The 57,013-nt window shown below is 71.7% G+C and carries 47 protein-coding genes (2 of these 47 running past the window's edge); 29 read left to right on the forward strand and 18 right to left on the reverse strand.

Annotated features, from left to right (window positions below; translation table 11 throughout):
• The 14 genes from ACQ1X7_RS02760 to ACQ1X7_RS02825 all read left to right on the forward strand — a co-directional run.
• On the forward strand, nt 1-646 hold the 3' portion of the coding sequence (locus ACQ1X7_RS02760; RefSeq protein WP_432476616.1) for a nucleotidyltransferase family protein. The gene continues 470 nt to the left of window position 1, outside the view; only the last 646 of its 1,116 coding nucleotides appear in the window; the start codon falls outside the window, past its left edge; the stop codon is at nt 644-646.
• An 84-nt stretch (nt 647-730) separates the two neighbouring features.
• Entirely contained in the window at nt 731-2,284 is a 1,554-nt protein-coding gene (gene hflX, locus ACQ1X7_RS02765; protein ID WP_432476617.1) for a GTPase HflX, read from the forward strand.
• A 66-nt stretch (nt 2,285-2,350) separates the two neighbouring features.
• Nucleotides 2,351-3,559: an ROK family transcriptional regulator gene (locus tag ACQ1X7_RS02770; RefSeq protein ID WP_432476618.1), complete on the forward strand. Its 1,209-nt coding sequence runs from the start codon at nt 2,351-2,353 to the stop codon at nt 3,557-3,559.
• A complete protein-coding gene (locus tag ACQ1X7_RS02775) occupies nt 3,556-4,974 on the forward strand; it encodes a xylulokinase (RefSeq protein WP_432476619.1) in 1,419 nt (472 codons plus the stop codon). Before ACQ1X7_RS02770 ends, ACQ1X7_RS02775 begins: the two co-directional genes overlap by 4 nt.
• A 98-nt stretch (nt 4,975-5,072) precedes the next feature.
• Nucleotides 5,073-7,199 carry a PQQ-dependent sugar dehydrogenase gene (locus ACQ1X7_RS02780; RefSeq protein WP_432476620.1) on the forward strand — a complete coding sequence of 709 codons (2,127 nt, stop codon included), beginning with the start codon at nt 5,073-5,075 and terminating at the stop codon, nt 7,197-7,199.
• 203 nt (nt 7,200-7,402) lie between these two features.
• Nucleotides 7,403-8,674: an ROK family protein gene (locus tag ACQ1X7_RS02785; RefSeq protein WP_432476621.1), complete on the forward strand. Its 1,272-nt coding sequence runs from the start codon at nt 7,403-7,405 to the stop codon at nt 8,672-8,674.
• Nucleotides 8,671-10,191, forward strand: coding sequence for a sugar ABC transporter ATP-binding protein (locus ACQ1X7_RS02790; protein ID WP_432476622.1), 1,521 nt, complete (start codon nt 8,671-8,673; stop codon nt 10,189-10,191). The genes ACQ1X7_RS02785 and ACQ1X7_RS02790 overlap by 4 nt, the downstream gene beginning before the upstream one ends.
• A complete protein-coding gene (locus ACQ1X7_RS02795) occupies nt 10,188-11,234 on the forward strand; it encodes an ABC transporter permease (RefSeq protein WP_432476623.1) in 1,047 nt (348 codons plus the stop codon). The genes ACQ1X7_RS02790 and ACQ1X7_RS02795 overlap by 4 nt, the downstream gene beginning before the upstream one ends.
• Before the next feature lie 53 nt (nt 11,235-11,287).
• The gene (locus ACQ1X7_RS02800; protein WP_432476624.1) at nt 11,288-12,343 is read left to right on the forward strand and encodes a substrate-binding domain-containing protein; all 1,056 of its coding nucleotides are present in this window, start codon (nt 11,288-11,290) and stop codon (nt 12,341-12,343) included.
• 73 nt (nt 12,344-12,416) lie between these two features.
• A complete protein-coding gene (locus ACQ1X7_RS02805) occupies nt 12,417-13,592 on the forward strand; it encodes a Gfo/Idh/MocA family protein (RefSeq protein WP_432476625.1) in 1,176 nt (391 codons plus the stop codon).
• Entirely contained in the window at nt 13,589-14,746 is a 1,158-nt protein-coding gene (xylA, locus tag ACQ1X7_RS02810) for a xylose isomerase (RefSeq protein ID WP_432476626.1), read from the forward strand. Before ACQ1X7_RS02805 ends, xylA begins: the two co-directional genes overlap by 4 nt.
• Before the next feature lie 4 nt (nt 14,747-14,750).
• Complete coding sequence (locus ACQ1X7_RS02815; RefSeq protein WP_432476627.1) at nt 14,751-14,891, forward strand: hypothetical protein; 141 nt, start codon at nt 14,751-14,753, stop codon at nt 14,889-14,891.
• Nucleotides 14,888-15,895: a sugar phosphate isomerase/epimerase family protein gene (locus ACQ1X7_RS02820; RefSeq protein ID WP_432476628.1), complete on the forward strand. Its 1,008-nt coding sequence runs from the start codon at nt 14,888-14,890 to the stop codon at nt 15,893-15,895. The genes ACQ1X7_RS02815 and ACQ1X7_RS02820 overlap by 4 nt, the downstream gene beginning before the upstream one ends.
• Before the next feature lie 44 nt (nt 15,896-15,939).
• Nucleotides 15,940-16,911 carry a sugar phosphate isomerase/epimerase family protein gene (locus ACQ1X7_RS02825; protein ID WP_432476629.1) on the forward strand — a complete coding sequence of 324 codons (972 nt, stop codon included), beginning with the start codon at nt 15,940-15,942 and terminating at the stop codon, nt 16,909-16,911.
• Nucleotides 16,912-17,104: 193 nt separating this feature from the next.
• Here the strand turns inward: ACQ1X7_RS02825 and ACQ1X7_RS02830 are convergent, their stop codons facing one another.
• The 5 genes from ACQ1X7_RS02830 to ACQ1X7_RS02850 are packed head-to-tail and all read right to left on the reverse strand — an operon-like array spanning nt 17,105 to nt 22,486.
• A complete protein-coding gene (locus ACQ1X7_RS02830; protein WP_432476630.1) occupies nt 17,105-18,286 on the reverse strand; it encodes a M20 family metallopeptidase in 1,182 nt (393 codons plus the stop codon).
• A complete protein-coding gene (locus tag ACQ1X7_RS02835; RefSeq protein WP_432476631.1) occupies nt 18,283-19,515 on the reverse strand; it encodes a PLP-dependent aminotransferase family protein in 1,233 nt (410 codons plus the stop codon). Before ACQ1X7_RS02835 ends, ACQ1X7_RS02830 begins: the two co-directional genes overlap by 4 nt.
• A 1-nt stretch (nt 19,516) precedes the next feature.
• Nucleotides 19,517-20,743 (reverse strand): M24 family metallopeptidase, encoded by a 1,227-nt coding sequence (locus ACQ1X7_RS02840; protein WP_432476632.1) that lies wholly within the window; start codon nt 20,741-20,743, stop codon nt 19,517-19,519.
• Nucleotides 20,744-20,762: 19 nt separating this feature from the next.
• Complete coding sequence (locus ACQ1X7_RS02845) at nt 20,763-21,488, reverse strand: maleate cis-trans isomerase family protein (protein WP_432476633.1); 726 nt, start codon at nt 21,486-21,488, stop codon at nt 20,763-20,765.
• A complete protein-coding gene (locus ACQ1X7_RS02850) occupies nt 21,485-22,486 on the reverse strand; it encodes a D-2-hydroxyacid dehydrogenase (protein WP_432476634.1) in 1,002 nt (333 codons plus the stop codon). Before ACQ1X7_RS02850 ends, ACQ1X7_RS02845 begins: the two co-directional genes overlap by 4 nt.
• A 64-nt stretch (nt 22,487-22,550) precedes the next feature.
• Here ACQ1X7_RS02850 and ACQ1X7_RS02855 point away from each other — a divergent pair, with 64 nt between their 5' ends.
• Genes ACQ1X7_RS02855 through ACQ1X7_RS02865 form a run of 3 tightly spaced genes read left to right on the forward strand, consistent with a single transcriptional unit; the run spans nt 22,551 to nt 25,997 of the window.
• A complete protein-coding gene (locus ACQ1X7_RS02855; RefSeq protein WP_432476635.1) occupies nt 22,551-23,810 on the forward strand; it encodes an aspartate aminotransferase family protein in 1,260 nt (419 codons plus the stop codon).
• 25 nt (nt 23,811-23,835) lie between these two features.
• On the forward strand, nt 23,836-25,320 hold the full coding sequence (locus ACQ1X7_RS02860) for an NAD-dependent succinate-semialdehyde dehydrogenase (protein ID WP_432476636.1): 1,485 nt from the start codon (nt 23,836-23,838) through the stop codon (nt 25,318-25,320).
• Between the two features lie 5 nt (nt 25,321-25,325).
• Complete coding sequence (locus ACQ1X7_RS02865; protein ID WP_432476637.1) at nt 25,326-25,997, forward strand: GntR family transcriptional regulator; 672 nt, start codon at nt 25,326-25,328, stop codon at nt 25,995-25,997.
• A gap of 525 nt (nt 25,998-26,522) precedes the next feature.
• Here ACQ1X7_RS02865 and ACQ1X7_RS02870 read toward each other — a convergent pair.
• Complete coding sequence (locus tag ACQ1X7_RS02870) at nt 26,523-27,236, reverse strand: maleate cis-trans isomerase family protein (RefSeq protein WP_432476638.1); 714 nt, start codon at nt 27,234-27,236, stop codon at nt 26,523-26,525.
• Between the two features lie 120 nt (nt 27,237-27,356).
• On the opposite strand from ACQ1X7_RS02870, the gene ACQ1X7_RS02875 reads away from it, so the two are divergent.
• The 3 genes from ACQ1X7_RS02875 to ACQ1X7_RS02885 are packed head-to-tail and all read left to right on the forward strand — an operon-like array spanning nt 27,357 to nt 30,668.
• Nucleotides 27,357-28,727, forward strand: coding sequence for an MFS transporter (locus ACQ1X7_RS02875; RefSeq protein WP_432476639.1), 1,371 nt, complete (start codon nt 27,357-27,359; stop codon nt 28,725-28,727).
• A 10-nt stretch (nt 28,728-28,737) separates the two neighbouring features.
• Entirely contained in the window at nt 28,738-30,153 is a 1,416-nt protein-coding gene (locus ACQ1X7_RS02880; protein WP_432476640.1) for an amidase, read from the forward strand.
• 29 nt (nt 30,154-30,182) lie between these two features.
• The gene (locus ACQ1X7_RS02885) at nt 30,183-30,668 is read left to right on the forward strand and encodes a DUF3830 family protein (protein ID WP_432476641.1); all 486 of its coding nucleotides are present in this window, start codon (nt 30,183-30,185) and stop codon (nt 30,666-30,668) included.
• Between the two features lie 60 nt (nt 30,669-30,728).
• Here the strand turns inward: ACQ1X7_RS02885 and ACQ1X7_RS02890 are convergent, their stop codons facing one another.
• The 3 genes from ACQ1X7_RS02890 to ACQ1X7_RS02900 form a co-directional block, all read right to left on the reverse strand.
• Complete coding sequence (locus tag ACQ1X7_RS02890; RefSeq protein ID WP_432476642.1) at nt 30,729-32,861, reverse strand: M14 family zinc carboxypeptidase; 2,133 nt, start codon at nt 32,859-32,861, stop codon at nt 30,729-30,731.
• A 474-nt stretch (nt 32,862-33,335) separates the two neighbouring features.
• The gene (locus ACQ1X7_RS02895) at nt 33,336-33,638 is read right to left on the reverse strand and encodes a GIY-YIG nuclease family protein (RefSeq protein ID WP_432476643.1); all 303 of its coding nucleotides are present in this window, start codon (nt 33,636-33,638) and stop codon (nt 33,336-33,338) included.
• Between the two features lie 177 nt (nt 33,639-33,815).
• Nucleotides 33,816-35,315 (reverse strand): PhoX family protein, encoded by a 1,500-nt coding sequence (locus ACQ1X7_RS02900; protein WP_432476644.1) that lies wholly within the window; start codon nt 35,313-35,315, stop codon nt 33,816-33,818.
• Nucleotides 35,316-35,450: 135 nt separating this feature from the next.
• Between ACQ1X7_RS02900 and secD the strand changes: the two genes are divergently transcribed.
• Complete coding sequence (gene secD / locus ACQ1X7_RS02905; protein WP_432476645.1) at nt 35,451-37,721, forward strand: protein translocase subunit SecD; 2,271 nt, start codon at nt 35,451-35,453, stop codon at nt 37,719-37,721.
• Nucleotides 37,722-38,001: 280 nt separating this feature from the next.
• Here the strand turns inward: secD and ACQ1X7_RS02910 are convergent, their stop codons facing one another.
• Nucleotides 38,002-38,691, reverse strand: a complete 690-nt coding sequence (locus ACQ1X7_RS02910; RefSeq protein ID WP_432476646.1) for a DNA alkylation repair protein — start codon at nt 38,689-38,691, stop codon at nt 38,002-38,004.
• A 50-nt stretch (nt 38,692-38,741) separates the two neighbouring features.
• Between ACQ1X7_RS02910 and ACQ1X7_RS02915 the strand changes: the two genes are divergently transcribed.
• On the forward strand, nt 38,742-40,718 hold the full coding sequence (locus tag ACQ1X7_RS02915; protein ID WP_432476647.1) for an ATP-dependent DNA helicase: 1,977 nt from the start codon (nt 38,742-38,744) through the stop codon (nt 40,716-40,718).
• A gap of 3 nt (nt 40,719-40,721) precedes the next feature.
• Here ACQ1X7_RS02915 and ACQ1X7_RS02920 read toward each other — a convergent pair whose 3' ends face one another.
• Together ACQ1X7_RS02920 and lexA are read right to left on the reverse strand one after the other, a co-directional pair.
• Nucleotides 40,722-42,356, reverse strand: coding sequence for an MXAN_6640 family putative metalloprotease (locus ACQ1X7_RS02920; protein WP_432476648.1), 1,635 nt, complete (start codon nt 42,354-42,356; stop codon nt 40,722-40,724).
• Nucleotides 42,357-42,514: 158 nt separating this feature from the next.
• Entirely contained in the window at nt 42,515-43,228 is a 714-nt protein-coding gene (gene lexA, locus ACQ1X7_RS02925) for a transcriptional repressor LexA (protein ID WP_432476649.1), read from the reverse strand.
• Between the two features lie 245 nt (nt 43,229-43,473).
• On the opposite strand from lexA, the gene ACQ1X7_RS02930 reads away from it, so the two are divergent.
• Both ACQ1X7_RS02930 and ACQ1X7_RS02935 read left to right on the forward strand, forming a co-directional pair.
• Entirely contained in the window at nt 43,474-43,818 is a 345-nt protein-coding gene (locus ACQ1X7_RS02930; protein ID WP_432476650.1) for a LysM peptidoglycan-binding domain-containing protein, read from the forward strand.
• 272 nt (nt 43,819-44,090) lie between these two features.
• Entirely contained in the window at nt 44,091-44,900 is an 810-nt protein-coding gene (locus ACQ1X7_RS02935) for a type IV toxin-antitoxin system AbiEi family antitoxin domain-containing protein (RefSeq protein ID WP_432476651.1), read from the forward strand.
• 176 nt (nt 44,901-45,076) lie between these two features.
• On the opposite strand, the gene ACQ1X7_RS02940 is transcribed toward ACQ1X7_RS02935, so the two are convergent.
• From ACQ1X7_RS02940 to ACQ1X7_RS02960, 5 genes are all read right to left on the reverse strand, one after another.
• Nucleotides 45,077-45,406 carry a hypothetical protein gene (locus ACQ1X7_RS02940; RefSeq protein ID WP_432476652.1) on the reverse strand — a complete coding sequence of 110 codons (330 nt, stop codon included), beginning with the start codon at nt 45,404-45,406 and terminating at the stop codon, nt 45,077-45,079.
• Between the two features lie 60 nt (nt 45,407-45,466).
• Nucleotides 45,467-46,096 carry a hypothetical protein gene (locus tag ACQ1X7_RS02945; RefSeq protein ID WP_432476653.1) on the reverse strand — a complete coding sequence of 210 codons (630 nt, stop codon included), beginning with the start codon at nt 46,094-46,096 and terminating at the stop codon, nt 45,467-45,469.
• The gene (locus ACQ1X7_RS02950) at nt 46,093-47,700 is read right to left on the reverse strand and encodes a hypothetical protein (protein WP_432476654.1); all 1,608 of its coding nucleotides are present in this window, start codon (nt 47,698-47,700) and stop codon (nt 46,093-46,095) included. The genes ACQ1X7_RS02945 and ACQ1X7_RS02950 overlap by 4 nt, the downstream gene beginning before the upstream one ends.
• A 63-nt stretch (nt 47,701-47,763) precedes the next feature.
• Nucleotides 47,764-49,386: a LuxR C-terminal-related transcriptional regulator gene (locus ACQ1X7_RS02955; RefSeq protein ID WP_432476655.1), complete on the reverse strand. Its 1,623-nt coding sequence runs from the start codon at nt 49,384-49,386 to the stop codon at nt 47,764-47,766.
• A 36-nt stretch (nt 49,387-49,422) separates the two neighbouring features.
• Nucleotides 49,423-50,520, reverse strand: coding sequence for a flavin-containing monooxygenase (locus ACQ1X7_RS02960; RefSeq protein ID WP_432476656.1), 1,098 nt, complete (start codon nt 50,518-50,520; stop codon nt 49,423-49,425).
• Between the two features lie 316 nt (nt 50,521-50,836).
• Between ACQ1X7_RS02960 and nrdR the strand changes: the two genes are divergently transcribed.
• The 3 genes from nrdR (at nt 50,837) to ACQ1X7_RS02975 (ending at nt 55,948) form a co-directional block, all read left to right on the forward strand.
• A complete protein-coding gene (gene nrdR, locus ACQ1X7_RS02965; RefSeq protein ID WP_432476657.1) occupies nt 50,837-51,391 on the forward strand; it encodes a transcriptional regulator NrdR in 555 nt (184 codons plus the stop codon).
• Between the two features lie 134 nt (nt 51,392-51,525).
• Entirely contained in the window at nt 51,526-54,447 is a 2,922-nt protein-coding gene (locus ACQ1X7_RS02970) for a vitamin B12-dependent ribonucleotide reductase (protein WP_432476658.1), read from the forward strand.
• Nucleotides 54,448-54,532: 85 nt separating this feature from the next.
• On the forward strand, nt 54,533-55,948 hold the full coding sequence (locus tag ACQ1X7_RS02975) for a DNA cytosine methyltransferase (protein ID WP_432476659.1): 1,416 nt from the start codon (nt 54,533-54,535) through the stop codon (nt 55,946-55,948).
• Here the strand turns inward: ACQ1X7_RS02975 and ACQ1X7_RS02980 are convergent.
• Nucleotides 55,938-56,705, reverse strand: coding sequence for a hypothetical protein (locus ACQ1X7_RS02980; RefSeq protein ID WP_432476660.1), 768 nt, complete (start codon nt 56,703-56,705; stop codon nt 55,938-55,940). The genes ACQ1X7_RS02975 and ACQ1X7_RS02980 overlap by 11 nt on opposite strands.
• Nucleotides 56,706-56,789: 84 nt before the next feature.
• On the opposite strand from ACQ1X7_RS02980, the gene ACQ1X7_RS02985 reads away from it, so the two are divergent.
• Complete coding sequence (locus ACQ1X7_RS02985; protein WP_432477016.1) at nt 56,790-56,897, forward strand: hypothetical protein; 108 nt, start codon at nt 56,790-56,792, stop codon at nt 56,895-56,897.
• A 17-nt stretch (nt 56,898-56,914) separates the two neighbouring features.
• Nucleotides 56,915-57,013, forward strand: the 5' portion of a protein-coding gene (locus tag ACQ1X7_RS02990; RefSeq protein ID WP_432476661.1) for a DNA mismatch repair protein Vsr. Its footprint extends 171 nt past the window's final position; the window shows 99 of its 270 coding nt (coding positions 1-99); its start codon is at nt 56,915-56,917; the stop codon falls past the right edge of the window.

Raw genomic sequence — 57,013 nt, forward strand, 5'->3', positions numbered from 1 at the left:
GTTCGGCAAGGGCGCGACGCTGGTCGGTCCCGAAACGTGCGAGCTCGACGTCCACCGCACCTTCGCGATGGGCCCGTTCGGGATGATGGTGCGGCTCGAGGAGCTCTGGGAGCACCCGGCGTGCTTCGAGCTCGGCGGCCGCGAGCTCCACGCGCTCGACACCGAGCAGCGCTACCTGCACGCCTGCTACCACGCGGTCATCGGCAACAACACCCGCCGTGTGCAGCCCTACCGTGACGTCGCCGAGATGCTGCTGTACGGCGCGCACGACCCGGCCCGGCTGCGTCGGCTGGCGGCCCACTGGTCGGCCGAGGTGGTGCTCGCGCGTGCGGTCGTCGAGACCTGGGACGCACTCGGGCTCACCGAGGAGGGTCCGCTGCTCGCCTGGGCCCGCGGGCGGGTCCCGACCCGCCGCGAGGAGCGGCTGCTGGGGGTCTACGGTCGCGGCACGTCGTACGCCGCCAAGGCGGTCGCCGGCTTGACCGTGCTGCCGGGGTGGCGCGATCGGGTCGCCTACGCGCGGATGCTGGCGCTGCCCGACCGACAGCACGCCCGGGCCACCGGTGGGTCGCGCGTGGGTCGGCTGTTCCGCGGCGCGCGCCGGGTGGCCCGGGACACCCGTCGGGTGAGGACCGGACGCCGCTGACGGACCGGGAATCGACCGGGCGCCGGGCTGGTTCTCCGATAAGCGGTCGCGCAGGGCGACCGCCCTTCGTACCCTGAGAGGCACATGACGAACGCACACGACTTCATCCCTTCGAGACGCGCGCAGGACGCGCTCCTCAGGGACCACCTCGACGCCGAGCCCTTCGAGACGGGCGCTGCGCGCCCTCCTCAGGAACCACTCGCCGAGACCGCCGACTGGGACGACGAGTTCCGGAGCGGGTACGCCGACGACCCCGAGGACCTCGACGACCTGACCACCGGCGAGCAGGACCTGGCCGAGCGCCACCAGCTCCGCCGGGTCGCCGGCCTGCGCACCGAGCTCGAGGACATCACCGAGGTCGAGTACCGCCAGCTCCGCCTGGAGCGCGTGGTGCTCGTCGGTGTCTGGACCGAGGGGACCGACCGCGACGCCGAGAACTCCATGGCCGAGCTGGCGCTGCTCGCCGAGACCGCCGGCTCCGAGGTGCTCGACAACGTCTACCAGCGGCGGACCAAGCCGGACCCGGCGACCTACGTCGGCCGCGGCAAGGTCGACGCCATCGGCGAGATCGTGCAGGCCACCGGCGCCGACACCGTGATCTGCGACGGCGAGCTGGCGCCCAGCCAGCTGCGCAACCTCGAGGACCGGCTCAAGGTCAAGGTCGTCGACCGGACCGCGCTGATCCTCGACATCTTCGCCCAGCACGCGAAGTCCAAGGAGGGCCAGGCCCAGGTCGAGCTCGCCCAGCTCAGCTACATGAAGCAGCGGCTCCGTGGCTGGGGCGGCCAGCTCTCCCGCCAGGCCGGGGGCCGGGTCGGCGCCGACGGGGGCGGCATCGGTGGCCGCGGTCCCGGTGAGACCAAGATCGAGACCGACCGGCGCCGGATCAACACCAAGATCGCCAAGCTCCGCCGCGAGCTCAAGGAGATGAAGGGGACCCGCGACACCAAGCGCGCCACCCGTCGCCGCAACCACATCCCCAGCGTCTCCATCGCCGGCTACACGAACGCCGGTAAGTCCAGCCTGCTCAACCGGCTCACCGACGCCGGGGTGCTGGTCGAGGACGCGCTGTTCGCGACCCTCGACCCGACCACCCGCCGTACGACGACCGCCGACGGCAGGGTCTACACGATGAGCGACACCGTCGGCTTCGTGCGGCACCTGCCCCACCAGCTGGTCGAGGCGTTCCGCTCGACGCTGGAGGAGGTGGCCGACGCCGACCTGGTGCTCCACGTCGTCGACGGCGCCCACCCCGACCCCGAGGGCCAGCTCGCGGCGGTCCGCGAGGTCTTCGCCGAGATCGGCGCGGGTGACGTGCCGGAGCTCGTGGTGATCAACAAGGCCGACCTGGCCGACCCGATGGTGCTGGCCCGGCTGCAGGCGCGCGAGCCGCACAGCGTGGTGGTCAGCGCGCGGACCGGCGAGGGCATCGCCGAGGCACTGCTGGCCGTCGAGGCCGAGCTGCCCCGGCCCAGCGTCGAGTTCGAGGCGCTGCTGCCCTACGCCCGCGGTGACCTGATCGACCGGCTCCACCGGCACGGCGAGATCGAGTCGATGGAGCACACGGCCGACGGCACCCGCGTGTCCGGCCGCGCGAACGCCGACCTGGCCGGCGAGCTGGCGGCGTACGCGCTCTGACGCGTCGCGCCCGGGTGCGACGCCTGCTCGCGGGACGCCCGGGCACCGACGTGCGAGGATTCCTGCGTGTTGCACTCGTTGGCGGGGCGCGCCGAGAACGCGATGCAGGCCCGCGTCCTGGCCCAGCTGCGTGACGAGGGCCCGCTCTCGCGCGTCCAGCTCGCCGACCGGCTCGACGTCTCCCGCACCACCATCGCCGCCGAGGTCACCCGGCTCGCTGAGCTGGGCCTCGCCCAGGAGGTCGGCCCGGCCGCCTCGCGCGGCGGGCGGCGCTCCACCATGGTCGACCTGGCTCCCGACCTGCGCTTCGTGGGGATCTCGATCGGCGCGACCGGTCTCTCGGTCGGGGTGACCGACGGCCGGCTCGCCGTGCTCGGCAGCCGCCAGATCGAGTGCGACATCCGGACCGGACCCGAGGCGGTGCTGGCGGCGGCCATCGAGGAGGCGCGCAGCGTCCTCGAGGAGTGCGGGGGCGTGAAGCCGCTGGGCGCGGGCATCGGCGTGCCCGGGCCGGTCGACTTCCACCGTGGCGTCTCGGTGTCGCCGCCGATCATGCCCGGGTGGGACGGCTACCCGGTGCGCGACGCCGTCGCGCGCGAGCTGGGGTGCTCGGTGGTGCTCGACAACGACGTCAACGTGCTGGCGGCGGGGGAGCAGCACGCCGGGGTCGCCCGCAGCGCGCGCGACTTCCTCTTCGTCAAGATCGGGACCGGCATCGGCTGCGGCATCGTCGTCGACGGCGAGCTCTACCGGGGCGTCGACGGGTGCGCCGGCGACATCGGGCACATCCGCGTCGAGGAGTTCGGCCCGACCTGTGCCTGCGGCAACACCGGCTGCCTGGAGGCCTTCTCCGGCGGAGCCGCGCTGGCGCGGGACGCGACCGCCGCCGCCCGGGCCGGGCGGTCGCCGATCCTCGCCGAGATCCTGGAGCAGCGCGGCGAGCTGACCGCCGCCGACATCGGGGCCGCCGTCGCCCAGGGCGACGCGCAGGCGGTCCAGCTCATCCGCGACAGCGGCCACCGGGTCGGCCAGGTGCTGGCCAGCCTGGTGTCGTTCTTCAACCCCGGGCTGATCGTGATCGGCGGCCGGGTGACCGGCCTGGGGCACGCGCTGCTGGCCGAGATCCGCGGCGTCACCTACCGGCGCTCGCTCCCGCTGGCCACGGGCAACCTGCCGATCGTGCTGAGCGAGCTCGGGGACGAGGGCGGGGTGATCGGCGCCGCACGACTGATCAGCTCGTCGGTCTACGCACCGCTCGCCGGTGAGCGCGCATGACACGACTCGTCGCGGGGGTCGACTCCTCGACCCAGTCCTGCAAGGTCGTCGTCCGCGACGCGGACACCGGCGCGCTGGTGCGAGAGGGACGGGCACGCCACCCCGACGGCACCGAGGTCGACCCGGAGGCGTGGTGGCGGGCGCTGCAGGAGGCGGCCGAGCAGGCCGGCGGTCTCGAGGACGTCGCTGCCGTCAGCGTCGCCGGCCAGCAGCACGGCATGGTCTGCCTCGACGATGCCGGGGCCGTCGTCCGGCCGGCCCTGCTCTGGAACGACACCCGGTCGGCCCCCGACGCGACCGACCTGATCGCCGACCTCGGCGAGGGCGAGCAGGGACGGACCGCCTGGGCGGAGGCCGTCGGTCTGGTGCCGGTGGCCTCGTTCACCGTGACCAAGCTGCGCTGGCTCGCCCGCAACGAGCCCGAGGCGGCCGCCCGTACGAGCGCGGTGTGCCTGCCGCACGACTGGCTGACCTGGCGACTCGCCGGCTCCGCGGACCTCGCCGGTCTCACGACCGACCGCAGCGACGCGAGCGGCACCGGCTACTGGTCCGCTGCCACCGGCCACTACCGCGGAGACCTGCTGCGGCTGGCCCTCGGGTCCGAGCCGGCCGTGCCGCGCGTGATCGGGCCGGCCGACTCCGGGGCCACGGCCGCCACGGGTGCCCTGCTCGGCGCCGGGGCCGGTGACAACGCGGCCGCCGCGCTCGGCCTCGCGGCCGGACCCGGCGACGTGGTCGTCTCGCTCGGCACGTCCGGGGTGGTGACGGCGGTCGCCGAGGTGGCCGCGGCCGACCCGACCGGGATCGTGGCCGGCTTCGCCGACGCCACCGGCCGCCACCTGCCCCTGGTCGCCACCCTGAACGCCGCCCGCGTGCTGGACGCCACCGCCCGGGTCCTCGGCGTCGACCACGGGCGCCTCGCCGAGCTCGCGCTGTCGGCGCCGCCCGGGTCCGGCGGGCTGGTGGTGGTGCCGTGGCTGGAGGGGGAGCGGACCCCTGACGTGCCCGACGCCACGGGCACGGTCGAGGGCCTCGCCCTGGACACCGCGACCCCGGCCCACCTGGCGCGGGCCGCCGTCGAGGGGATGCTCTGCGGGCTCGCCGACGGGCTCGACGCCCTGGTGGCCCACGGCGCCGAGCCGCGCCGGCTGCTCCTCGTGGGCGGGGCCGCGTCCTCGCGGGCGGTCCGCGAGATCGCGCCCTCCGTGCTCGGCATGCCGGTGGACGTGCCCGAGCCGGGGGAGTACGTCGCCGACGGGGCGGCCCGGCAGGCCGCCTGGGCCTTGGACCCCGCCTCCGGCGTACCGGGGTGGACGCTCGCGGCGACCCACCGGGTCGAGGCCGACCCCACGCCCCACGTCCGGGAGCAGTACGCCGCCGCCCGGGACCGCGCCCTCCGCCACTTTCGAAACTGACCTGCCAAAGATCGAAGGCTGGTTGACGTGACCTGCGTCACACCGTAGGTTCGCGAGCACTCGCCCGTCCCGACGGCGAGTCACAAAGGAGATGGATCGTGCGCAGAATCGCCCTCGGGGGCGCCGCGGCCACCCTGGTCCCGGGCCTCCTCACCCTTCCCCTGGCCGTCTCCGGCCAGGCTGCACCCGCGGTTGCTCCGCCGCCCGACACGGCCTTCCAGAAGGTCACCCTCAACGACCGGCCCGGCGAGCCGATGGACCTCGCCGTGCTTCCCGACAACGACGTGCTCCACACGACCCGCGTGGGAGACATCTGGCGCAACGACGCCCGCACGGGCGTCAACCAGAAGATCGGCTCGATCGACGTCTACCGCCACGACGAGGAGGGCCTGCAGAGCATCGCCCTCGATCCCGGCTACAACGGCCGGAGCAACCGGTGGGTCTACCTCTACTACTCGCCGCCGCAGGACACCCCCGTCGACGACCCGAGCACCCCGGACGTCAACGAGGGTGACGCGCCGACCACCGGCACCCCCGCTGACTTCGCGCCGTTCGAGGGCGTGATCCGCCTCTCGCGGTTCGAGCTGGTCGACGGCCGGATCGACACCGGCACCGAGCAGCAGATCATCGACGTCCCCGTCGACCGTGGCATCTGCTGCCACGTCGGTGGCGACATCGTCTTCGACAGCGACGGCAACCTGCTGCTGTCGACCGGCGACGACACCAACCCGTTCTCGTCCGACGGCTACGCCCCCATCGACGAGCGGCCGGAGGTCAACCCGGCCTTCGACGCGCAGCGCAGCTCGGCCAACACCAACGACCTGCGCGGCAAGATCCTCAGGATCACGCCCCAGGACGGTGGCGGTTACACGATCCCCGAGGGCAACCTGTTCGCTCCCGGGACGGACCGGACCCGCCCCGAGATCTACGCGATGGGGCTGCGCAACCCGTTCCGCATCGAGCTCGACCCACGCACCGACGACCTGTTCGTCGCCGACTACTCGCCCGACGCCAACGCGCCTGACCCCGCACGCGGTCCGGCCGGGCACGGCAAGTGGACCGTCGTGCGCGAGGCGGGCAACTACGGCTGGCCGTACTGCGCGACCGCCGAGCTGCCGTACGTCGACTACGACTTCGCCACCGAGGAGTCCGGCGAGGAGTTCGACTGCGCCAACCCGGTCAACGAGTCGCCCCACAACACCGGCCTGACCGAGCTGCCGCCCGTGCAGCAGCCCGACGTCTGGTACAGCTACGGCGTCTCGGCGGAGTTCCCCGAGCTCGAGGCCGGGGGCATCGGCCCGATGGCGGGTCCGGCCTACGACTACGCGAAGAAGAACAAGCGCCAGCGGCAGCCGGTCGCGTGGCCGGCGTACTACGACGGGATCCCGCTGTTCTACGAGTGGACCCGCGACTACGTGAAGGCGATGCTCCTCGACCGGGCCGGCGAGCTCGTCGGGATCGAGCCGGTCGTCGACTCGATCGTGACCGACAACCCGATGGACATGGAGTTCGGGCCGAACGGTGCGCTCTACGTCCTGGAGTACGGCGACGGCTACTTCGCGGAGAACCCCGACGCCCAGCTGTCCCGGATCGACTTCATCGGCGAGGGCGGCAACCGCAGTCCGCTGCCGGTGGTCTCGGCCGACCCGACCACGGGCTCGGAGCCGCTGACGGTCAGCTTCTCCAGTGAGGGCACCACCGATCCCGAGGGTGACCAGCTGCGCTACCGGTGGGACTTCGAGGGTGACGGTGAGTTCGACTCCCGGCAGCCGAACCCGACCTTCACCTACACCGAGCCCGGGGCCTACCGGGCGACGCTGACGGTGACCGATCGTGGCGGCCCGGACCGGGGTCGGCACGCGTCGGCCGACGTGGACGTCGTCGTCGGGAACGAGACGCCGGTGGTGACCCTGGTCGCGCCGGTGGAGGGCCAGCCCTTCCAGTTCGGCGACACGGTGGCCTACGAGGTCCAGGTGACCGACGACCAGCCGGTCGACTGCGACCAGGTCACGGTGACCTACGTGCTCGGCCACGACACCCACGGCCACCCGCAGTCCACGGCCACCGGGTGCACGGGCAGCCTCGTCACCACGGTTCCCGAGGGGCACGACCCCGCGGAGGACGACCTCAGCGCGGTCTTCGTCGCGGAGTACACCGACCCCGGTGAGGGCGACGTACCGCCGCTGACCGGGACCGACCAGGTGGTGCTCGAGCCGACCGGCTGAGCCGCCACCCGGCCTCCAGGAGGGCACCTGCCTGACGGGTGGGTGCCCTCCCACCGCCCACTTTGTCCAGTGACTTTGCAAAGTCATCAAGAAAGTTTGCGGATTTCGGCCTGAGGGGCTTGTGGGCCGGGGTCATTCCTCACTAGTTTGTGCGCCACGACGACAAACCTGTGACTGCCGTCACCTGGCCTCCGAGGTCCCACGTGCACCAGACCGACCCACCGCTGCGGGTCAGCGCGGCTGCCGACCAGGCAGACCTGCGCCGGGCCCACCTCGGGCTGGTGCTGCGGTCCCTGCGCGACCACGGCCCCCGGTCGCGGTCGCGGCTGGCCGCAGAGCTGGGCCTGACCCGGGCCTCGGCCTCCAGCCTCGTGGGAGACCTCGAGGAGCTGGGCCTGGTCCGTCGCGGCGCCCGTGAGCGCGGAGCGGTCGGTCGACCCGGCACCTCCGTGGAGCTGGTCGGGAAGCGGGTCTGCGGCATCGGCGCCGAGATCAACGTCGACCACGTGGCCGCCCTCGCCGTCGACCTGACCGGCACCGTGATCGCGGAGTCCCGACGCGGGCTGGACGGCCGGACCCTGGGGCCGGCCGCCGTGGTCGCCGAGCTCTGCGCGCTCCTCGTGGAGATCCTCGGCGAGGTTGGGGACCAGGGAGTCGCCCCGAGCGGGGTCACCGTGGGGGTCGCCGGGATCGTCGACGCCCACACCCAGGTGGTGCGGCTCGCGCCCAACCTGGACTGGCGCGACCAGCCGGTCGCCGCGATGCTCGAGGACCAGCTGGGTGCGGCCGGCGTACGCGGGCTCCCCGTGGTGCTCGACAACGAGGCCAACCTCGCCGCGATCGCCGAGATCGACCCGGTCGACCCCGACCGGTCCGACATGGTCGTGCTGTTCGGCGAGGTCGGGGTCGGTGGAGGGGTCGTCGCCGACGGCCGGCTGCTGCGTGGCCGGCACGGCTGGGCCGGCGAGCTCGGGCACATGATCGTCGACCCCCAGGGGCGCCCCTGCGGCTGCGGCCGCGTCGGCTGCTGGGAGAGCGTGATCGGGCTGCACGCCCTGCTCGACGCCGCCACCGATCCCGACGACCCCGTGCGGGACCCGTCGCTCGCGCTGGAGCACCGCCTCGACGAGATCGCCGACCGGGCCCGCCGTGACGACACGCGCACGCTGGCGGCCCTGCAGACCGTCGGCAGCTGGCTCGGCAGGGGTGCCGCCGGCCTGGTCAACACCCTCGACCCGGGCGTGGTCGTGCTGAGCGGCTACTTCGCCTCGCTCGGCGCCTGGCTGCAGCCCGTCGTCGAGGAGCAGCTGCACGCGGGCGTGCTCGCCCCGCACGCCGGCCGCACCCGGGTGGTGCTGTCGACGCTCGGCCCCACCGCCGCCGTACGCGGTGGTGCGCTGGTCGCCCTCGAGTCGGTCTTCACCGACCCCACGGCCGTGCCCGGAGCACCTGTCCTGAACGGAGCCGCTCGATGACCGACCGACCCGACGACGCGATGCTGCAGATGAGCGGCATCGTCAAGCGCTTCCCCGGCGTGCTGGCGCTCGGCGGGGTGGACCTCGACGTCCGCCGGGGCGAGGTGCACTGCCTGCTCGGCCAGAACGGCGCCGGCAAGTCGACCCTGATCAAGGTGCTGTCGGCCTCCTACCAGCCCGACGAGGGCACCATCACCTGGGACGGCAGGGAGGTGTCGCTCCCGACCCCCGTGTCCGCCATGAAGCTCGGGATCTCCACGATCTACCAGGAGCTCGACCTGGTCCCCGACCTGAGCGTCGCCGAGAACATCTTCCTGGGCCACGAGGTGTCCCGGGCGGGTCTCTCCCAGCGCTCCCTGGCGAACCAGCGGGCCCGCGAGCTCCTCCAGCGGCTCGGCCACGGCGAGATCTCGCCGACGCGCGCGGTCGGCCGGCTCTCACCGGCGGCGCAGCAGATCGTCAGCATGGCCCGGGCGCTCTCCCACGACACCCGGCTGCTGATCCTCGACGAGCCGTCGGCGGTGCTCGACCAGGAGGAGGTCCGCAACCTGTTCCGGGTGATCCGCGGCCTGACCTCCGAGGGCGTCGCGGTGGTCTACATCTCCCACCGGCTCGAGGAGATCCGGGAGATCGGCGACCGGATCACGGTCCTCAAGGACGGCCGCACGGTCGCCACCGGCCTCCCGGTCGAGGACACCCCGACGTCGCGGCTGATCCAGCTGATGACCGGGCGCTCGATCGAGTACGTCTTCCCGCCCCGGCCCACCACCCCCCGCGACCGCGGCGACGTCGCCCTCGAGGTGCGGGGCCTCTCCCTCGCGGGCGTCTTCAGCGACGTCGACCTGACCGTCCACGCCGGCGAGGTCGTCGGCCTCGCGGGCCTGGTCGGGGCGGGTCGCTCCGAGATCGTCGAGACCCTGTACGGCGCCCGCAGGGCGTCGAGCGGCACGGTCACCGTCGCCGGGCAGAAGCTGCGCCGCGGCTCGGTGCAGCAGGCCGTCGCGGCCGGCGTCGGCCTGTGCCCCGAGGAGCGCAAGAGCCAGGGGCTGCTGCTCGACCAGGCGGTCTACCGCAACATCACCGTCTCCTCGATGCGCAGGTTCTCCCGCGGGGGCTTCCTCAACAGCGCCGCCGAGAAGCAACGCGCCGAGGTGCTGGCGACGTCGCTCGACGTACGCCCCACCGGGGTGGGCCGCGAGGTGCGCACGCTCTCCGGCGGCAACCAGCAGAAGGTGCTGCTGGCCCGCTGGCTGCTGCGCGAGTGCAAGGTGCTGATCCTCGACGAGCCCACCCGCGGCGTCGACGTCGGCGCCCGCACCGAGATCTACACCCTGATCCGGACCCTCGCCGACTCCGGGGTCGCCATCGTGGTCGTCTCCAGCGAGGTCGAGGAGGTCCTCGGCCTGGCCGACCGGGTCCTGGTGGTCCGCGAAGGCGTCGTGGTGCACGAGGCACCTGCGACCGAGCTCGACGAGTCCAGGGTCCTGGACCTCGTGATGGAAGGAAGCGTGGCATGAGCGACAGCAGCACCGGCGTCTCCAGCGACACCGCCCGCGTGGAGCAGGCGGCGCAGGAGACCCCGCGGGACCGCGGCCCGATGGCCCTGATGCGCACCGGCGCGGGGCGCAACCTGGGGTTGGTCATCGCGCTGGCCCTGCTGTGCCTGGCAGGAGTGATCACGGCGGGCGACCAGTTCGCCAGCAGCGCGAACGTGCTGACCATCCTGCGGCTGGCCTCGGTCATCGGCGTGGTCAGCATCGGCATGACCTTCGTGATCACCGGCGGCGGCATCGACCTGTCCGTCGGGGCGATCGTCGCCCTGGCCTCGGTGTGGGCGACCACGCTCGCCACCCAGACGATGGCCGAGGACACCCACTGGCTGGTCATGGTGCTCACGGCGCTGGCCGTGGGCGTCGGGTGCGGCCTGGTCAACGGGGTGCTGGTGGCCTACGGCAACGTGGTCCCGTTCATCGCCACGCTGGCGATGCTCGCCGCCGCCCGCGGACTGGCCGAGATCATCGCGCAGCGCCGTACTCAGATCGTCACGGTCGACGGGTTCACCGACTTCTTCGGCGCCGACGTGCTCGGCATCCCCGTGCTGGTGCTGATCTTCGCGCTCGTGGCCGTGATCGGCTGGGTGGTGCTCAACCGCACCACCTTCGGACGTCGCACGCTCGCGGTCGGCGGCAACCCCGAGGCGGCGCGGCTGGCCGGCATCAACGTCAAGCGGCACACCGTCCTGCTCTACGTCGTGGTCGGCCTCTGCTGCGCCATCGCCGCCCTGATGATCACGGCCCGGACGACCACCGGGTCCTCCACCCACGGAACCCTCTACGAGCTCGACGCGATCGCCGCGGTGGTGATCGGCGGCACCCTGCTCTCCGGCGGCCGCGGCACGATCGTCGGCACCGTGTTCGGCGTGCTGATCTTCACCACGCTGTCCAACGTCTTCACCCAGAACAACCTGTCCAGCTCGGCGCAGGCGGTGGCCAAGGGGGTCATCATCGTCCTCGCCGTCCTGCTCCAGCAGCGCCTCGCGCGGCGCGCCGACTCATCGTGACACCCGACCCTCACCGCGACCGTCCGGTCCGACACCACCACCAAGGAGATGAAATGTCCGCACGCAAGCTCCCGTTCCGGCGCCGGATGCTGATGGGTACGGCTGCGGTCGCCGCCGCCTGCACCGTCCTCGCCGGCTGTACCAGCAACGAGCCGGAGTCCTCCGGCGACGACGGTGACACCTCGAACGCCTCCAGCTCCAATGACGACACCGGCGAGACCGTGACCATCGGGTTCTCCGGCCCTGCGGCCGACCACGGCTGGCTGGCCGCGATCAACAGCAGCGCCATCGAGGAGGCCGAGAGCTACGACGACATCGACTTCCAGGCCGCCGAGGGGACCAACGACGCGAGCCAGCAGATCGCCCAGGTCGAGACGTTCATCAACAACGACGTCGATGCGATCGTGCTGCTCCCGACCGACGGCGCCGCCCTCACCGACGTCGCCACCCAGGCGATGGAGGCCGGCATCCCGGTGGTCAACGTCGACCGCGAGTTCTCCTCGCCCTTCGCCGCCCGGACCACCGTCCTGGGCGACAACTACGGCATGGGCGTCTCCGCCGGTACCTACGCGTGCGGGCTGATCGAGGAGAACGACATCCAGGACCCGGTCATCGCCGAGATCGCCGGCATCGACTCGCTGCCGCTGACCCAGGACCGTTCGGAGGGCTTCGCGGACGCGCTCGAGGGCTGCAACGAGGAGGTCGACAACCGGGTGGCTGCCGAGTTCACGGTGGAGTCCGGCGAGGAGCAGGCCTCGAACCTGCTCCAGGCCGAGGACCAGATCGACATCATCTGGAACCACGACGACGACCAGGGCGTGGGCGTGAAGGCCGCGTTCGACAACGCGAACCGTGACGAGTTCTTCTTCATCGGCGGCGCCGGCTCGTGCAACGCGATGGAGTGGATCGAGAACGGCGAGATGGAGGCCACCGTCATCTACCCGCCGACCCAGGCCGCCGACGGCGTCCGGCTCGCCCGGCTGATCGCCCAGGACAAGGGCATGTCCGACCTGGTGCAGCCCGAGGTGCCCAAGCGGGTCGTCCTCGACGCGCCGGTGGTGACCGCGGACAACGTCGAGGAGTACGCCGACCTCTGCTTCCCGTCCTGAGGCACTTCCCGACGACCGGCCCCCTGCGCCCGACGGGCGCAGGGGGACACCACCAGAGCGAGGACCGAGTCAGATGACCGACCAGCAGGCCACCCTCGGGGTGGGGATGATCGGCTACGCCTTCATGGGAGCGGTCCACTCCCATGCCTGGCGCAGCGCGCACCGCTTCTTCGACCTGCCCCTCCATCCGCGGATGAGGGTGGTCTGCGGCCGCGACCCCGACCGGGTGGCCGAGGCCGCCGAGCGGATGGGGTGGGACGGCAGCTCGACGTCCTGGCAGGAGGTCGTCGCCCGCGACGACATCGACCTCGTGGACGTCTGCACCCCCGGCGACACCCACGCCGAGATCGCGATCGCCGCGCTGGAGGCCGGCAAGCACGTCCTGTGCGAGAAGCCGCTGGCCAACACGGTGGCGGAGGCGGAGGCGATGGCCGCCGCCGCGGACCGGGCCGCGGCGGACGGCGTACGGGCGATGGTCGGGTTCACCTACCGGCGGGTCCCGGCCATCGCGCTGGCCCGACGGCTGGTCGCCGAGGGCCGGCTGGGGGAGGTGCGGCACGTGCGGGCGCAGTACCTCCAGGACTGGCTCGTGGACCCCGAGGCGCCGCTGTCGTGGCGGCTGGACAAGGCCCGGGCCGGTTCGGGCGCGCTCGGCGACATCGGGGCCCACGTGGTCGACCTGACCCAGCACATCGTCGGAGACACGATCCACGAGGTGTCCGGACAGCTGGAGACCTTCGTCAAGGAGCGCCCGGTGGCCACCGGCTCCAGCGGGCTGACCGCGGCCGGTGGCCCCGAGCGGGGTCCGGTGACCGTCGACGACGCTGCGGTGTTCCTGGCGCGGTTCTCCGGGGGTGCGCTCGGGGTCTACGAGGCGACCCGGTTCGCGACCGGTCGCAAGAACGCGATCCGGATCGAGGTGAACGGGTCGCTCGGCAGCGTGGCCTTCGACTTCGAGGACATGAACGTCCTGCACTTCCACGACGCGACCCTCCCGGACGAGGAGGCCGGCTTCCGGCGGATCGTGGTCACCGAGCCGGGCCACGCGTGGATCGGGGGCTGGTGGCCACCGGGTCACGGGCTCGGCTACGAGCACGGCTTCACCCACCAGGTGGTCGACCTCGTCACCGCCCTCGGCGAGGGCACCGAGCCCGCGCCCAGCTTCGCGGACGGACTGCAGGTGCAGCGGGTGCTCGCCGCAGTCGAGTCCAGCTCCGACACCCGTGCCTGGCAGGAGATCCCGACATGAACGACTACACCCCGCGCCGCGAGGACCAGTTCTCCTTCGGCCTCTGGACCGTCGGCTGGCAGGGCGTCGACGTCTTCGGACCGGCGTCCCGCGCCCCGCTGGACCCGGTCGAGGCCACGGAGCGGCTGGCCGAGCTGGGCGCCGCCGCGGTCACCTTCCACGACGACGACCTGGTTCCCGACGACGCGACCCGGGCCCGCACCCTGGAGCGGTTCCGGGAGGCGCTCGACGCCACCGGGCTCGGCGTCGAGATGGTCACGACCAACCTGTTCGGCCACCCGGTGTTCAAGGAGGGCGCCTTCACCGCCAACAACCGCTCGGTCCGGAGGTTGGCCCTGGCCAAGGCGCTCCGCAACCTCGACCTCGCGGCCGAGCTCGGTGCGAAGACCTTCGTGCTGTGGGGCGGCCGGGAGGGCGCCGAGCACGGCGCCGGCAAGGCCGTCCACGCCGCCCTCGACCGCTACGCCGAGGGCCTGAACGCGCTGTGCGCCTACGCCCTGGAGCAGGGCTACGACATCCGGTTCGCGATCGAGCCGAAGCCGAACGAGCCCCGCGGCGACATCCTGCTCCCGACGATCGGCCACGCGCTCGCGTTCATCGGGAACCTCGCACACCCTGAGATGGTCGGGCTCAACCCGGAGGTCGGGCACGAGGAGATGGCCGGGCTCAACTTCGCCCACGGCCTCTCCCAGGCGCTCTGGCACGACAAGCTGTTCCACGTCGACCTCAACGGGCAGCACGGCCCCCGCTTCGACCAGGACCTCCGCTTCGGCGCCGGCAACCTGCGCGGCGCCTTCTGGACCGTCGACACCCTCGAGGGCGGGGCCGGTCCCCGCTACGGCGGCTACCGGCACTTCGACTTCAAGCCGCCGCGGGCCGAGGCCTCCGACGGCGTGTGGGAGTCCGCCCGGGCCTGCATGCGCAACTACCTCGTGCTGAAGGAGCGCGCCGCGGCGTTCCGCGCCGACCCCGCCGTGGCGGAGGCGCTGGCCGCCGCCGAGGTCCCGGAGCTGTCCACCCCGACCGTCGCCGGGGGCGAGACGCTCGCCGACGTCCGCGCGGCGTCGTACGACCTCGACGCGCTGGCCATGCGCAGCACCGGGCAGGAACGGCTCGACCAGCTCGCTCTCGAGCACCTGATGGGGGTGCGCTGACGCCATGGTCGGCCTGCAGCGCTCGGGGCTGCGGCTGGACCGCGCGCCCGTGACCCGCGCCCAGCCCGGCGCCCTGCTCGCCACACCACCCATCGCCGCCTCCGCCGTCGGCGGCCGGCACGACTCCCAGGAGGGAACCCGATGACCAGACCGATCACGCTCTTCACCGGCCAGTGGGCCGACCTGCCCTTCGAGCAGATGTGCCAGCTCGCCGGCGAGTGGGGGTACGACGGCCTCGAGATCGCCTGCTGGGGCGACCACCTCGACCCGTGGCAGGCGGCCGAGGACGACGCCTACGTCCAAGGCAAGCTCGACCTGCTCGAGAAGCACGGCCTGAAGGTGTGGGCCATCTCCAACCACCTCAAGGGCCAGGCGGTCTGCGACGACCCGATCGACCACCGGCACCGGGCGATCCTGCCCGACCGGATCTGGGGCGACGGCGACGCCGAGGGCGTGCGCCAGCGGGCCGCCGAGGAGATGAAGGTGACCGCGCGGGCCGCCCAGCGGCTCGGCGTCGACACCGTGATCGGCTTCACCGGGTCCTCCATCTGGAAGTACGTCGCGATGTTCCCGCCGGTGGGCCAGGACGCGATCGAGGCGGGCTACCGCGACTTCGCCGACCGGTGGAACCCGATCCTCGACGTGTACGACGAGTGCGGCGTCCGCTTCGCCCACGAGGTGCACCCGTCCGAGATCGCCTACGACTACTGGTCGACCGTGGCGACGCTGGAGGCCATCGGCCACCGCGAGGCGTTCGGACTCAACTGGGACCCCAGCCACATGGTGTGGCAGGACATCGACCCGGTGGCGTTCCTCTGGGACTTCCGCGACCGGATCTACCACGTCGACTGCAAGGACACCAAGAAGCAGCTCGGCAACGGCCGCAACGGACGGATGGGCTCGCACCTGCCGTGGGCCGACCCGCGGCGCGGGTGGGACTTCGTGTCGACCGGCCACGGCGACGTCCCCTGGGAGCAGTGCTTCCGGATGCTCAACGCGATCGGCTACGAGGGCCCGATCTCGGTGGAGTGGGAGGACGCCGGCATGGACCGGCTCCGCGGCGCCCCCGAGGCGCTGCAGTACGTCCGCGACCTGGCCTTCGACGCACCCGACGCGGCGTTCGACGCCGCCTTCAGCTCCAACGACTGACCGGCCGCCCCGGCCGGCCTCAACCCCCTAGGGAGGAGAACGACATGTGTTACGGCTACGACGGTGAGGGAGCCCTGCGCCGGTCCCTGGCGGAGCGCGGCATGAGCCGACGCTCCGTGCTGCGCGGCGCGGCGCTCGGCACGGCAGGTGTGGCGGCGCTCGGTACGGCGGACGTGGCGGTCGCGGGCGGCCGCGGGCCGCAGCGGCACCGGGTCCCGCCCGGCAGGATCAGCATCCAGCTGTGGACGCTGCGGTCCATCCTCGGGCCGCCGTTCGGGGAGCCCCTCTACGACGAGACGCTGCAGACGATCGCCGACATCGGCTACCCGCGGGTGGAGCAGGCGCTCGGCTACTTCGGCAGGACCGCGGCTGAGCTGAAGGCGTTCTACGACGACCTCGGCATCCGGGCCACCTCGTCCCACGACGGCATCAGCGCCACGCCGGCGGACCTGGAGACCAAGCTGGACAACGCCGAGACCCTCGGGCAGCGGTACGTCGTGGTGCCCTACCTGGCCTCGGACTCGCTGTCGGAGTGGCAGACCTGGGCGGAGCAGATGAACGTCGAGGCGCGCGAGGCCAAGAAGCGTGGCCTGCGCTACGGCTACCACAACCACGCCCACGAGTTCACGACCGACCTCGGCGGCGGGGTCACGCCGTGGCAGGTGCTCACGACCGAGCTCGACCCGCGGTTCGTCCACCTCGAGGTCGACCTCTACTGGGCCGTGACCGGTGGCCTGAATCAGAGCGAGGACGTGACACACGAGGAAGCCATCGACTTCGCGATCGACGTAATCGAGGACGCCCCGCAGAAGGTCCGGCAGTACCACGTCAAGGACAAGAAGCACGTCGAGGCACCCGACGACCACGCCGACCTCGGCACCGGGTTCATCGACTTCGCGAAGATCTTCGAGGCCCACCAGGTCGAGGAGTACATCGTCGAGAACGACACCCCGGACGTGACCCCGATCCAGACCGCCGAGGTGGGGTACTCCTACCTGCGTTCGATCCGGTTCTGAGGCCCCTCGGGCCCCCTGGTGGCCGGTCCGGCGGGCGCGGCAAACGCCCCGCCGGACCGGCGCGTCGGTGACGTGGGTTGTGCACCGGCGACGGCGAGCTTCGTGGGCGAGTCTGGAGCCTGGCGCGGGAAGTTCCGGCCGCCAGGCGTCGGTTTCCCCGCCTGAGCGGGGAAACCGACCGACCTCCCGACGCCTACCCCCACCCCCGCAACAGGGTGAGCGCGTAGGCCCGGGCGGCGGTGACCAGCTGTGCCACCTCGACCCGCTCGTCGGCGCGGTGGGCCCGGTCCAGCGAGCCGGGACCCAGCACCACGACGGGCACGCCCGTCCGGGCGACGAAGCCGCCGTCACAGGCGGCGGTCCAGCCGGCCACCGGCAGCTTGGGCCCGCCCGCGTCGGCCAGCGCACCGTCGACCAGCGTCGGCCACGGGTGGTCGGCAGGGGTGGCGAACCCGGGCATCGCCATCGACATCGTCACCTCGGCGGAGAGATCGGCGGTCGCGAGGTCGAGGGCGTCGAGCCGGGCCCGCGCCTCGGCGAGGACGGCGTCCGGGCCCTCGTCCGGGAGCAGCCGCCGGTCGGCGGTCAGGTCGCACTCCGCGGCGACGATCGAGGTGCCCTGGCCGCCGTGGACGGTCCCGACGCTCACGGTCGCCGGCCCGACCAGCGGGTGCCGCGCCGCCGCCAGCTCGGCGTGCCACACCTCGAGGTCGGCGACCAGCCGGGCGGCGCCGACGATCGCGTTGCGGCCCTCCGAGGGGTCGCCGGAGTGGGCGGCACGGCCGGTCACCCGGTAGTGCAGGTAGCTGTCCCCGCGCGCTGCCACGACCGTGCGCAGGTCCGTCGGCTCGGCGACCACGCAGCCCGCGAGCGGAGGCAGGCCGCGGTCGACGAGGTGGCGGATGCCCAGGCCGGTGTCCTCCTCGTCGACCAGCGCCGCCAGGTGCACCGCTCCCGGCAGCCGTACGCCGGCGCGCAGCACCGCCGCCATCGCGACCAGGCACGCGGCCAGCCCGCCCTTCATGTCGGTGCTGCCCCGGCCGTGGACGGCGCCGTCGCGGAGCTCGCCCGCGAACGGGTCGCGCGTCCAGCCGGTGCCGACGGGGACCACGTCGGTGTGGCCCAGGAGCAGGAGCCCGGGTGAACCGCCCTCGCCGAACGACGCCACGACGTTCGGCCGGCCGGGAATGACCTCGTCGACCTCGACGTCGAGCCCGCGGGCCTCGCACATCCCGGCGAGCGCGTGCGCGGTCGCCTCCTCCTGCCCGGGCGGGTTCTCGCCGGGGACCCGGACCAGCTCGCGGGTGAGCGCGACCAGCTCGTCCTCCTCGATCAGCCCCAGGACGGCGTGCTCGACCTCGCTGCGCCCGATCACCCCGCCACCCGGTCGACCGCCCGGCGCAGCCGCTCCAGCCCCTCGCGGGTCCGCTCCGGGGTGGTCGAGGCGAAGCAGAGCCGCAGCGCGTCGGGGAACAGCCGGCTCGGCGAGAAGGCGTTGCCGGGGATGAACGCGACACCCTCCTCGAGCGCGGCCGGGAAGAGCGCCTCGGTGTCGACCGCCGGGTCGAAGGTCAGCCACAGGAAGAAGCCGCCCTCGGGGTCGGTCCACCGGGCGCGGTCGCCGAACACGGACGCGAGCACGTCCTGCATCGCCTCCTTGCGGCGGCGGTACTCCGCCCGCTGGGTCCGCAGGTGCTCGTCGAGGTGGCCGCCGGCGAGGAAGCCGGTGACCAGCCGCTGGGCGGGGAGGTTGGTGCAGGTGTCCATGGCCTGCTTGGCGTTGATCAGCAGCGGCTGCAGCGACGGGTCGGTGTCGACCCAGCCGACCCGCAGCCCGGGCGCGACGGTCTTCGAGAAGGTGCGCACCGAGAACACCAGCGGGTCGCCGTCGGCGAGCTCGTGCAGCGTCGGGACGTCGTCCCCGGCGAACCGCAGCATCCCGTAGGGGTCGTCGTCGAGCAGCACCGAGCCCCAACGGCGGGCCAGCTCGAGCAGCCGCTGCCGACGTTCCAGGGTGAGGGTCGCGCCGGAGGGGTTCTGGAACGTCGGCACGGTGTAGATCACCCGCGGCGTCCGCCCGGCCTCGTCGACCAGTCGCTCCAGCGCCCCGACGTCCATGCCGTCGTCGTCGACCGGCACCTCGAGCAGCTCGGCCTGGTAGGACAGCGCGGTCGCGCTGCCGTTGGTGTACGTCGGCGCCTCCACCGTCACCAGGTCACCCGGGTCGACGAACAGCTTGAACGCGAGGTCGAGCCCCTGCATCCCACCGGACGTGACGGTGATCCGGTCCAGGGTCGTGGCGTCGCTGGTGCCCTCGAGCTCGGCCAGCAGCGCCTGCCGCAGCGGCAGGTCGCCCTCGGTCGCGGCGTAGTCGAACGCGTCGGGGGAGGCCTCGCCGACCTCCTCGGCGCCGATCGCGGCCAGCACCTTGGTCGGGATCGCCTCGGCGGCCGGGCTGCCCATCGCGAACCGCACGATGTCGTGGCTCTGGGCGGCGAGCAGCGAGGTGCTGGAGTCGATCATCGAGCCGACCAGCTGGTCGGCACGGGAGGCCAGCGGCAGGCCCTGGTCGCGGACCGGGGTCACCGGGTCGGGGATCGTCATGTCACTCCTTGGTGGTCAGTCCCTGCGGGACCGTGGTCAGCCGTTCGGGGGCACCCTCGGTGAGGACGACGGGCTCGGACGTCTCGTAGCCCCAGCCGTCCATCCACATCCCGAGGATCACGTGGAAGGCCATGCCGGGCTCGAGCGGGGTCGTGGAGTCCTCGCGCAGGCTCACCGTGCGCTCGCCCCAGTCGGGCGGGTAGCCGATGCCGATCGAGTAGCCGATGCGGGACTCCTTGGTGAAGCCGTGCCGGCCGATCACCTCGGTGAAGGCCCGGTGGGCGTCGGCGCCGGTGCGGCCCGGGCGGAGCTGCTCCAGGGCGGCGTCCAGGCCCTCGCCGACGGCGACCGCGCAGGACGCGAGCAGCGGGGCCGGCCGACCGAGGACGACGGTGCGGGCCAGCGGCGCGTGGTAGCGGTGGAAGACGCCCGCCAGCTCGACGGTCGTCGCCTCGCCCCGCACCAACGGGGCGTCGCTCCAGGTCAGGTGCGGGGTCCCGGCCGACTCGCCGGTCGGCAGCATCGGCACGATCGCGGGGTAGTCGCCGCCGAGCACGCCCGAGCCGAGGGCCTGCGCGTGCTGGATCTCCGCGACCACCTCGCACTGCCGCCGGCCCTCCCGGACCCCGTCGATCGCGACCTGCATGACGTCGCTGGCGATCCGCCCGGCGACGCGGAGCGCCTCGACCTCGGCGGGCGACTTGACCAGCCGGACCCAGTTGACGAGCTCGGCGCTGTCCACGACGACGCTGTGCTCCAGCGCCGCCTCGAGCGCGAGGTGGCTGCGGGCGGAGAAGAAGTGGGCGTCCAGCTCCGCGGCGACCCGGCCGCCGGCCCGGTCGGGCAGCACACCGACCTCGACGGCCCGGCGGGTGATCCAGTCGAAGGGGTGCTCGGTGACGTGCTGCACCAGACGTTCCGGGTAGGCGTGCACCCGGTCGCGGGGGAGGGTCGCGGTCCAGTAGGCACCCTGGGCGTCCATCGCCCGCGCGAACAGGTGGGGCAGCCCCTCGACGGGCACCACGAGGCACTGCGGCACGTAGAACGACCACGCGTTGTAGCCGCACAGGTAGAACAGGTTGGCCGGGTCGGACACCACGATCGCGTCGAGCTCGCGGTCGGCGAGCCGGGCCTGGACGGCGGCCAGCCGGGCGGCGTACTCGTCGGGCTCGAAGGAGGCCGGGGTGTGCCGCGCCGGCGGCTCGGACCCGGGAAAGGCGTGCGTCATGCGGGGTCCTCGGGGGTGTTCACGCGGGCACTCCCTCCTGCAGGAGTCGCTGGCCGGCACCCTGGGCCGAGAGGCCGGCGAGGGCGACCGCGGCCCACATCGTGGCCTGGTTGGCGCTCACGACGGGGACCCCCAGCTCCTCCTCGAGCTCGGGGATGGCGTCGTAGGTCGCGAGGTTGGTGCACGAGACGAACACCGCGTCGCAGTCCTCGGTCCACGCCCGCCGGACCAGCCCCAGGGTGACCTCGCGCGGCACCGCCCAGATGGCGGAGTCGAGACCGAGGTGGTCGGCGCGGCTGACCGCGATGCCCGCCTCGCCGAGGAAGGCGACCAGCAGCGCCGTGATCGCCTCGTCGTACGGCGTCGCCACCGCGACCCGGCGCACCCCGAGGGCCTGCAGCGCGGAGACCACCGCGCCGCTGGTCGTCACGGCCGCCGGGACACCGGTGGCCAGCATGGCGTCCACGATCGCGCGCTCGCCGACCGCGCCGGCCACGAAGCTCCCCGACGTGCAGGCGTAGCCGACCACGGCGGGGGCCGGAGTGGTGAGGGCCAGGGTCGCCGCGGCGACCACGGCCGGGTCGCCGACGCGCTGGGCCATCTCGACGGAGACGGTGAGCGGCTCGTAGGGCGTGCGGGTCAGCAGCAGGTCGAGCCCGTCGGGGACCCATCGCCACAGCTCGCGGTCGAGGGCGAAGTCGTAGGGCGTGACCACACCGATGCAGGGGTTGACGACAGCAGTCATGGTGCCGCCTCCTGGGGGACGTAGCCGCGCTCCTTGTCGACCACGCTCGCGGGCGGCTCGCCCGCGACCCAGCGCCGCAGGTTGTCCTCGAACTGCACCGCGAGCGCGTCCCGCCAGCCGACCACGTCGCCGGACATGTGGGCCGAGACGTGCACCTGCTCCAGGTCCCAGAAGGGGTGGTCGTCGGGCAGCGGCTCGGTCTCGAAGACGTCGAGCGATGCCGCCGCGATCCGTCCCGAGCGCAACGCGTCGAGCAGCGCGTCCTCGTCGACGAGCGGGCCGCGGCCGATGTTGACCAGGTGGGCGGTGGGCTTCATCGCGGCCAGCTCGGCGGCGCCGATCAGCCCGCGGGTCTGGTCGGTCAGGGGGGCCGCGAGGACGACGTGGTCTTGGTCCCCGAGGTGGTCGCGGAGGTCGGCCGTGGCGACGACGGCGCCGAAGTCGGGGTCCTCGGTGCGCGGCGTACGCCCGCCGCCGGTGACCTCGACCCCGAGCGCGCGGAGCAGCCGCGCGATGGCCCGGCCGATGCCGCCGGTACCGACGACGAGCGCCCGTGACCCCGCCGTCCGAGTGGTCTCCCGGTGCCGCCACTCGTGCGCGCGCTGCAGGCGGGCACTCTCGTGGAGCCGCTTGTCGTGGGCCAGCACCGAGGCCGCGACGAACTCCGCGATCGGCTGGTCGAACACGCCGCGGGCGTTGGACAGGACGACGTCGGAGGCGCGCAGCTCGTCGAACAGCAGGGTGTCGACGCCGGCCGACGCGACGTGGATCCACTCCAGCCCGTCGGCGGCCGGCCACGCCTCCCGCAACGCCGCTGAGAAGAAGTCCCACATCAGCAGCACCTGGGCGCCGGGCAGGTCGGCGGCCAGGCCGGCCGCGTCGGTGACCACGAGGTCCGCGAGCGCGCGCAGCCGGTCTGCGTTCGGCGGCTCGGTCCCGGCGTCGTCGGTGAGGACGACGACCCGGGTGCGCCGGGCCGTCCCTGGGGCGGTCGTCACCCCGCCACGGTAGGGGTCGTGAGCAATTGTTGACAATCTACGATCGGCTGGCAGGATCGAACGCATGACGGCGCTGAGCCCGGTCCTGCAGCAGGCCACCCCGGTCGTGGTCGACCACGCCAGCGGGAGCTGGATCCACGGCGAGGACGGACGCGACTACCTCGACTTCACCACCGGCATCGGCGTCACCAGCACCGGTCACTGCCACCCGCGCGTGGTCGAGGCGGCGCGCGAGCAGGTCGGCAGGGTCATCCACGCGCAGTACACGACCGTGATGCACCGGCCGCTGCTCGAGCTCACCGACAAGCTGGGCGAGGTGCTGCCCCCCGGCCTGGACTCGGTCTTCTACGCCAACTCCGGCTCCGAGGCCGTCGAGGCCGCGATCCGGCTGGCCCGGATGGCCACCGGCCGGCCCAACATCGTCACCTTCCAGGGCGGCTTCCACGGGCGCACCGTCGCGGCCGCGACCCTCACCACCGCCGGCACCCGGTTCTCGGCCGGGTTCTCGCCGCTGATGGGCGGGGTCCACATGGCGCCCTTCCCCTACGCCTACCGCTACGGCTGGAGCGTCGACGACGCGGTGGCGTTCTGCCTGCGCGAGCTCGACCACCTGTTCGCGACCCGCACCGCACCCCGCGACACCGCCGCGTTCCTGATCGAGCCGGCGCTGGGTGACGGTGGCTACCTGCAGACCCCGCCCGCCTTCCTCGAGGGGCTCCGCGAGCGCGCCGACGAGCACGGCATCCTGCTGGTCCTCGACGAGGTCCAGGCCGGGTGCGGGCGGACCGGCAGGTTCTGGGGCCACCAGCACTCCTCGATCACCCCCGACGTGCTGATCACCGCCAAGGGCATCGCGTCCGGCTTCCCGATCAGCGCCATCGCGGCCCCCGAGGCGCTGATGGCGCAGGCGTGGCCGGGCTCCCAGGGCGGCACGTACGGCGGCAACGCCGTCGCCGCGGCGGCCGGCTGCGCCACCCTCGATGTGATCCGCGACGAGCGCCTGGTCGACAACGCGCGCGAGCGCGGCGACCAGCTGCTCGCCGAGCTGCAGAAGCTCCAGGCCGACCACGCGTGCCTCGGCGACGTCCGCGGCATCGGCCTGATGCTCGGCCTCGAGCTGACGCGTGCCGACGGCTCGGCCGACGCCGACACCGCCAAGGCGGTGCAGCAGGCCACCACCCGGCACGGCCTGCTCTCGCTCACCTGCGGCCCGCTGATGAACGTGGTCCGGCTGATCCCGGCCCTGGTCGTGACCGAGGACGAGGTGCGCCTCGGCGCCGAGCGGTTCGGGGCCGCCCTGGCTGAGGTCTGCTCCTGCCCCTAGCCCCCCACCCGGAGGACCCATGACCGTGACGACCGGAACGTCCGACCGCGTCCGCGCGCTGCTCGCCGACGTCCCCACCGACCTGCTGGTCGACGGCAACTGGGTGCCCGCGGCGTCCGGTCGGCGGATCGACGTGCTCAACCCGGCGACCGAGGAGCCGATCGCCTCCATCGCCGACGGCGGCGAGGACGACGCGCTGCGGGCCGTCGAGGTCGCGGCCCGGGTGCAGCGCAGCTGGGGCCGGACCGCGCCCCGCGAGCGCAGCGAGATCCTGCGCTCCGCCTTCGACCTGGTGATGGCCCGCCAGGAGGACCTCGCGCTGCTCATGACCACCGAGATGGGCAAGCCGCTGGCCGAGGCGCGCGGCGAGGTCGCCTACGCGGCGGAGTTCCTGCGCTGGTTCTCCGAGGAGGCGGTCCGGATCGGCGGAGACGCGACGGTCTCCGGCGACGGCGGCACCCGGATCATCTGCACCCGCGAGCCGGTCGGACCGTGCGTCCTGGTGACGCCGTGGAACTTCCCGCTCGCCATGGGCGCGCGCAAGATCGGCCCGGCGATCGCGGCCGGCTGCACGATGGTGTTCAAGCCCTCCGAGCTCACCCCGCTGTCGTCGCTCGCCCTCGCCGAGATCCTCCGCGAGGCCGGTCTGCCCGACGGCGTCCTCAACGTGGTGACCACCTCCGACCCCGGGTCGGTCGTGGGGCCGTGGCTGGCCAGTGGACTGGCCCGCAAGCTCACCTTCACCGGGTCCACCGCGGTCGGCATCAAGCTCCTCGGGCAGGCTGCGCAGCACGTCATGCGGACCTCGCTCGAGCTCGGCGGCAACGCGCCGTTCATCGTCTTCGACGACGCCGACCTCGACGCGGCCGTCGAGGGCGCGATGGTCGCCAAGATGCGCAACATGGGCGAGGCCTGCACGGCCGCCAACCGGATCCTCGTCCAGCGCGGCGTGGCCGACCAGCTGGCCGCCCGGCTGGCGGAGCGGATGGGCGGGCTGGTCGTCGGCGACGGCGCCGACGACGGCGTCCAGGTCGGGCCCCTGGTCGGGCCGCCGGCCCTCGACAAGGTCGAGCGGCTGGTCGGGGACGCGGTCGCGCGGGGGGCGACCGTCGTCACCGGCGGATCGCGGCCCGACCGGCCGGGCTGGTTCTTCACCCCGACGGTCCTCGCCGACGTACGCCGCGACTCGGCGCTGATGTCGGAGGAGATCTTCGGGCCGGTGGCGGCGCTGGTGCCGTTCGACACCGAGGAGGAGGCGCTCGAGATCGCCAACGACACCGACTGGGGGCTGGTGGGCTACCTCTACACCCGCGACGTCGACCGCGGCTTCCGGGTCTCCGAGGCGATGGAGGTCGGGATGGTCGGCCTCAACACCGGACTCGTGTCCAACCCCGCGGCGCCGTTCGGCGGCGTCAAGGCCTCCGGGCTGGGCCGCGAGGGCGGCCGGGTCGGCATCGAGGAGTTCCTCGAGATCAAGTACCTCGCCATGCCCCGCCGGACCTTAGGGTGACCGTCATGGAGTCGTCGCTGACGCCGATTCCGCGCGACTCCACGCCCAGCATCATCGCGCGGCGGCTGCGCGACGCGGTGGCGAAGGGCGAGTTCCGGCCGGGCCAGCAGCTCACCGAGGCCTCGCTGGCCGCGAGCTTCGGCGTCAGCCGGGGCCCGCTGCGGGAGGCGATGCAGCGGCTCACCCAGGAGGGACTCCTCGTCAGCCACCGCAACCGCGGCCTGTTCGTGATGGAGCTCGACGAGCCGACGATCCGCGACATCTACCTGGCCCGGGCCGCGGTCGAGCGGACCGCCGTACGGCAGGCGGTCGCGCTAGGGGCGGGCGAGGAAGCGGAGGCGCTGATCGCGGTGGTCGAGGAGATGCGCGCCTACGAGGACCGGCCCTCCCACCCCGACGTGTCGGCGCTCGACATGCGCTTCCACGAGCAGCTGGTGGCGCTGAGCCGCAGCCCGCGGCTGATCCTGATGCACGGCACGCTGCTCACCCAGGTCCGGCTGTGCCTGGCGTGGATGCAGCAGACCTACGACTCGGTCCAGTACCGCGTCACCGAGCACGCCGACATCGCCCGCGCCATCGTCGCCGGCGACGCCGACCTCGCCGACCGGCTGCTGTGTGCGCACATGGACGACGGCCTGCGCCGGGTCCTCGCCGCCGTCGGCGAGCTGTCCGGGTGAGGTGGTTTCGAGACGGTTGCTGCGCAACCTCCTCAACCACCGGATGGTGTGGGGGTCCTCCTCAAGCACCGGGGACACGTGTACCCAACGAGCAAGCGGCGGGGGGAGGGGCGCCGTCCGGGTGGTGCGGGGTCCCGGTGGTTGAGGAGGGCGCTCTGCGCCCGTCTCGAAACCACCCGCTGAAGGTCGACCTGCTGCTGGGCACTGGGTCGTTGGGGACATGTGTCCTCGCGGCAGGTGTCCCCGACGAGCGAGCGGGGGGGAGGAGCGCCGTCCGGGTGGTGCGGGGTCCCGGTGGTTGAGGAGGGCGCTCTGCGCCCGTCTCGAAACCACCCGCTGAAGGTCGACCTGCTGCTGGGCACTGGGTCGTTGGGGACATGTGTCCTCGCGGCAGGTGTCCCCGACGAGCGAGCGGGGGGGAGGAGCGCCGTCCGGGTGGTGCGGGGTCCCGGTGGTTGAGGAGGGCGCTCTGCGCCCGTCTCGAAACCACCCTGTGCGGATCGGTCGTGGCGGCGCCGGCTCGAGCTAGCGGGCGAACAGGGTGCCGAGGTCGGGGGCGGTGCCGGTCCAGCCGGCGAGCCGCAGGCCGTACCACGCGGTCGCCTGGTTGGCGGTGACCACCGGTACGCCGACCTCGGCCTCGAGCCGGGGCAGCAGCCCGGTCGTCCGCAGCGCCGTGTCGGGCACCACGACCGCCTGCGTCCCCGACGGCCGCGCGACACCGGCGACCATCGCGACCACCGCGTCGGGGTCGAGCCGGCCGGCGTCCTCTCCGCTCGGCACGTCGGCGTGGGTGACGGCCGCGACCTCGACCCCGGCGTCGGCCACCAGGTCCGTGAGGTGGTCGGTCACGGCCGCCGGGTACGTCGCCGCGACGGCCACGCGCCGCGCGCCGAGGTGGTCCAGGGCCGCCAGCAGCGCCAGCGTCGTCGACGACGCCGGGACGCCGGCCGCGTCGGCCACCCACCCCGCCTGCGCGTGGACTCCCTGCGGCCCGTACACGAAGCTGCCCGACGTGCACGCCCACATCACGGCGTCCGGCGCCAGGTCGCGGGCGCGGCCGGCGGCGGCCCGCAGCGGCTCCTCCGCCCCGAGGGACCGGAGGGCGGCCACGTCGTGGGCGGTCGGACCCTCCCAGGTGTGCACCACCGGCAGCGCGACCCCGGGCAGCCGGCGCTCGAGCGCGGGATAGTCGTCCTCGGCGCTGTGGCCGGGGTAGAGCATCACGACGGTCGGCATCGGTGGTGGCACCTTCCCACAGATTGTTGACAATCTACCAACCCGGGAGCAAGGTGAGGGACTGTCGTACGGGCCCCCACACCGACCGCAGCCGCACGCAGCATCTCGAGGAGAGCCGACATGGCCGAACCGTCACCGTCCGCAGGAGCAGCCGAGAGGGAGGTCGACCCCGGCACCCTCCGCAAGGCGATCACCGGCTCGGCCATCGGCAACGCCACCGAATGGTACGACTACGGCGTCTACGCCTACGTGGCGGTCGAGATCGCCGACAACTTCTTCCCCGAGACCGGGCTGGTCGGCACCTTCCTGGTCTTCGCCGTCTCGTTCGTGCTGCGGCCGCTCGGCGGCATCTTCTGGGGCCCGCTCGGCGACCGGATCGGCCGGCAGCGGGTGCTGGCGATGACCATCCTGCTGATGGCCGCGGCCACCTTCCTGGTCGGCGTGCTGCCGACGTACGACCAGGTCGGCGTCTGGGCGATCGTGCTGCTGGTCGCGCTCCGCGTGGTGCAGGGCTTCTCCACCGGCGGCGAGTACGGCGGCGCGGCGACCTTCATGGCCGAGTACGCCCCCGACAAGAAGCGCGGGTTCCTCGGCAGCTTCCTGGAGTTCGGCACCATCTGCGGCTTCACCCTGGCGATCGCGATCGTCTTCGTCACCGAGTCCCTCATCGGCGCCGAGGCGATGACCGACTGGGGCTGGCGGATCCCGTTCCTCATCGGTGGCCCGATCGGCCTGATCGGCCTCTACGTCCGGCTCAAGCTCGAGGACACACCGGTGTTCCGCGAGCTCGAGGAGCAGGAGGCCGTCGAGAGCAGCGCCGGCAGCGCGCTCAAGGACTTGTTCGCCAACTTCTGGCCGACCATCCTGGTCCTGATGGGGCTGGTGGCCGCGCTCAACATCGCCAACTACACGCTGCTGGCCTACATGCCGACGTACCTCACCGAGACGGCCGGCTTCTCCTCGACCGACGCCGACCTGCTGGTGATCTTCGGCCAGGTCGCGATGCTGGTGTTCATCCCGATGGCCGGGGCCCTCTCGGACCGGATCGGACGCAAGCCCATGTGGGCCGGCTCCTTCATCGGGCTGATCGTGCTCTCGGTGCCGATGTTCATGCTGATCTCGCAGGGCTTCTGGCCCGCGCTGGTCGGGTTCGCGGTGCTCGGCATCGTCTACGTCGCCCAGCTCGCGACCATCAGCGCCACCTTCCCGGCGATGTTCCCCTCCCACGTCCGGTACGGCGGGATGGCGATCGGCTACAACATCTCCACGGCCCTCTTCGGCGGGACGGCGCTCTACGTCAACGACGCCCTGATCTCCGCCACGGGCAGCAACCTGATGCCGGCGTACTACATGATCCTCGCGTCGGTCGTCGGCCTGATCTCGATCCGGTTCGCGGTCGAGACGGCGGGCTGCTCGATCCGCGGCACCGAGATCCCGGGCACCCCGGAGTCCGAGGCCGAGCTCGCCGAGATGGCGGCCAAGGGCGGCTGAGCAGGTGACGGTGTCGCTGGCGACGGCCACCGCCCTGTCCGCCGGGTACGCCGCGGGCACGCTGTCGCCGGTCGAGGCCACCCAGGCTGCCCTGGCGGTCGTGGACCGCTGGAACGGCGAGGTGAACGCCGTCCTCCTCACCGACCCCGAGGGCGCCCTGGCGAGCGCCCGGGAGTCCGAGCAGCGCTGGGGTCGCGGGGAGCCGCTCGGTCCCGCCGACGGCGTACCGGTGACGATCAAGGACATGTTCCTGACCCGCGGCTGGCCGACGGTCCGCGGGTCGTCGCTGATCGACGCCGAGGGGCCGTGGGAGGAGGACGCGCCCGCCGTGGCCCGGCTGCGCGAGTCCGGCGCCGTCGTGCTCGGCAAGACGACCACGCCCGAGTTCGCCTGGAAGGGCGTCACCGACTCGGCCCGGCACGGCGTCACCGGCAACGCGTGGGGCAGCCACCTCACGCCCGGCGGCTCCAGCGGCGGCTCCGCGACGGCGGTGGCGCTCGGCATGGGCGCCTGGTCGATCGGCACCGACGGCGGCGGCTCGGTCCGGATCCCGGCCTCCTTCACCGGCACCACCGCGCTGAAGCCGACCTTCGGCCGGATGCCGATGTACCCGCCCAGCCCCTACGGCACCCTGTCCCACGGCGGCCCGATGACCCGCACGGTCGAGGACGCCGCGCTGCTCCTGGACCTCGTCAGCGGGCCCGACTCCCGCGACTGGGCGGCGATGCCGCCGACCGGGGGCAGCTTCTCCGGGGCGCTCGACCCGGACCCGGCGCGGGCGTTGCGCGGGCTGCGGGTCGCGCTGTCACCGACCCTGGGCTTCGGCCGCAACGACCCCGAGGTGGAGGAGGCCGTCGAACGGGCGGCCGCCGACCTCGAGGCCGCCGGCGCCCACGTCGCCCGCGTGGACCCGGGGATCGAGGACTGCGTGGACGCCTTCCACGTGCTCTGGTTCACCGGCGCCGCCAAGGTGATCGGCGGGTACGGCGAGGGCGCCCTCGAGCGGGTCGACCCGGGCCTGGCCCGCGCGGTGCACCAGTACGGCCTCCCGGCGACCGCCTCGGACTACCTCGACGCGATGGCGGTGCGGATGGCGCTCGGCGTCCGGATGGGCGCCTTCCACGAGGAGTGGGACGTGCTGCTCACCCCCACCACCCCGATCGCCGCGTTCGCCGCCGGCCGCGACGCCCCCGAGGTCTGGCCGAGCGAGCTGTGGACCTCGTGGACGCCGTACACCTACCCGTTCAACATGACCCAGCAGCCAGCGCTGTCGGTGCCGTGCGGCTTCACCTCGGACCGACGGCCGGTCGGGCTCCAGCTGGTGGCCGCCCGCCACCGGGACGACCTGCTGCTCCGGGTCGGCCACGCCTACCAGCAGCTCACCGGCTGGCACACCGAGACACCGACCCTGCTCACCGGGCCCTGACGACCACGAGGAGAACCGTGCCCCGACACATGACCATCAGCCTGGACAAGCGAGGCGTCAGCTGCACCGCCGTGCTGCTCGACGAGGCCGCGCCCCGTACGGCGGCCGCGGTGTGGGACCACCTGCCGCTCTCGGCGCCGGTGTTCCACGGCAAGTACGCCCGCAACGAGATCTACGCGCTGCACCCCCAGTTCGCGCCCGGCGACCCGGGCAAGGAGAACACCACGATCACGCCGATCCCGGGGGACGTGTGCTGGTTCGGGTTCGACGGCGACGACCTCGGCAACCCGGCGTACGGTTACGAGTCGGAGGAGGAGCACCGGTCGATGGGCGCAATCATCGACCTCGCGGTGTTCTACGGCCGCAACAACCTGCTGATCAACGGCGACCAGGGCTGGGTGCCCGGCAACGTGTTCGCCAGAATCGTCGACGGCCTGCCGGAGATGGCCGCGGCCTGCCAGGACGTGTGGATGGGCGGCGCCCGGGGCGAGACGCTGACCTTCGCCCGCGCCTGAGCCCGGACGCAGAACGCAGGCGGAGCCCCCCATGGCCCCGCCCGCGTCGTCTGCGGTCGGTCAGCGGCGCCGCTTGCGCTCCTGGCACGCGTTGCCGACGTTCACCGTCTCACCGCGGTCGATGACGACCTCACGGCTGCCGAGGATCTTGCCACGGCGGTTGGTGCAGGTGAGCTGCCAGGCCTCCTTGATCCCGCTGTACTGCGGGGGCTCGGGGCTCTGGAAGGTGACCTCACCCGTCCAGTCGTGGTCGGCGTCGCCGCCGGCGTAGTTCTCCGCCACCAGGGTGTAGGTCCCGGCGACCGGGTCGGGGATCTTGATGACCTCCGGGTTCGCCAGCGTGGCGCCGGAGCCCACGGCCTCACCGTCCGGACCGAGGACGTAGAAGTCCCAGTCGTACGCCGCCGCGTCGGTGCTCGGCCACTCGACCGAGACCGTCGCGAACCCGTTGTCGGCGTCGGGCAGGCCCTCCACCTCGAACGTGGTCTCCTCCTGCTCGCCCACGGCCGGGACGCCGTCGGGGTTGACCAGCGTGACCTCGTCCTGCGGCGGAGCCTGCGGCTCGCGGCCGTACCGACCCACCACGAGCGGCCGGGTCGAGGGGTTCACGTCCATCGTGAACCGCCCGCCGTCGGTCCGGTAGTCGGTCGTGAGGGTGTCCTCGTAGAACCGCTGCGGCCCGGTCGAGCCGTCGGGCTGGAGCACCGGCGAGGTGGGCGAGATGTGGGTCTTGCTCACCGTGACGGTGCGGTTCCTGGGTGCCTTGCCGGTGATCTGCGAGTGGTGCACCGGGTCCATGGCCGTCTGCGCCGCCCGGTAGTAGGCGACCCGGTTGCCGCCGGCCCCGCCGGACGCCTCGGTGTCGCCGATGTACTCGCCGACGACGGCGTCCTCGTAGGCCGGGTGGAACCCGTCGGGACCGATCTCGAAGGTGTAGCCGTAGCCGCCCGTGATCCAGTAGCTCCAGTCCTCGGTGGAGCCCGAGGTGTCGTAGAGCTGGTACGACGCCTGGCTGGTGTAGCCGTTGGCCGCGGCCATCGAGTCGCCGAGCTCCTTGAGCGCCGGCTCGTCCGGGGCCTTGCCGGTCGAGGCGATGGCCGGCGGCCGCAGCACGAGGTTGGAGTAGGTGTGGTTGCTGATCATCATCGTGACCGCACGCTCGGAGATGAGCTTCCGGACCGCGTCGCTCTCGGGCTCGCTGCCCGGGCCGTCGCCACGGTAGGTGTCGCTCGACCAGTTGGTGCTGGCGCCGCCGCCGCCCCAGAAGCCGGGGTAGTTGCGGTTGAGGTCGGTGCCGCGCAGCCGGCCGGCGGGGTTGTCCTCGCAGGTGCCGACCGTGTACTGCTCCGGGGTGTTCTCCGAGATCGAGCAGTTCTTGCGCTTCATCTCGTAGTCGAAGGTGTCGAAGTCGTCCTCGGGGTCACCGGGGTCGGCGTTGCGGGAGATCTGGAACCCGTCGACGTTGACGACCGGCACGATGATCAGCCGCAGGCCGTTCATCAGCCGGACGGCCCGCTGGTCGTTGGCGGTGTAGGACTCCAGCATCTCGAAGCCGAACTCGAGGGTGTGCTCGGAGCTGGGCCACTCACGGGCGTGGTGGGCGCCGAGCAGGAGGAAGACCGGCTTGCCGTCCTTGACGTCGTCGGCGTTCTTGGTGATCTCGAGGCCGCGGATCTTCTCGCCGAGCACCGTCTCGTTCTCGAGGGTGACCGGCTTGGTGAGCTTGGGGTACTTGTCGGCGAGCATCTCCATGTCGGAGAGGTACTCCTCGTAGGTCCGGTACGACGTCCGGCCGCTCGGCAGCGGCGACTCGTCGACGGAGGCGGCGTACTCCTCGTCAGCGGCACGCTGCCGCTCCATCTGGGCCTCGAGGTCGCGGACCTCGACGTCCCAGCTGAAGCCGGCCTCGCGGAGCCGGTCGGCGTCCTTCTCGCCGTAGAGCACGACCTCGATGCCCTTGCGGGTGGCGTGCTCGGTGGGGTCGAGGCCGAGGGCCAGGACCTCGTTGCGCTGGTCGACCGTCGGGGCGTCGACCATCACGATCTGGACGCGGTCGTCGGGCGCCTCCTGGGGGCGGCCGGTGGCCGTGGTGGTGAGGGCGGGGACGACGAGGCTGGCGGCCAGGGTGGTGGCCAGTGCTCCGCCGAAGACGATCCTGCCGGTCCGGCGGGAACGGGGGCGCGGTGGGTGCATGCTTCCTCCCGAGAAGAGCGGCGCAGGTCGGCCGCAGGTGATGCTGAGAAAATCACGCGGCCCCCCTCTTGTCCAGACCTTCCGGCCGGTAATTGCGCAGTTCCGGTGGTCGAGGAGAGCGAGCCCCGGTGGTTGAGGAGGGCCGTCAAGGCCCGTCTCGAAACCACCATGGGCAGACCGGTCGTCACCGGCGTAGGCCGTTCGCCAGAGTCCGGCACAGGTGGTTTCGGACGTTGCTGCGCAACCTCCTCAACCACCGACGCCGCGCGGTACCGGTGGTTGAGGAGGGCCGGCAAGGCCCGTCTCGAAACCACCATGGGCAGACCGGTCGTCACCGGTGTACGCCGTTCGCCACTGTCCGGCACGGGTGGTTTCGAGCCCTTCGAGACGGGCCTGACGGCCCTCCTCAGGAACCAACGGTTGCTGCGCAACCTCCTCAACCACCGGGGATGTCCACCACCCTCGGCAGAACGGTCACTCCCGCCATCGTCGTACGGCGGACCAGCTCCTGCTCGACAGCTCGGGCAGGTCCTCGTACCGACCCTCGATCAACGCCTCACGCTTGCGGCGACCCCACCCCTGCACGCGCTTCTCGAACGCGAACGCCTGGTCGACCCGGTCGAACTGCGCGCTCCAGACGAGGGTGACCGGCAGGCGGTGCCGCGTGTACGCCGCGCCCTCGCCGTTCTGGTGCTGCCACACCCGGCCCTGGAGGTCGACGGTGCTGCCGACGTAGTAGGTGCGGTCGGCGCACTCGAGGATGTAGGTCCAGGCCATGCGCCAGCGTCCCGCCGTATGAACCCCTCGCACCAGCCCCGTACGACGCCCTGTGGAGAACCATCGGCCAGTGGTGGTTTCGAGCCCTTCGAGACGGGCCTGACGGCCCTCCTCAGGAACCAACGGTTGCTGCGCAACCTCCTCAACCACCGAAGCTGCGCAACCTCCTCCCCAGAGTCAGACGCCGATCCGGCCCCAGGGGCCCCAGATCGCGAACGTCATGCCGCGCGAGGCCTGGATGTTCACGAAGAGGGTGTGGCCGTCGGGGCTGAAGGTCGAGCCCGCGAACTCGTCGCCGAACCGTGGCAGCGGGTCCGTGGTGCCGGGCACGGTGGCGATCTGGCTGTAGAGGCGGTTCAGGGCGATGTCCCAGAGCCGACCCCGGCGGGTGAGGCCCCGGATGTAGTTGTCGACCGTGGAGTCCTCGCACACCACGAGCGTGCCGCGCTTGCTGGTGGTGATGTTGTCGGGGAAGTCGAAGGTCTGGTTCGCCTCCGCGTCGTCGACCGGCGCCTGGTAGATCACCTCGAGCCGCCGCTTCCGGCAGTGGTAGGCCCACACCTGCCCGTTGCCGTTGCCGAAGCCGTTGGCGTTGTCGTCGTCGGTGTCGTCCTCGATCGGTCCGCCGCCCTGGGTGGAGGTGAAGTAGATGACGCCGTCGTCGTACACCTGTCCCTCCAGCCGCGAGAACAGCGCGGCGCCCTGCGCCCGCCCCTGGTCACCGACCGCGACGAGCGCGGCGTCGTTCGTCGTCGGTGCCTCCTCGCCGGGCGTGTAGGGGAACGTCGGGTTGGGCTCCTCGATGTCGACCCACTCCACCTTGTACGACGCCCGCGCCGGCTGCCGCTCCTCCAGGTGGATGTTGGGCCGCCCCTTCACGGCGAGCATCTGCAGCCGCCCACCGTCCTCGATCCGGCCGTCCTTCATGGCGTCGTTGGGCGGCAGGTAGCGGTAGAAGCCGGAGGGGAACTCGAAGTTGTCCTCGGTCAGGTAGAGGATCCCGTCGACCGGGTCGAACGAGACCGCCTCGTGGGGGAACCGGCCCGCGTGCGTGATCGGCTCGCGGTTCGACTGCCCGTCCTTCGGCACCTCGAAGACGTATCCGTGCGGCTTCTGCAGCCCCAGGTTGGACGCTCCGGTGAAGTCCGGCCCGACGTCGGGCCCGTTGATCGTCTCCTCGCAGGTGATCCACGAGCCCCACGGCATGATCCCGCCGCTGCAGTTGAACATCGTGCCGTTGAGGCTGGTGAAGGCGCGCTGCACCTCACCACGCTTGGTGACCTCGATGGTCGTGGTGCCCGCCCCCGCGCCCGGGTCGTACGGCGTGCCGGGCCCGAACGCCGGGGTGTTCGGGTTGTTGGTGACCTCGTGGTTGCGGACGAGGATGACGTTGCCGCGCGGTCCGCGGAACGCCCCCATGCCGTCGTGGCGGCCCGGCAGCGCGGTGCCGTCGTCGAGCACGACCGGGAACTCGGTGTCGTGGAACGACCGGTAGTGGAAGCCCTTCGGCAGGTGGAGCCGTACGGCGCCGTCGCGCTCGTCGGGGATCGGCACGAGGGTCACGGTGCCGGGTGGGCGAAGGGCCTCGGCCGGTGCGTTGACCAGTCCCGCGAAGGGGCCTCCGACCACGGTGGCGGCGGCGGTGGTCTTGAGAAGCGAGCGACGATCGACGGACATGTGGGCCCCCCTGGGTCGGCGACGGTGTCTCGCCAACCTAGGACGCCGGCGGCCTCCCGTCACCCCCCTCGCGGCGACGCGGCCCACGACCCCCGGGAATTGGACCGGCCGCCCCCGTGGGGGAAGATGCGCCCCATGTCCCGCGGTGTCGTCGTCCGACTGCTGGTCGTCATCGGCATCCTCGCGGGTGCCACGGCCATCGTCGTCAACCAGAAGCCCGAGCTCGGCCTCGACCTGCGCGGCGGCGCCCAGTTCATCTTCCAGGTCAACAGCACCGAGGACACCGAGGCGACTCCGGAGAACGTCGACCGCACCCTCGAGGTGCTGCGCGGCCGGGTCGACGCGCTCGGCGTGGCCGAGTCGACGCTGGTCCGGCAGGGCGACGACCGGATCCTGGTGGAGCTCCCCGGCATCACCGACGAGGAGGAGGCGGCCGAGGCCGAGGAGCGGATCGGCCAGACCGCCCAGCTCGAGGTGCGGCCGGTGATCCGGACCGTCCCCGAGGAGAAGACCAAGCCGGCCGACCCGGACAACCTGGTGCTGCCCACCGACCAGGGCGACGTGATCGAGATGGGGCCGGTGGCGCTCCAGGGCGACCAGATCACCGGCGCCGAGGCGGCCCAGCCGCAGCAGTCCACCCAGTGGGTCGTCAACGTCGACTTCAACGGCGAGGGCTCCGACGCGTTCGGCAAGCTCTCCGCCGACGCCGCCTGCGCCCAGGGCGCCAAGAACCGGATCGCCATCGTGCTCGACGACCGGGTGATCTCCAGCCCGGGCGTGAACGTGCCGTGCGGCGGCAGCATCACCGGCTCCACCGAGATCTCCGGCGACTTCACCACCGCCGAGGCGCAGGAGCTGGCCGCGCTGATCGAGGGCGGCGCGCTTCCGCTGCCGCTGGAGCTGATCTCCGACCGGCTGGTCGGCCCGACCCTGGGCGAGCAGGCGATCGACGACTCCTTCGAGGCCGGCCTGATCGGCCTGATCCTGACCGGCCTGTTCATCACCCTCGTCTACCGCTTCGTCGGCTTCCTGGCGACGATCGCGCTGGCGTCGTACGCCCTCATCGCCTACGCGATGCTGCTCGCGCTCGGCGCGACCCTCACCCTGCCCGGCCTCGCCGGGTTCGTGCTCGCCATCGGCCTGGCCATCGACGCCAACGTGCTGGTGTTCGAACGCGCCAGGGAGGAGTACGACGACGCCCCCAAGGCCGGGGTACGACGCGCGCTGGTCATCGGCTTCAACAAGGCCTGGTCGGCGATCCTCGACTCCAACGTGACCACCCTGCTGGCGGCCGCCCTGCTCTTCATCCTGGCGTCCGGCCCGGTGCAGGGCTTCGGCGTCACCCTGTCGATCGGTGTCATCGCCTCGATGATCTCGGCGCTGGTGGTCGCCCGGATGCTGACCGAGGTCGGCGTCTCGATCCCGTGGGTCGCGAAGCGGCCCAGGTTCACCGGCCTCGGCTACGTCGGCAGGGTCCGGGCGTGGCTGGACGCCAGGGACTTCGACCTGATGTCGCGCCGGAAGACCTGGATCGTCGGGTCGCTCGTCGCGATGGCGATCGCGGTGGCCGGCATCCTGGTCCAGGGCCTCAACCTCGGGATCGAGTTCACCGGCGGCCGCACCCTCGACTACTCGACGTCCCAGGAGGTCACCGTCGACGAGGCGCGGGACGCGATCGCCTCGGCCGGCTTCCCCGAGGCCGTCGTGCAGGGGGCCGACACCGCTGACATCACGGTCCGCACGGGGCCGCTGTCGGACCAGGAGGAGGACCAGATCGAGGCGGCCCTCGCCGAGATCGGTGGCGACATCACCAAGGAGGACGACCAGCAGATCGGCCCCTCGCTCGGTGAGGAGCTGCGCGACAAGGCGCTGCTCGCCTTCGGGATCGCGCTGCTCGCCCAGATGCTCTACCTCGCGGTGCGGTTCAAGTGGACCTTCGGCGTCTCCGCGGTGCTCGCGATGTTCCACGACGTGCTGCTGGTGCTCGGCCTGTTCGCCTGGCTGGGCAAGCCGATCGACGGGGTCTTCCTCGCCGCCGCACTGACCATCATCGGCCTCTCGGTCAACGACACCGTCGTGGTGTTCGACCGGATCCGCGAACGCTGGCGAGCCTCGCGCGACAAGTCGTTCGCCGAGGTCTCCAACCGGGCCTGCCTGGAGACCGTGCCGCGTACCGTCAACACCGGCCTCGGCGCGATGTTCATCCTGGCCGCGCTGGCGCTGCTCGGCGGCGACTCCCTGCAGGACTTCGCGATCGCGCTGCTCGTCGGCCTGGTCGTCGGTACCTACTCCTCGGTCTTCCTGGCGACGCCGCTGCTGATCTGGTTCCAGGAGAAGGCGCCCATGCCGCGCGAGCAGAAGCAGAAGAAGGTCCGCGACCCCGAGGACTCCGGCGCCGTCGTCTGACCCTCCTCGGAACCTCGTGACCTCGGGCAGGACCGTGAGTGGTCGCCGCCCTTCAGCGGTGCGGGGGTTTCGAGGCTCGCTTCGCTCGCACCTCAACCTCCGGTTCCGGTGGTTGAGGAGGGGCCCGGTTCCGGTGGTTGAGGAGGGGACCGGTTCCGGTGGTTGAGGAGGGCCGTCAAGGCCCGTCTCGAAACCACCTCTGGCAGCCGGAGGTTGAGGTGTGAGGCGCGCCAGCGCCGAGCCTCGAAACCCCTGGAGATGCGCAGGGCGGTGACCAGGATCAGGCGAAGTGCTTGAGCGCCTCGCGCCGCGACAGGCCCGACATCCGGTCTCCCCAGGCGGCGACGTGCTCGCGGACCCAGTCGGGGTCGGTGCGGGCGTGCTCGCGCAGCGCCCAGCCGATCGCCTTGCGCAGCCAGAACGACGGGTCGTCGAGGTTGGCCTCCACCACGTCGGCCAGCAGCGCGGTGTCGGTGTCCTCGCGGTGCCGGAGCTGGGCCAGCACGGCCGTACGCCGCAACCACAGGTCGTCGTCGACCGCCCAGCCGCGGACCACCGGGGTGGTCGCCGGCCGGTGGCCGCGGAGCACGCCACCGACGAGGTGGCTGGCCACGACGTCGACGTGGTCCCACCACGCCCCGGTCACGACCAGGTGCCGGTGCAGTGGCAGCACGTCGGGGTCCTGCCACGGCCGGGCCACCCGGTGCCGCGCCAGGGCGATTGCGGCGTACCGCTCCTCCCGGTGGGTCGCGCCGTCCCACGTCTCGCGCACGTCGCGCTCCCAGGTCGCCCGGTCCCCGGGCGCGTACGCCGCCAGGTGCGGCCGGAGCAGCCGCTTGAGCTCCGGTGAGGACACCCCGTGGAACGGCATCTCCGAGCGCATGTAGGCCCGCTGCGCCTCGGCCCGCTCCGGGTCGCCGGCGGTCTCCAGGTCCGCCCGGATCGCCGCCAGCAGGGGAGGGGTGCCCATGCCTGGGGATCGTAGGCGGCCGTGTCGGACGGCGTGGCTAGAGTGCGCGGGTGCCCGAGCCCGACCCCCGCGTCCGTGAGCTGCTCGGCCACGCCGTCGAGGCGCTCGGCGGGCAGGAGCGCGAGGGCCAGGTCGCGATGGCGCAGGCGGTCGCCGAGGCGATGGACGACGGCCGTCACCTGCTCGTCCAGGCCGGCACCGGCACCGGCAAGTCGCTGGCCTACCTGGTCCCGAGCCTTCTCCACGGTGACCGGGTCGTGGTCGCCACCGCGACCCTCGCGCTCCAGCACCAGCTGGTCGAGCGCGACATCCCGCGCCTGGTCGAGGCGGTCGGCGAGCAGGGCGTCGACACGTCGTACGCCGTGCTGAAGGGCCGGTCCAACTACGCCTGCCTCCACCGGATCCGCGAGGGCGTGCCCGACGACCAGGGCACCCTCGTCGACGTGCCCGAGGGGTCGATGGCCAGCAAGGTCCTCGAGCTCCGGGCGTGGGCCGAGAAGGAGGCCGACGACGGCGGCAGCGGCGAGCGCGACCGGGCGCCCCGCCACACCGACCGCGAGTGGCGGCAGGTCAGCGTCGGCCATCGCGACTGCCTCGGGGCGAGCCGGTGCCCGTTCGGGCAGGAGTGCTTCGTCGAGGTGGCGCGCGAGGAGGCCCACCGCAGCCACCTGGTCGTGACCAACCACTCGCTGCTGGCGATCGACGCGATCGAGGGGGTGCCGATGATCCCCGACTACGACGTGGTGGTGATCGACGAGGCCCACGAGGTGGTCGCCCGGGTCACCCAGGCGGCGACCGACGAGCTCGCCCCGTCCGACGTCGACCGCGCGGCCCGGCGCTCCCAGAAGCACGTCGACACGGAGTCGTCCGGGTCGGCGGCCGACGACCTCGCCGACGCCGGCGACGCGCTGGCGACGGCGATCGCCGAGACCGAGGCCGGGCGGCTCGACCAGGTCCCCGAGGCGCTGTCCGACGCGCTGGTGCTGGTCCGCGACGCGGCCCGCGCCTGCCTGTCGGCGTACCCACGCGAGAGCGAGAAGGAGGAGGGCGACGCCGGTCGCCAGCAGGCCCGCGGCTCGGTGCAGGAGATCTTCACGACGGCCGAGCGGATGGCCGCGCAGGTCGAGTCCGACGTGCTGTGGCTCTCCGAGCCCACCGATCGGATTCCCGCGCGGCTCCACGTGGCGCCCCTGCAGGTGTGGGGGCCGATGCGCGACAAGCTGCTGTCGGACAAGACGGTGGTGTTCACCAGTGCGACGCTGCGGCTCGGCGGTGACTTCTCGGCGATCGCCACCTCGCTCGGGCTGAAGCCTGCCGAGGAGGGCGCCGAGCCCGACGATGCCGGCGACTCGGTGGTGCCGTGGCGCGGCCTCGACGTGGGGTCGCCGTTCGACTACGGGAAGCAGGCGATCCTCTACCTGGCCCGCCACCTGCCGCCGCCCGGCCGCGACGGCCTGGGCGCGGCCCAGCTCGACGAGATCGTCGACCTGGTCGACGCCGCCGAGGGGCGGACGCTGGGCTTGTTCTCGAGCCGGCGGGCGGCGGAGGCGGCTGCCGCGGTGGTGCGCGAGCGGCTGCCCCACCTGACGACGCTCGCCCAGGGCGAGGCCCAGCTGCCCGAGCTGGCCCGGCAGTTCGTCGGCGACCCCCACACCTGCCTCTTCGGCACGCTCAGCCTCTGGCAGGGGCTCGACGTGCCCGGCGATACCTGCCAGCTGGTGATCATCGACCGGATCCCGTTCCCCCGCCCCGACGACCCCCTGATGTCGGCGCGCGCCCGGGCGGCCGACCGCGAGGGCCGCAACGGCTTCATGGAGGTCTCGGCCACGCACGCCGCGCTGCTGCTCGCCCAGGGCACCGGCCGGCTGATCCGCACCACCACCGACCAAGGGGTCGTGGCCGTGCTCGACCCGCGGCTGGCCACCGCTCGCTACGGCGGCTTCCTGCGGGCGAGCCTGCCGCCGATGTGGCAGACCACCGACCCCGCCGTGGTCCGGCAGGCGCTGGCCCGGCTCGCCGCCGGGTGACCGCTACACAGGCGGCTGCAACGAGGTGCTGTAGTTCGTCACCAAGTCGTCGCCGCGCGGAATCCCGCTGCACGCGTACGGACGGTTCTTCCAGCACGTCATCTGTCGGTTGGCGTTCACGACCACGAGCTCGACGTCGCTCACATCGTCGGTGGAGAAGGGTACGGTCGCGCTGACCTCTTCCCCCGTCGGCTGGAGCTCAGCCGTCGTCACCGTGCCGTCGGCCTGATGCACCAGAAGGCGGACCGACTGCGCCGTCGCGGGCGGCAGGGTGGCAGAGACCGTGAGGGTCCAGCCGGGTTCCGCGAGCTCGACGGGCACGAACCCCACCGTCCCCGAGGCGAGATGGTCCACGGTCACCGCATCCCCCACCGGCTCAGAGGTCGCGGATATGGGGTGCGTTCGGATCCGCGCCGCCGGGATCGGGAAGGGGGGGTCGGCCTCATAGGCCCCACCCTCCTCGTAGTTGAGAGCCGGGTCTCGGTTGACGGCGGCGAAGTCCCCGAACGCCTCCGTGAAGTTCGTTTCGCGGTCGTTGAGTGCGGCGTTGATGGCTTGGGTGGAGTAGAGGTTCGCGGCCCCGCGGCGGCCGCTCGCACCGCGCCAGGCTTCTAGGACGAACCGGGGCAACGTTCCCAGTTCCTGGGGCCAGCGCTCTGTCAGGTAGCGGAACCAGATCCAGTTCCCGTAGTGGCCGTAGCCATCCCCTCCGAACGTGTCGAACCGGTCGAGTGCGACCCGAGGTGAACCCAGCTGTCCGGCCAAGAGGTACTGCCGGTTGTCGTCCACCGAGTCGTAGATCTCATCCTCAACCCATGCGGCGGTCGCCTCCATGAACCAACCGTCCTCGAAGGCGTCGTAGGCGTACTGGACGGCATGGAAGTACTCGTGAGCCAGCGTGACCTTCCGGTTCTCCAGCGCCGTGATCTCCGGGGTCGCAAACCTTGCGTAGTCGTCGTCTACGACGCAGTACGCCCATCGATTGGACGTGCCGCTAGGCGCCTGACGCTGGTCGCTCGCGCAATAGCCGTAGTAGCCGTCCTCGTCGATATTGGCGAGGTAGACGTCGACCTTGCCCCTGCGCCCGCCGCGCCGACCATCGGAGTCGGGTCGCCGGTAGCCGGAGTTCACAAAGGTGCTGTGAACGGCACGAGTGATCTGAAGTGTCTGCTCGACGGCGTCGCGGATTCCGTCGCCGTCGGAATCCCGACGCGGCGGCGCGTCGGCTGTTCGGCGCACGTAGTGGACACAGATCGCTCCGCCGCACACGGGCTTCGCCTCTCGCCTGCGGTACCCGTCGCCGAAGGGGTCGGAGGCGCCGTCGGTCGGTCGAGCCAGCAGAGCGTCAGCCCGCCGGCGCTGCTGCGCAGAAAGGTCAGGCCGTGCCCGCAGGAGCTCGTTGAGCACCATGGTGGCGTCGAGTCCCCCATCGGCCAGCAACTCCTGGGCCTCAGCAGGAGGGCGCTCCTCGAAGAGCTCCTCGGCCTCCTCGAGGACCTCGGTGGCCTCCTCCGCCGTGGTCGTGTCGGGCGGCGTCGGGGCTGAGACGTCCGGGTCGTCGGCCTGGGCGCCGGTCGGGCCGAGCAGGGACAACGTGAGCGCACCGGCGGCGAGCGCGGTGAGCAGGCGGGGACGCATCAGGTGGGAGTTCCTTGTCCGGGAAGGCGAAGACCGGCAAACCCTAACCCGTCTAGCCCACCCTCGTCCGGCGATTCACGAAGCAGGCGTTTGCCGATGGCCGGTGGTTGAGGAGGGCGCTCTGCGCCCGTCTCGAAACCACCTGTGCCAGCGTCGCGTCAGACCCGCCGCAGCACCGCCGTCACCTTGCCGAGGATCGTGGCGTGGGTGCCGTCGATCGGGTCGTAGGCGTCGTTGTGGGGGAGCAGCCAGACCTGGCCGGCCTTCCGCTGGAACGTCTTGACCGTGGCCTCGCCGTCGATCATCGCGGCCACGATCTCGCCGTTGTCGGCCGTCGGCTGCTGGCGGATCACGACGTAGTCACCGTCGCAGATCGCCGCGTCGACCATCGAGTCGCCCTTGACCTCGAGCAGGAACAGCTGGCCGTCGCCGACGAGCTGCTTGGGCAGCGGGAAGACGTCCTCCACCCGCTCCTCGGCCAGGATCGGACCTCCGGCCGCGATCCGGCCGACGACCGGCACGTAGGACGCCGCCGGCATCGCGTCGCCGACGCCCGTCTCGTCGTACGCCGTCTCCTCCGCCCCGCCGATCGAGCGCCGGGCCGCCATCACCTCGGGCAGGAACACCTCGAGCGCCCGCGGGCGCTTCGGGTCGCGCTTGAGGAAGCCCTTCTCCTCCAGCGTCTTGAGCTGGTGGGCGACGCTGCTGGAGCTGGTCAGCCCGACCGCCTCGCCGATCTCGCGCATGCTGGGCGGGTAGCCGCGCTTCTCGATGGAGTCCTTGATCGTCGCGAGCACCTTCTGCTGGCGCGGCGTCAGCCCGGTCGCGTCCGGGGGACCGTCGGGCAGCTCGGCGAGCTTCTTCTTCGGCATGGCTGCAGGGTCCCACCACGGCCCCGGGATTTCAAACACCTGTTCGAACAGCGTGTCGGCCTCCCTCGTCGGCGTCGGAGAAATCCGTTCGAACAGGTTCTTGACTCGATTCGAACACGTGCTCTAACGTCGTACACGTGTTCGATCGAACACCTGCTCGATCCACTGGTTGTCAGTGGTCTCCGTCAGGCTCCGATCGACAGCACAGACCACCAGGCTGACCGCCACTTCCCCAGGAGGTCCCGATGAGCACGATGACCCTCTCGCCCACCCCGACGCTCCGGCTCCGCTCGCCGCAGGTGCGGCTGACGCGACGCGGCCGGCTGGTGGTGCTCGCCGGTGCGCTGCTGCTGGTGCTGGCCCTGGGTGTGCTCTGGGGCGGCGGCTCGGTCGCGACCGAGCAGCCGGGCACCCCCGAGGCCACGCTCGTGGTCCAGGTCGCGCCCGGCGACACGCTCTACGACATCGCCGCCCGCGTCACCACCGACGGCGACGTCGCCGCGATGGTCGAGCAGATCGAGGACCTCAACCGGCTCGACACCTCCGTGGTCTACGCCGGCCAGAAGCTCCGGGTGCCGGTCGAGTCCTGACCGACCACCCGAGACCACAACTGAATAGCTCCCATCGGCCGCCGCTGCCTCGACCCCAGCGGCTGCCGATGGTGGTTCCTGAGGAGGTCGCGCAGCGACCGTCTCGAAGGGGCCGGGGAAGACGAGGGGTGAGCCACACGCTGGCTCACCCCTCGCGGCTTTGTGCCCCGGATCCGTGCCACCTGGTGACCCGGATCCGGGGCACAACGGGTTGTCCACAAGCGAGCTCGTCGGCAGTGGCGGCCGGACCCGATGCGGCCGACGCTGCGCACGTGGAACTGTGCGACGTGATCGAGCTCCAGTCCGGCGTGGTCGCGCGTCGGCAGGCGCTGGCCGCTGGTCTGCAGCCGCACGACGTCCGACGGCTGCTCCGCCGACGACAGTGGGCGACGGTCCACCACGGCGTCTACGTCGACCACACCGGGCCGCTCACGTGGCTGCAGCGCGCCTGGGCTGCCGTACTCGCGCTCGAACCCGCCGCGCTGAGCCACCGGTCCGCGATCCGAGTGGTGGACGGTCCCGGCCGTCGTGGACCCGGCGACCCAGCGATCCACGTCGCGGTCGATCGGTGCCGCACGGTCGAGCCACCGTCCGGAGTGGTCCGCCACTACCTCGGTCGGCTGGATCAGCGGGTGATCTGGAATGCGTCGCCACCGCGTGTGGCCATCGAGCATGCCGTCCTCGACGTCGCGTCCTCGGCAACCAGCGACTTCGCAGCGATCGCCGAGATAGCCAACGCCGTGCAGGCGCGTCGTACGACGGCGGCTCGGGTTCAGGAGGCACTAGGCCACCGCGAACGGATCGCCCGACGGGAGTTCCTCGAGGGGGTGCTCGCTGATGTCGCTGCCGGAACCTGCTCGGTGCTCGAGCACGGCTATCTGCAGCGAGTCGAGCGAGCACACGGACTGCGCGCGCCGCGCGACAGGTCAGAGCATCGAGTCGTGGCGCGATCCTCCGTGACGTCGACTACCGCGCGCACGGCGTCGTCGTCGAGCTGGACGGGAGGCTGTTCCACGACACCGCCCGCGCACGCGACCTGGACCTCGATCGCGACCTCGACGCCGCCCTCGCTTCCCGGCTGACCGTGCGGCTGGGCTGGGGGCAGGTCTTCGACCGACCCTGCGCCACGGCTCCTCGCATCGGGGCGCTGCTGCAGTTGCGGGGATGGGGTGGTGCGCCGATCCGATGCCCGAGCTGCGCAACTGACCCTGTGCCCCGGATCGAGGTCAGCGGGTGACTCGCGCACGGGGCACAAGCCTCAGTGCCGCGAGCGGTGACCACCCACGGGGCGCGGGGGTTCGGCCTCCTGCTGCTTCGGGCCGGAGGGGGAGGTGATGCCGAGCGTGCGGAGCAGCCGGGCCACCAGCATCAGGCCCACGAACAGGCAGGCGACGGCGCCGAGGGAGGCAAGGCCGAGGTAGGTCCAGGCGCCGGAGGTGCCGTTGCGGGCCTGGATCCCGAAGTCGATCGAGGCCTTGACCAGGTAGCCCCACGCCCCGACGGCGAGGGTGATGCCGACGGCGAGCAGGAGAGCGGTCGGTCGGAACGATGCCTTCTTCTTCGGTCCGACCCGCTTCCCCTGCGCCACGGGGGACATTGTGTCCGATCGGGCCACGCCGCGTGGGAGGACTCGGCGACGGCCCGGACTTCACCGGTAGAGATCGGCGAGGGTCTTGTGCTGCGGGAGCTTGAGGAACTTCTTGTACTCGGCGTTGCGTACTCCCAGGTCCTTGGTGAGCGCCTCGACCCGCTTGATCTCGTTGCGGTAGCTGTCGGCCGCGGCCTTCATGTCGGGGTGGTACTGAGCGATGTTGGGATCCGAGTGCCCTTGCGTCATCGTGGCGGACGCGCCGTAGGCCTGGCACTCGTAGGTCATCATCGCCGCGTAGTCCCCCGGCGGCTTGTTGCCGTGGCTGCGGAACTGCTTGATGTGCTCGGCCTCGTGGTGGAGGACGACGTGGAGCGCGGCGGCGTCGGTCCCCAGGCCCTTGCTCACGAAGATCTGCGTCGCGGAGTTGGTCCAGGCCTGGAACGTGCTCTTCCGGATCCCCGCCGACGGTGCCTTGCCGAGGTCCTCGATGGTGACCGCCGGTGTCCCGATGGCGGCGGCGAAGCTGGCCTGCCAGATGCTCCGCGCGGCCGCCACGTGGGCGGGTGGCTTGGCCGGCGGAGGTGGCCCGCCCTGCTTGCTCTGCGGCGCCTCGGCGACGCGGGTGCCCTGCGCGACCGCGCGGTCGCCGTACTCGAGGACCTTCTCGGCGGTGGTGACGTCGTTCACGGCGGGGGAGGAGTCGGGGACGGCGCGGTGGCCTCGGAGTGCTCGTGGTCGCAGCAGCAGCACGGACGCACGAGCAGCTGGGCCGCGATCGCCCCCTTGGTCTCGTCGCCGTCGCCGATCACCTGGTTGACCAGGGCGGCCTGCGCGGCGAGCGCCGCCTCCTTGGCGACCTCGGCCTCCCGCCGCTCGACCTCGAGCTGCTGGAGCTGCTCGGCGTACCCGTCGAGTGCGGCGCCGTTGCCGAGGAGCGCCTCGACGATGACGCCCTCGGTGCGCATCACCCGCCGGTCGACCTTGAGCAGCACCCCCGGCACCGTGTAGGACCGGTCGCGCTCGTCGGTGTACGTCGCCGTCAGCTCGGTGTCGAAGCGCCGGTAGACGTCGCCCGGCGTCACCTCGACCTCGTCGACCACGTCGACCGGGATCCCGTCGCGGTCCCGGACCGCCGAGAGCTGCTCGAGGACGATGCTCCGCACCGAGTCGCGGTGCTGCGCTGCGACGACCTCCTCCAGCAGGCCGTCGAGCCCGGAGATCGGGACCTCCCGCCGCGACGTGCCGCTCCCGTCGAAGAAGCCGATCCGGACGTCGGTGAGGTGGATCAGGGTGACGAACTCCTGGTTCATCTGCCGGAACACGAAGTTGAGGGTGCGCGAGAGGTTGATGTTCTCGATCTGGCGCTCGGTCGCCAGCTCCTCGCCCTCCTTGTCGGTCACCTCGTAGCTGGTGTTGACCTCCACCTCCCGCTTGGCCGAGGCCCGCGAGGAGTGCTTCTCGGTGGCGTTGGAGACGTTCTTGACCGACTCCTCGCGCGCGGCGTTCGAGGAGCCCTTGACGCCGGCCTTCGCGCTGGCGCTGCCGAACCCCCAGCTCGCGCTGCCCTCGACGTCGGCGTAGTACTCCTTGGTCTGCTGGAAGGACTGCTGGTCCGACTGCTCGCTCATCAGCGACTTCTCGAGGTCGGTGGCGCTCTCCTGGGTGAGCGAGTCGAGGACGCTGGAGGCCTCCTTGCGGGTGCTCTCGCGCTGCCGGAAGGTCTTGACGCTGATCTTGGTGCCCTCGCCGGGCAGCAGGGTGAAGGTCTTGACGATCCGCCCCGCCCCGTAGTCGCCGAGGAACGACGTCATCCGCAGCGTCTCCACCAGGAACAGCCGCGGGTCCGGCTCGGGCGGCACCGGTACGGTCGTGATCCGCGGGGTGCCGAACAGGTCGACGTACTTCACGACGTGGTAGCCCTGCGCCACCTGGTCGGCGATGCCGTCGAGCACGTCGGGCGCCAGCGGTGGTGCCGGGTCGGGGACGCCGGGCTCGACGGTCCCGGCGGGCCGCATCATCGCCGAGACCGGCATGCTGGCCAGCTCGGGCCGCCGCGAGCTGCCGGTCCGCAGGTACGCCGCCACCTCGGCGCGGACCTGGTCGGTGGACTGGCTCTCCAACGGGGTGCCCGGCGCCGTACGCCGCATCTGGCGTGCGCCGTCGGCGAACACCTCGTCGGCGAAGGCGAGCTCGATGAAGTTCTTGCCCTCGTAGCTGGTCGGCTCGGGGATGTCGTAGCGGACGACCGGCGCGGTGCCGCCCTCCTCGAGCTGGATGAGCGGGTCGGCCATGGTCTCCCCCTGTCGGGCCGGACCTGCCCACGCTACTCCCGCGCGCGTCGCCGCGACAGGGCCTCAGACCAACCCGTGCTCGAAGGCGAACGCCGTCGCCGCCGTCCGCGACCCGACGTCGAGCTTGGTGAAGATGTTGGACAGGTGCCGGGCCACCGTCTTCTCGCTGAGCACCAGGTCGGCCGCGATCTGGGCGTTGCTCCGCCCGGTCGCGACCAGCCGCAGCACCTCGACCTCCCGGGCGGTCAGGTCGCCGGGTGGCGAGGTGGGCGCGAGCAGCCGGTCCACCCGGTCGGCGGCGGGCCGCGCGCCGAGCTGCCGGAACGCCGTCCGCGCCGCCTCGAGCTCCCGCCTCGCCGACGCCTCGTCGCCGAGCGCGGCGAGGGCCCGACCCATCAGCATCCGGGTCCGCGCCCGCTCGTACGGCGCCTCGACCCGGGTCCAGAGCTGCTGGGCCTTGCGCAGGTAGGGCAGCGACCCGGCCGCGTCTCCCGACTCGAGCTCGACGGCGCCCGCGGCGTCGGCCGCCGCGGCGTCCAGCGCCTCGCACCCGAAGCCGGCGGCGAGCTCCGCGAGCTCGACGGAGAGCTCGCGGGCCCGGTCGACCTGCCCGGCCGCGAGCAGCACCTCGACCGACGCCGGGAGCAGCCGGCAGCGCTGGACCGGCCCCGCGGGCTCCCCCAGCAGCCGCTCGACCACCGCGAGGGCGGCCGACCCCTGACCCCGGTCCTGCCAGAGCAGCGCGAGGCCCGGCTGCGGGTCGAGGCCGTGGTCGGCCGCCCGCTGGTACGCCGCGTCGGCGCCGGCGTGGTCGCCCTGCACCCGCAGCACCTCGCCGGCTTCGTACGCCGCCAGCCCGACCGCGTCGGGCGCACCGACCTCTCGGTAGCGCCGGGTCGCCAGCTCCAGCTCCTCCAGCGCCCGACCCCACTCGCCGTGCAGCCGCAGCAGCTGGCCGCGGTGCACCGCGCACTGACCGGTGAATGCGAGCAGGCCCGGCTGCGCCCGGCACCACCGGTCGAGCGCCGCGGTCCACTCCGCCATCCGGCCGAAGTCGCTGATCTCCTGGCACCCCTCGATCGCCGTGCAGTAGACGTGGCCGGCGACGACCGGCTGGGTCTCGCCCGCGACCACGCGCACCATCGCCTCGTCGAGCAGCGCCTGGCCCTCGGCGATCCGGCCGGCGTACAGCGCCATCCGACCCTGCGAGCAGAGGCCGAGCGCGGTGAGGTCGGGGTCGCCGTGGCGCTGCCCGCTCGCGGCCGCTTCGTCGGCGCACGCGGACGCCGCGGTGAGGTCGCCGGTGCCGAGCGCCCGGAACATCCGCAGGAAGGCGACCCAGCCGCACTCGACCGCGTCGTCGAGCCCGGCCACCAGGCCCTCCGCGCGCGACGTCCAGCCGGCCGCCATCGCCGGCTCGCCGTGCGTTGCGCTGATCATCGACAGGCGGAAGGCGCTGGTGACCGCCCCCCGGAGGTCGCCGCCCGCCTCGCTCGCGGTGAAGGCCCGCTGCAGGGCGGCCACCGCGGTGTCGTGGTGGCCGACCAGCTCGGACGCGACGGCGAAGTCGTCCAGCTCCGGGATCGGGAGCGACTCGAGCGCGACCGACGACCAGGCGTCGTACGCCGTCGTCCAGTCGCCGCGCGCGAACGCACTCCGCGCCTCGTCGAGTCCCACCGTGTCCATCGCGGGACACCTCCCCGGCTTCCGAGGGTACGGCGCTCAGGCGGCCGCCGGCACCTGCTCGGTCCGCGGGGCCCGCTCGGCGATCCGGTCGGCGACGTACCCCGCGTCCCGGCCCGCGCCGGTGACCAGCATCGAGCTGAAGGAGTACTGGAAGCTGAGTCCGCAGAAGTACAGCCCGGGGGCGTCGGCGACGACCCCGCGCTCCTCCCGTGGCCAGCCGTTCTCCCCGAAGACCGGCAGCCTGATCCAGTCGAAGACCTGGCGGAACCCGGTCGCCCAGACCACGGTCGCCACCTCACGTGGCGTGCCGTCGACGACCGGGAGCCCGTCGCGGACCTCCTCGACCCGCGAGGTGACCCGCTCGACGCCGCGGGCGTCCAGGTCGGCCCGCTTGACCCGCAGCATCGGGCCGCCGTGGAACCGGACCTCGTCCATCTCCTTGCGCCCCATCGGCGTGCGCCGGGTGAGCAGGTGGCGCCAGACGAAGAGCAGGATCGGGAAGATCACGTGCATCGCGCGGCTCTCGAGCCGCGGCGGGATCTGGCCGCAGTCGCGGCCGGCCAGGATCGTGGGCCGGGTCTCGGCGGCCTCGTAGGCGATGTCGCTCCCGGAGTGGCTGGCGCCGACGACGAGCACCGGCCCGTCGCGGAGCTGGCCGGGTCGGCGGTACTCGCTGGAGTGCAGCTGCAGGATCGACGGGTCGAGCTCGTCGGCGACCGCCGGGACGTGCGGCGTACGGCCGAAGGTGCCGGTGGCCACCACCACGTTGTCGCACACCCGGGTGCCGCGGTCGGTGGTCACCCGGTAGCCCTCGCCGTCCCGCTCGAGCCGCTGCACCCGGATGCGGAGCTGGACCGGCAGTTGGAACGTCTCGGCGTAGGACTCCAGGTAGTCGGCGACGTCGTCCTTGCCGGGGTAGGTCCACTTCCTCGCCGGGAACGGCAGCCCGGGCAGGCTGTCGTACTGGGCGGGGGAGTAGAGCTTCAGCGAGTCCCACTGCCGGCGCCAGTTGTCGCCGACCCGGGGATGGGCGTCGAGGATCACGAACGGGCGTCCGCGACGCTGCAGGTGGTATCCGGTCGCCAGGCCGGCCTGGCCGGCGCCGATGATGACGGTCTCGATGTGGGTGTCCATGCCTGCCGACGCTAGGTACGGCGGGCGTCCGGGCGCGTCGGGCGGACGACTCATCCGGTCACGGCGAGGATGTGGGTGGAACGACCCACACGGCGGCCCCGACACGCCGGAAGGAGAGCCGCTGACCTGCGGTTTTCGGAAATGATCCGGACCTTTCCGGCGTTCTCCTTGCATCCCCGCCCGACCACAACATATGGTAGTTACAACGGTGTGGTTCTCCACATGTAGGTCCACAGAAGTGGCCCTGTGATCCACGCCATGCCGGGTTTCGTCCACAGAAATCGCCCCGTGCTCCACAGGAAGGAGGCCAGCGGAGATGCACTGCCCCTACTGCCGGAACACCGACACCCGGGTCGTCGACTCGCGGGTCTCCGACGACGGCAACGCGATCCGCCGGCGCCGTACCTGTGCCTCCGAGAGCTGCGGCAAGCGGTTCACCACCGTCGAGCTGATGCAGCTCACGGTCCTCAAGCGATCGGGCGCGACCGAGCCGTTCACCCGCGACAAGGCGGTCGCCGGCGTCCGGAAGGCCTGCAAGGGCCGCCCGGTCTCCGAGGACGACCTCGCCTGCCTCGGCCAGGCCGTCGAGGACACGCTCCGGCTCAGCGGCGCTGCCGAGATCCCGGCCCACGAGGTCGGCCTCGCGATCCTCGGCCCGCTCCGTGAGCTCGACGAGGTCGCCTACCTGCGCTTCGCCAGCGTCTACCGCGCGTTCGAGAGTGCGGCCGACTTCGAGCAGGAGATCGCCATGCTCCGCGCGGAGGCAGAGGTCGAAGCGGAGGTCGAGACGGAGGTTGAGGTGCGAAGGCCCCCCGGGCCTGAGCCTCGAAACCCCGTGACGGAGGCACCCACCCCAGCCCCCTCGGGCTGACCCAGACCGGGCCCGGCGTGCGTAGTGGGGAAGCTGCGTGCGCCGGGTCCTACCAAGAAGTGTCAGTGGCCAGAGCCACTGTGTTGGACAGACAACGGCACCACCCAAACCAGGGAACAGGGGAGATACCCACCATGACGGAGACTGTCAGCGGCGCAGGCACCGGACTGAGGATGGAGCGCGTCTTCAGCACCGACGGCGTCCACCCGTACGACGAGATCTCGTGGGAGCGCCGCGACGTCGTGCAGACCAACTGGAAGACCGGTGAGACGGTCTTCGAGCAGCGTGGCGTCGAGTTCCCCGACTTCTGGAGCGTCAACGCCTCCACGATCGTCACCACGAAGTACTTCCGTGGCGCGGTCGGCACCGACGCCCGCGAGTGGAGCCTCAAGCAGCTGATCGACCGGGTCGTGAAGACCTACCGCCAGGGCGGGGAAGACAACGGCTACTTCGCCACCCCGGCCGACGCCGAGCTGTTCGAGAACGAGCTGACCTGGCTGCTCGTCCACCAGTACTTCTCGTTCAACTCCCCGGTCTGGTTCAACGTCGGCACCCAGTCTCCCCAGCAGGTGTCCGCGTGCTTCATCCTCTCCGTCGACGACTCGATGGACTCGATCCTGAACTGGTACAAGGAGGAGGGCTTCATCTTCAAGGGCGGCTCCGGCGCCGGCCTCAACCTCTCCCGGATCCGGTCGTCCAAGGAGCTGCTCTCCAGCGGCGGTACGGCGTCCGGCCCGGTCTCCTTCATGCGCGGCGCCGACGCCTCCGCCGGCACCATCAAGTCGGGCGGCGCGACCCGCCGGGCGGCGAAGATGGTCGTGCTCGACGTCGACCACCCCGACATCGAGGAGTTCGTCGAGACCAAGGCGCGCGAGGAGGACAAGATCCGCGCGCTGCGCGACGCCGGCTTCGACATGGACCTCGGCGGCGCCGACATCACCTCCGTGCAGTACCAGAACGCCAACAACTCCGTCCGGGTCAGCGACGAGTTCATGCGCGCGGTGGAGGACGGCACCGACTTCGGCCTCCGCGCCCGCAAGACCCACGAGGTGATCGAGACCGTCGACGCCCGCGACCTGTTCCGCAAGATCTCCAAGGCCGCCTGGGAGTGCGCCGACCCGGGCCTCCAGTACGACGACACCATCAACGACTGGCACACCAACCCCGAGACCGGCCGGATCACGGCGTCCAACCCGTGCTCGGAGTACATGTCGCTCGACAACTCCTCCTGCAACCTGGCGAGCCTCAACCTGCTGAAGTTCCTCAAGGACGACGACACCTTCGACGCCGAGCTGTTCGCCAAGGCGGTCACGGTGATCATCACCGCGATGGACATCTCCATCTCCTTCGCCGACTTCCCGACCGAGGCGATCGGCGACACCACCCGTGACTACCGCCAGCTCGGCATCGGCTACGCCAACCTCGGCGCGCTGCTGATGGCGATGGGCCTCGGCTACGACTCCGACGGCGGGCGGTCGATGGCCGCGGCGCTCACGTCGCTGATGACCGGGACGTCGTACGCCCGTTCGGCCGAGATCGCCGGCGTGGTCGGCCCCTACGCCGGTTACGCCCGCAACGCGGAGGCCCACAAGCGGGTGATGCGCAAGCACCAGGCCGCCAACGACGCCGTCCGGACCCTCCACCTCGAGGACGCCCGGGTGCACAAGCTGGCCACCAAGGCCTGGGACAAGGTCGTCAAGGTCGGCGAGAAGAACGGCTACCGCAACGCGCAGGCCTCGGTGCTCGCCCCGACCGGGACCATCGGCTTCATGATGGACTGCGACACCACCGGCATCGAGCCCGACTTCTCGCTGGTGAAGTTCAAGAAGCTGGTCGGCGGCGGCTCGATGCAGATCGTCAACCAGACCATCCCGCGGGCCCTCACCAAGCTGGGCTACGACGAGGAGAAGGTCGAGGCGATCGTCGCCTACATCGCCGAGAACGGCCACGTCGTCGACGCGCCCGGCCTGAAGACCGAGCACTACGAGGTGTTCGACACCGCGATGGGGGCCCGGGCCCTCAAGCCGATGGGCCACGTCCGGATGATGGCGGCCGCCCAGCCGTTCCTGTCCGGCGCGATCTCCAAGACCGTCAACCTGCCGGAGACGGCGACGGTCGAGGACATCGAGGACATCTACCTGCAGTCCTGGAAGCTCGGACTCAAGGCGACGGCCGTCTACCGCGACAACTGCAAGGTGGGCCAGCCCCTCTCCGACGGCGGCAAGAAGCCGGAGGTTGAGGTGCGAGGAGCGCCAGCGACGAGCCTCGAAACCCCGGAACCGCAGGTGGTCGAGAAGGTCGTCTACGCCCCGACCCGCAAGCGGCTCCCGAAGTCCCGCACGTCGCGCACCACCTCGTTCACCGTCGGCGGCGCCGAGGGCTACATGATCTCCGGTGCCCACGACGACGGCACCCTCGGCGAGATCTTCCTGAAGCTCGGCAAGCAGGGCTCGACCCTGGCCGGCGTCATGGACGCCTTCTCGATCGCGATCTCGATCGGCCTCCAGTACGGCGTCCCGCTGGAGACCTACGTCTCGAAGTACACCAACCAGCGCTTCGAGCCCGCCGGCCTCACCGACGACGCCGACATCCGGATGGCCCAGTCGGTCATGGACTACGTGTTCCGCCGCCTGGCCCTGGACTACCTGCCCTTCGAGACCCGCGAGGCCCTCGGCATCTACTCGGCCGAGGAGCGCCAGCGCTACCTCGAGACCGGCTCCTACGAGGCCGTCGCCGAGACCGGCACCACCGCCGCCGAGCTCGTGGAATCGTCGGTCCCGGTCGACGCCGAGGTGGAATCGGAGGTTGAGGTGCGAGGAGCGCCAGCGACGAGCCTCGAAACCCCCGAAGCCGAAAGCCACGACTCCAAGGGCTCCGAGCAGCGCGAGGTCCCGGCCACCCCGGCCAAGGAAGCCCACACCAGCGCCGAACTCCTGGAGCAGATCACCGGCACCGCCGTCGACAGCCCCCTCTGCATGACCTGCGGCACCAAGATGCGCCCCGCCGGCTCCTGCTACGTCTGCGAAGGCTGCGGCAGCACCTCCGGCTGCAGTTGAGACACTTGGCTTCGGTGCCGGGGATTGTCAGTGGTTCCCGGCACCATGGCCCTATTGAATCGCGGGGTCGGGTTAGGAAATCAGCATGAAGCCAAAAGTTGTGGATGCGGGCCCTAATGGCCCCGGATCAAGATCGCAAGGCATCGAGTACACGCCCGGCCGTAGTGCCCCGAACTTTTCATTCGCAGACGTCTTCGCCGGGATCGGTGGGTTTCACGCCGCCTTGGCGGCAGCTGGCGGACAGTGCGTGGGCGCAGTGGAGATCGACCCTGACGCGGCGCGGGTCTATATGCGCAACTGGGGCAGGGACCCGCTTGGGGACATCACCGAGATCGCGAACGAAGACAGGGTCACCATCGACCCACACGACGTGCTCGCCGCAGGATACCCGTGCCAGCCGTTTTCAAAGAGCGGCTTCCAACGCGGCATGGACGAAGCCCGCGGGACGCTGTTCTGGAACATAGCCCGGATCGCCGAGGTCCATCAGCCGAAAGTCCTGCTCCTCGAGAACGTTCGGAACGTGGCCGGCCCGCGCCACAAACACGAATGGGAGGTCATGGTCAAGACCCTCCGCCAACTCGGATACAGAGTTGCCGATGAGGCGGCGGTCATGTCGCCACACCTGATCCCGCCGGAACTTGGAGGGCGCCCGCAGGTCCGGGAGCGCGTCTTCGTCACAGCCACTTTCGTGGGCCAGGGAGCTAAAATGGGTGATCTCGTCGCGGAGCCCGTCTTCCGCAACCGCCCCCTTGATGAGTGGAACTGGAACCCCCAGAAGTGGGACCTGGAGAAGCATCTTCCGCTGGACCCTGACCACCACGCTGAGGGCTGCGACCTCACCGCCGCGGAGCGGCACTGGATCAAGGCGTGGGATGAGTTCGTTCAAATCATGTGGGAACGGCTGGAGGGCCACCGGCTCCCTGGCTTCCCCATCTGGGCTGACGAATGGGTGCACCGCGACGAGCTCGAAATCGACCCGCTTACTCCCGCCTGGAAACGCGCGTTCCTCGTCAAGAACTCCGAACTCTACAGCGAGCACAAGGACACCCTCGACGAGTGGATGCGGCGCTGGGAGGTCAAGACACCCAAGTTCCCCCCGTCGCGGCGGAAGTTTGAGTGGCAGGCGCAGGACACCCCAACTCTGTGGGAGTGCGTCATGCACTTCCGCCCTTCAGGTATTCGCGCCAAGAAGCCCACGTACTTGCCGGCCCTCGTGGCGATCACCCAGACGAGCATCATCGGGCCGCGCGAGCGTCGACTTTCACCGCGAGAGGCTGCCCGTCTTCAGGGCCTGCCCGACTGGTTCGACTTCGGCGCGCAGCGCAACCCGGCGACGTACAAGCAGCTCGGTAACGGCGTCAACGCTGGGGTCGTATGGCAGGTCCTCAAGGCCCACGTAGCCCGTGACAAGGACTTGCTGGAGGCCGGAGCGCCGGGACTCTACAAGGCAGTGTCCGCGCTGCCAGACAGTCCCGACGCGGCCCTTGACGCTATGCGCTGAGGCCGGTCACTTTGCGGATCAGCGCCTCGAATTGCTCCTGGTCGATCACCCCTTGCTCAAGGAGCTTGCGAGCCCTCTGAATCTCGGCGACTAGTGACCGATCCTCGGCTGACGCCGCCGCGTGACGGAACATCGTGCGCAGCCGCGGGAAGTTGCTGTTGTCGACAATGATCCGGACCGCCTCCAGCGCCGGATCCTTGATGTCTGCATCAGGATTGACGGGCATCGCAAATGGGATGACGCACTCGGGGTGTAGGACGGCGAAGTTGCTGATGACCGCTTTGTCGAGTTTGGTGGAGTCCTTGTACTCCTGCACCTGCTCAGCCATCTCCGGGTGCCCCGTCGGCGACACAAAGACTATGCCCGGCAACTCTGGCGACAGGAACACCGTCGGGACAACGAGGCCGGCCCCAGGACCGCCCTGGCCGTTGGTGATGGTGAATTTTCCGCCTCGCTTGTAGGAGGTCTTCACGGACCACAGGCTCTTGGCCTCCGTGAGCAGGGCAGCGGTGTCGTGCCCGTCAGCGTTGTGCCCATCAGGCAGGGTGACGATCCCCGCCCGGTACGCGGCAAGAGTGATGATCCACTCGCCGATGCCTCCGGTGATGAAGCGCAGACCTCGGTCGGACGGGTTGTAAGTCTCGACGGCAAGCCGGAAGGCCCACTCCAGTTCGGTGCGGAGCGAAGGGTCCTTGCGGAAGGCCCCCTTTAGGCCTTCGAACTCGGATGACCCACTGCTGGCAACGCTCACCGTCATGCAGGGAAGGGTACGCGCACATCGACGTAAGGTAGCGGAATGGAGGAGCCGAGCTGGGCTTCGTCGCCCGCCGTTAGGCGCACGATGCAGGGGAATCGCAAGCGGGACACCAAGCCCGAACTTCGGTTGCGCTCGATTCTTCACCGACGCGGGCTGCGCTACCGTGTGGCCGCCCGCCCCTCCCGTCCCTAAGGCGGACCGCGGACTTGGTGTTCAGCCGATCGAAGGTCGCGGTCTTTGTTGACGGTTGCTTTTGGCATGGATGTCCTGAGCACTACAAGACCCCGTCTCGGAACTCGAAGTACTGG

Origin of the sequence: Nocardioides sp. GXQ0305 (assembly GCF_050880345.1) — a bacterium.
Taxonomy (GTDB): domain Bacteria; phylum Actinomycetota; class Actinomycetes; order Propionibacteriales; family Nocardioidaceae; genus Nocardioides.

What these genes read in the sequence shown, in the direction of transcription:
- hflX (WP_432476617.1), top strand. Translation starts at nt 731, where the DNA reads ATGACGAACGCACACGACTTCATCCCTTCGAGACGCGCGCAGGACGCG.
- ACQ1X7_RS02775 (WP_432476619.1), top strand. Translation starts at nt 3,556, where the DNA reads ATGACACGACTCGTCGCGGGGGTCGACTCCTCGACCCAGTCCTGCAAG.
- ACQ1X7_RS02790 (WP_432476622.1), top strand. Translation starts at nt 8,671, where the DNA reads ATGACCGACCGACCCGACGACGCGATGCTGCAGATGAGCGGCATCGTC.
- ACQ1X7_RS02795 (WP_432476623.1), top strand. Translation starts at nt 10,188, where the DNA reads ATGAGCGACAGCAGCACCGGCGTCTCCAGCGACACCGCCCGCGTGGAG.
- ACQ1X7_RS02800 (WP_432476624.1), top strand. Translation starts at nt 11,288, where the DNA reads ATGTCCGCACGCAAGCTCCCGTTCCGGCGCCGGATGCTGATGGGTACG.
- ACQ1X7_RS02805 (WP_432476625.1), top strand. Translation starts at nt 12,417, where the DNA reads ATGACCGACCAGCAGGCCACCCTCGGGGTGGGGATGATCGGCTACGCC.
- xylA (WP_432476626.1), top strand. Translation starts at nt 13,589, where the DNA reads ATGAACGACTACACCCCGCGCCGCGAGGACCAGTTCTCCTTCGGCCTC.
- ACQ1X7_RS02815 (WP_432476627.1), top strand. Translation starts at nt 14,751, where the DNA reads ATGGTCGGCCTGCAGCGCTCGGGGCTGCGGCTGGACCGCGCGCCCGTG.
- ACQ1X7_RS02820 (WP_432476628.1), top strand. Translation starts at nt 14,888, where the DNA reads ATGACCAGACCGATCACGCTCTTCACCGGCCAGTGGGCCGACCTGCCC.
- ACQ1X7_RS02825 (WP_432476629.1), top strand. Translation starts at nt 15,940, where the DNA reads ATGTGTTACGGCTACGACGGTGAGGGAGCCCTGCGCCGGTCCCTGGCG.
- ACQ1X7_RS02835 (WP_432476631.1), bottom strand. Translation starts at nt 19,515, where the DNA reads ATGACGATCCCCGACCCGGTGACCCCGGTCCGCGACCAGGGCCTGCCG.
- ACQ1X7_RS02840 (WP_432476632.1), bottom strand. Translation starts at nt 20,743, where the DNA reads ATGACGCACGCCTTTCCCGGGTCCGAGCCGCCGGCGCGGCACACCCCG.
- ACQ1X7_RS02845 (WP_432476633.1), bottom strand. Translation starts at nt 21,488, where the DNA reads ATGACTGCTGTCGTCAACCCCTGCATCGGTGTGGTCACGCCCTACGAC.
- ACQ1X7_RS02855 (WP_432476635.1), top strand. Translation starts at nt 22,551, where the DNA reads ATGACGGCGCTGAGCCCGGTCCTGCAGCAGGCCACCCCGGTCGTGGTC.
- ACQ1X7_RS02865 (WP_432476637.1), top strand. Translation starts at nt 25,326, where the DNA reads ATGGAGTCGTCGCTGACGCCGATTCCGCGCGACTCCACGCCCAGCATC.
- ACQ1X7_RS02870 (WP_432476638.1), bottom strand. Translation starts at nt 27,236, where the DNA reads ATGCCGACCGTCGTGATGCTCTACCCCGGCCACAGCGCCGAGGACGAC.
- ACQ1X7_RS02875 (WP_432476639.1), top strand. Translation starts at nt 27,357, where the DNA reads ATGGCCGAACCGTCACCGTCCGCAGGAGCAGCCGAGAGGGAGGTCGAC.
- ACQ1X7_RS02885 (WP_432476641.1), top strand. Translation starts at nt 30,183, where the DNA reads ATGACCATCAGCCTGGACAAGCGAGGCGTCAGCTGCACCGCCGTGCTG.
- ACQ1X7_RS02890 (WP_432476642.1), bottom strand. Translation starts at nt 32,861, where the DNA reads ATGCACCCACCGCGCCCCCGTTCCCGCCGGACCGGCAGGATCGTCTTC.
- ACQ1X7_RS02895 (WP_432476643.1), bottom strand. Translation starts at nt 33,638, where the DNA reads ATGGCCTGGACCTACATCCTCGAGTGCGCCGACCGCACCTACTACGTC.
- ACQ1X7_RS02900 (WP_432476644.1), bottom strand. Translation starts at nt 35,315, where the DNA reads ATGTCCGTCGATCGTCGCTCGCTTCTCAAGACCACCGCCGCCGCCACC.
- secD (WP_432476645.1), top strand. Translation starts at nt 35,451, where the DNA reads ATGTCCCGCGGTGTCGTCGTCCGACTGCTGGTCGTCATCGGCATCCTC.
- ACQ1X7_RS02910 (WP_432476646.1), bottom strand. Translation starts at nt 38,691, where the DNA reads ATGGGCACCCCTCCCCTGCTGGCGGCGATCCGGGCGGACCTGGAGACC.
- ACQ1X7_RS02920 (WP_432476648.1), bottom strand. Translation starts at nt 42,356, where the DNA reads ATGCGTCCCCGCCTGCTCACCGCGCTCGCCGCCGGTGCGCTCACGTTG.
- lexA (WP_432476649.1), bottom strand. Translation starts at nt 43,228, where the DNA reads ATGCCGAAGAAGAAGCTCGCCGAGCTGCCCGACGGTCCCCCGGACGCG.
- ACQ1X7_RS02930 (WP_432476650.1), top strand. Translation starts at nt 43,474, where the DNA reads ATGAGCACGATGACCCTCTCGCCCACCCCGACGCTCCGGCTCCGCTCG.
- ACQ1X7_RS02950 (WP_432476654.1), bottom strand. Translation starts at nt 47,700, where the DNA reads ATGGCCGACCCGCTCATCCAGCTCGAGGAGGGCGGCACCGCGCCGGTC.
- ACQ1X7_RS02955 (WP_432476655.1), bottom strand. Translation starts at nt 49,386, where the DNA reads ATGGACACGGTGGGACTCGACGAGGCGCGGAGTGCGTTCGCGCGCGGC.
- ACQ1X7_RS02960 (WP_432476656.1), bottom strand. Translation starts at nt 50,520, where the DNA reads ATGGACACCCACATCGAGACCGTCATCATCGGCGCCGGCCAGGCCGGC.
- nrdR (WP_432476657.1), top strand. Translation starts at nt 50,837, where the DNA reads ATGCACTGCCCCTACTGCCGGAACACCGACACCCGGGTCGTCGACTCG.
- ACQ1X7_RS02970 (WP_432476658.1), top strand. Translation starts at nt 51,526, where the DNA reads ATGACGGAGACTGTCAGCGGCGCAGGCACCGGACTGAGGATGGAGCGC.
- ACQ1X7_RS02975 (WP_432476659.1), top strand. Translation starts at nt 54,533, where the DNA reads ATGAAGCCAAAAGTTGTGGATGCGGGCCCTAATGGCCCCGGATCAAGA.
- ACQ1X7_RS02980 (WP_432476660.1), bottom strand. Translation starts at nt 56,705, where the DNA reads ATGACGGTGAGCGTTGCCAGCAGTGGGTCATCCGAGTTCGAAGGCCTA.
- ACQ1X7_RS02985 (WP_432477016.1), top strand. Translation starts at nt 56,790, where the DNA reads ATGCAGGGGAATCGCAAGCGGGACACCAAGCCCGAACTTCGGTTGCGC.